The organism is Maribacter sp. R86514 (assembly GCF_044597005.1).
Taxonomy (GTDB): Bacteria; Bacteroidota; Bacteroidia; order Flavobacteriales; family Flavobacteriaceae; genus Maribacter.
The window spans coordinates 2314357-2372027 of record NZ_CP138999.1 but is presented as its reverse complement, the minus strand read 5'-3'; the positions used below and the strand labels follow the sequence as shown (position 1 = coordinate 2372027).

The following is a 57671-nucleotide window of genomic DNA, read 5'->3' as shown; positions in this document are numbered from 1 at the left end:
GCAGATTTAAATAACAGTAGTATGAACGCTGTGTATTTAGGTGCAAACGGATTAGGTTTACCTGATCGCGATTTCTATTTAGAAGAAGATGAGAAGTCTGTTGAAATACGTGAAGAGTACAAAAAACACGTATCTAAAATGTTGCAGAAATTAGGTGATTCTGAAGCTGATGCAACTAAAGCTGCCGATAAAATTCTAGCGCTAGAAACGCAATTGGCAGAGCCACGTTTAAACAAGGTTGAACGTAGAGATGCTAGAAACTATAATAACCCAAGAACAATTGCTGAGGTAGATAAAATGATGTCTACTATTGACATTGAAAAACTTATCTCTGATTTAGGGATAACTAAAAAGTTTGATACTCTTTTGGTTACTCAATTAAGATATACCGAAGCGTTGGACAAGTTCTTAAAAACAACACCGATTGAAGATATCAAAACATTGGTAAGATGGGATACCTTTAATAGTGCTTCCGGAAAATTAACAACTAAAATTGAAACTGCAGATTGGGAATTTTATAGCAAATACCTTAGAGGTGCAAAAGAACAACGTGCTGCAGACGAGCGTGCATTGGCAACGGTAAACGGTACTGTTGGTGAGGCTTTAGGTCAATTGTATGTAGACGCTAAGTTTCCACCAGAAGCTAAGGCTAAAGCTGAATTAATGATTGCCAACGTAATCGATGCTTTTAAAGAACGTATTTCTGTTTTGGATTGGATGAGCGATTCCACAAAAACCAAAGCAATTGAAAAGTTAGATAAATTCACTGTTAAGATTGCTTACCCAGATAAGTGGGAAGATTATTCTACGATGGAAGTTTCTGCAGACAAGTCGTACTTCGAAAATATGACTGCTGTTAATAAGTGGGGAGAATTAAAGAACTACTCTGAAATTGGTGAGCCTGTTGATAAAACGGAATGGGGAATGTCTCCACAGACCGTAAATGCATATTTCAATCCTTTGAACAATGAGATTGTTTTTCCTGCTGCAATCTTACAACCTCCTTTCTATAACTATACTGCTGATGAAGCTGTAAATTATGGTGGAATTGGTGCTGTAATAGGTCATGAAATCTCTCATGCTTTTGATGATAGTGGTTCTCGTTTTGATGCGGATGGAAATCTTAAAAACTGGTGGACAGATGCTGATTTAGCTGCTTTTACTGAAAGAGCTGATGCTTTAGCGGTACAGTATGATAGCGTGATGGTATTGCCAGAAGTTTATGTAAACGGTAAATTTACTTTAGGTGAGAATATAGGTGACTTAGGCGGATTGTTAGGTGCTTATGACGGACTTCAGAAATACTACGCTGAAAACGGTCGTCCTGAAGATATTGATGGTTTCACTGCTGAGCAACGTTTCTTTATGTCTTGGGCTACAGTTTGGAGAACAAAGAGTAGAGATGAGGCTTTAAGAACTCAGATTAAAACAGATCCACACTCTCCAGGTATGGTAAGAGCAACACAACCTTTGTTGAATATTCAAGAATTTTACGATGCCTTTGATATTAAAGAAGGTGATGCTATGTATTTAGCTCCTGAAAAGAGAGTTAGTATTTGGTAGATTATTTTTTAGCAAAAGACGAAAAGGGCGCTACATTGTAGCGCCCTTTTTTTGTGCTATTTCGTCTTTGCGGGGAGCATTTTCGCGACGTGGCAATCTTTTTATCATTAGTTGTAGGTGAGTTTTTGGTCAGCCTAAAAGCAGATTACTTCACTTTGTTTGTAATGCCGTTAATTCTCGACAGAAACACGAACTCCTTCACTATGACTACTAAATTCTGGTGCATACATACTTTGTATGGTAGTAATGCCGTTACTGAAATCTCCGGCATTATTTACACGTACATCATATTCAAAGACATAAACACCTTTTGGTAAATAGTCAAAGAAGAAATTGGTGCTAGCATCTTTAGTGCTTTCATAATACCCTAAGCCGTCTTGCCATTTGTATCTTGAAATTACGTTTACAGGTTCAAAACCAGCAGCACGCATATCTTTCATGTGTATGAATTCCATATCTCGATCTGATCTTAGCTCAATTCTTGTCTTAACCAAGTCGCCCACTTTTAAATTGGTATTATCGGTCACTTCAGAAATCACTTCGCCAGAATCCGTATTCTTTTTCAAAAAGATTTTTTTCTTTAATTTCAACGGAGTCTCGGCACTTGTAATTTTATCCAAATCTTCAAAATATTGCCAGTACAAAGCTCCCCAAGCAATTCCGTCGCCTTTTTTGTTAATTTTTACTTCACCCATTTTTGGTTGAATCTCAGCAGTGTTCCATGAGGTTTTAAAGTAGCCTGTTCCTGCTTCTATCTTTACATCTTCTAGTTTAGAAGCATCAATTTTTTTTCCGCCAATTAAAACTTCTACGGCATCTGTAACCGATAACCACTCGCTACCTTGTAATAATAAAGCGTAGACAGCTTCGGTTGTTGCTTTAGTAGTACTCCATTGATTGGTCTGCTTATTTTTTAGTAACCATATTTTAAGATTATCCACCGTCTCAATATCCGCAGGGCGGATTTCAGAAAATGCTTCAATTAGCAAAGCTTGTGTTTCTATAGGTGCTTGATACCAAAACCATGAGCTGGTATTACTTTTCCAATACAAACCCAATTCATCGCTGGTAATGCTATTTTCTTCTAAAGCGCGTAGAATTTTGGCAGATGTTTTTACATCGTCTCTTCGGTGTAAAACCAAGGCTAACATTCCTTGTGCATATAAACCTCTTTTTTTCCAATATTTCTGTGCCTGTTTTATATAATAGGTAGTGACATCATCTACTTTTTTAGAGGTTTTAATTTCTGGAAAAAAACTACGCATATATAAATAATGTACCTGATTCGCACTTAAATGATCATCGTTTATATTCGATGTGTATTTCTTCATTTGCTCGTACTCTTTCACATACTCAGCATCTAAATATGAAATTGCTTCTTCAATCATATCTGATTGAGAGTTGAACGAAGTTGATGAATTTTGGTTGTTGGTCTTTGTTGAGGTGATTAATTTGTTCAAATGCCCCATTCCCGAAATAATATGCTGGGTAATATATCTATTATCTGGACCACCATTGAACCACGACCAAGCTCCACTTGAATTCTGATTTTGAGCCAGCTTATTTAATGCTGATTGTTGCTCGTTTTTCATCTTGTTCAAATTGAACAACAAACCGATTCTTTTCTTTTGTTCGGTTTCAGATTGTGCATCGCGTAACCATGGTGTTTCTTGAATCAATAGCGATTTTAATTCCTCGTTCTTTTCTAGATTGCTTAGTAAGGCATCTGAATTTGCCCATTGATCAAACACTTCACGGATTCTGGGGTTACTGTGCGCAATATGACTTGCGAGGGTGTTTGCGTAATACCTTGAGAATGTCTGCTCGTTACAATCGTATGGGTACTCCATTAAGTAGGGTAATGCCTGTACTGCATACCAAGCAGGGTTAGATGTCATTTCTAAAGTTAGCTTATGATGCTTCAGTGTAGTCGATGAGGTGTTCCTTAACTTGTCTAGGGTAAAGGTCTTGGTCTGATTGCTACGAATCCACATAGGTAATGTTTCCGTTACCAAAGTTCTGTTTGATAATACAGGCAACATGTTTTGTTCGCCATCAGAGAAATCACCTGCTTTTGCTATGATTTTATATTGAACGGATTGTAATCCTTCAGGAATATTCAATTTCCATGATACTTGGGTATTTCCCATAGCATCAACTTCAAAAGGTGATGTATCTAGTGCATTGGAAGCAGCTAATAATTCTTTTGAAATATCTATGCCGGTTACCGCATCTGTCAACTCTAATTTAGCCTGACCGGAAAGTAGCTTTTCAGTAAGGTTAGAAATTTTAGTACTAATTATAATCTTATCACCCTCACGTAAAAACCGTGGTGCATTTGGTGTCACCATCAATTCTTTTTGGGTTACCGTAGATAGGTTGGTTATTGTGCTTTCCAAATTTTTGGTATGTGCCAATAGTTGTAAATTCCAACGCGTCAATGCTTCGGGAGTAGTGAAGTTGAAACTTATATTTCCTTCTTTATCGGTCTGTAATTTTGGAAAGAAAAAAGCGGTTTCCTGTAAATTTTTACGAATACTAACAGAATCAAAATCTTCATTATCTGTCTCTGGTTCTAGTTCTGTTGGTTCTATACTTTCAACAGCACTTGATAATTCATTTTCTTTTCTAGCAGTACCATAGCCAACGGTAACAACTTCATCTAATGCAGCATCGTCTGCCATCATAGATTTCCTTAAGGGTGCGGAACTATAGTTAATAGAAGGTCTTTCGTAAAAATTACCTAAATTAAAATTCAGACCAAATGATTCAAAAGCATCGAAGCTAAGTCTTGGGTAGTTAAAGTTGGTATGGTGAGAAAATGTCTGAAAGCCTATGGTTGAAAAACTATTGTACGCACCAGTTCTTCTTCGAGAATAATAATGAGGCTGATTTATAGGGTAAAAGTTCCACGAATGAGCTCTAAATTGATCTAGAGAAGCATCATACATGCTTGCTAATAGTTCTGCGCTGACTTTTTCACCTTTAGGACCTTTGACTTTGAAAGACCAAGTTTCATCTACACCAGGCGCTATTTTGTCTCTAAAGCTCATAGTTTCTATTTGCAAATCGCTAGAAGGGTAGGGAACAAGCACGTTCACTGTATTTTCATCAAAATGATTGGCAAATGCATAGCTGTAGTTGATGGCAAAGCCACCCAAATCATCTTTGGTAACAGTTACTGTTATTGATTTAGAATTGTCGTTTAGCGCCAGTACCTTTTCTTCAAAAATCTTCTGGTCTTTTTCAACAATTACTGTGATGTTCAGATTTTTTGCGCTAGAAAAAAAGGTGATTTGTGCCTTGTCACCAATTGTATACTGTTCCTTATCCGTTTTTACGTAAAGTAATTGGTTATCGGCTAGGGTTTGCTCATCGCCCGTAATTGAAAAAACGGCAATATCCTTTACTGCTTGTCCAAATTTATCTTTTGAGAAAAGTTCAATTCTATATTTTCCCGACTCCCAATTTTTGATTTTACCAAAACTGATTTCATTAGAGTTTTCAGTGTTAAATTTAGATTGCCAAACCATTTTGCCTTTCTGCCAATTAGAAGAATTGTCTTCATTCTTAAAAGCTTCATGCGGATATAACTTTTTAAATTCTTCTTTTGAAAAACCCGAATAGTCAGGTGCTGGCCAAGGTCTTGGTCTAAGCACATGATCGGGTGCCTGAAGTTTGTACAATTTTACTTCACCGGTGGCAAAAACAGATTGTCCGTTTAAATTTTTGCTGGTAATGGTAAAGCTTGCGTTTTTGAGGGTCTTGTCTACTGCATCGGGTACTAGCAATCTTACGTCCAATGCGTGATAACCAACGTTGACCATGGTTGTGGTACTGCGTGTTTCTCCATTGATATCGGTTACATCTGCCGTAACTTCATAATTAAAAGTGGGTAGGTTTTCTTTTTCAACACTATTGTTAGGAATAGCCTTAAAGGTAATTTTATAATTTCCTGCTGCATCCGTAATAGTTTCTCCCTGCACAATTTCTTGAGAAGAGCCATTAAAAAAAGGCCTGATCCAGTAATACCATCTAGGTACACTTACTACTCTTTTTACGCGGTACACTACTTTTGCGTCAGATATAGTACTACCTGCATAGGCTGTTGCTTTACCGGTTACGGTGATACTATCGTTTACTTTAAAGGTGTCTGTAACAGGCTCAAAATTAGTTTCGAATTTTGGTCTTTTATACTCTTCTGCTGAAATACTAGCGTATCCATTTAAGTTCAGGTCGTCTGATGTGGCACTAATGGAAAATAGCCCTGGTAGTCCAGAACTTGGTAACATAAATTCACCCGAAACTGAACCATATTCATTAGATGTCAATGAAAGTGTTTTAATTTCTTGTCCGTTTACATCGCTTAGTGTAACATCAATATTCGTTTTTTCCAATACTTTAGACACACCTTTATCTTGACTAATGGCAATACCCTTAAAATAAACAGGCTGCCCTGGTCTGTAGATACTTCGGTCTGTAAATAGAAAGCATGAATAGTTGATTTGGTCATTGTTTTGAGCATAATTTCGGTTAACGTAGTATTCGCCAAAATGGGCTTTGTCACTTTTAGTCTTAACCGTAATGTTAATGTTGTTCCAGTTTTCTTTACTTTTTTCAATGGTTATAAAACCTGTTTTGTCTGTAGTGTAAGCTGCTCGTTTTAGTGCGTCTTTATAGTTTTTTCTATAACTTAAAATAACCTCTGCGCCAGTAATTGGTTTGCCGCTGTTTCGGTCTATGATCTGGTATTGTTGCTGTGTGTTGGTTTGAGATTCAATAACGGCCACATCTGTTGCTTGAATGGTGGTATAACTGAATACATCTATTTTTTCATCATTAGATTCAGCGGTTAAAATATAACTTCCGTTTTCTAGTGCTGGCACTATAATTTCTGTGCTGTGCGATTGATAATCATTCTCGGTCTTTAATTGTGCAGACCACGTTTTAGCAATAGGAAGATTTTTAATAAACGATTTCTTTTTACTATCTGGGTAAGTTTCTTCTAGTTTTGATAGTTGGTTTTGAGTGATTTTATATGCATGTAGATGTAAACTTTCAACGTTCTTGTATTGAACCAAAAGTTTACTGATCGTATTTTTGGGAATGTGCTTTTCAGTAGTTAACTGCACGCTGTGGTCTTGAATCTTTGCTTTCAAAACCTCGCTTTTTTGTGCACCTAAACTATTAGGAAATCGTGCTATTACATCATCTAAAAGTGCAATAGCATCTTTCAATTTCCATTGATATGCCGCGTCGCCTAAAGAAGTATAATTGTGTGCTACTTGCTGGTGCTGTAGTGCAATTTCAAATGTGTATAAACCGGATAACGGACTATGCTTTATGTTTTCAGATGAATTTTTAAGTACTTCTAAGTATCGATCGTCCTTATTGGCAAATGTCGCGTTTTCATGAATAAAGCGTAATCGCTCTATATCTACCAATACCAACGGACTCATATCTGGGTTGCCAAAATGAAATGCTACGAGTTGTTGGTATATTTCAAGTGCTCTAGATTGTAAAGACAGATTTTTACTATCATCAAAATTTAGGAAACTAGCAGTGTATGCTTCGCATAGAATAGCTTCGTTGTCAATCTCAAAAGAATCTGCGGGTTTGTTAATGCTATTTTCGCTGGTCGTGTAAAATTCTAAAGCGGTATGTGCAAGAACGTCAAATAACGTAGGTCTGTACTTTCTGTTTTCTTCATTCTTTTCTAGAATTGCATCAAAATCTGAAATAGGAAGTTGTTGTGTAGTTCTAGTGTTTTCTAAGGAGGCGATAAAATGATGATCTATTTCTTTAAATATGGTATCTAAATCCCAAGTTCTGAAATCTAACGAATCAACCTTAACGGCTGTCTTGGTTTTATTGTTGAATCGATACCTGTTTTGCTGGTAGTATTGCCAGTATAAATGTGCTAAATGACTATGCAGAATGTTTTTTGTGGCACCATCTGCAGTTGCTATTTCAGATTTGAAATCATTAACGATCTTTAATTTAGAATCTTCTTCAAGTCTGTTGATGAAGCCCGATTTATAAAGAAGAGCCTTTATGGTCTGTACCCCATTATTTTCATTTTTCGCCTTTTTAAATATGGCTTCCGTTTGCTTTAATACAGATTTAGAAAGGTTCCCATCTTCAAAATTCTCAACCTGTTTCCAAAGTTCATCGTAAGAATTGTTCTGTTGGGCGCTGCCAAATTGTAAGGACATAAATAGGATTAGAATTAAATATAGCTTTTTCATCTTAGTAAAATTACAATACAAAACTGTGCCAAGGTAATTTTATATACAATGAAAAATGAGTGAAACATACTTTTGGGTTAGGCTTATAGGTTTGTTTCACTTTAATCGTATCATTTTTGTTGTGTTTTACTTTTTTGTATTAGGGAAGATTGATGTGACTGTTATTTAGATGTTTACAAATCTGTATTTTTAATTTAACATCTTTATAATAATTATTTACAATGCAGTTAACCCCAACTTTACATTGATCTTCTTGTTTTGATACTTAAAACCAAACTGTATTAAAATGAAAAATGTATTACGACCTTTTTGTGTAGCAATTCTTGGAATTTCTATTTTATGTACCTCTTGTGCCGATGATGGTATAGATGGAATGGACGGTGTTGATGGAGTGGACGGTGTAGATGGCGCCGATGGTGCTGACGGGGCTGACGGAGCCGATGGTATGGATGCCGAATTTCCAATAACCATCGATCAACTTAGTTTCTCTAAAATAGGAACGTTTACCAATGGTAATGACGAAGCTTTTGCAGAAATATCTGCTTTTGATGCCGTTACCAACAAATTGTTCATAGTAAACCCTGAAGAGGATGAAATTTCGGTACTAGATTTAACAGATGCTACAAACCCTGTAAAAGGTGCTTCTATCGCTTTAACGGGTAGTCCTAATTCTGTTGCTGTTCACAATGGTATTTTGGCAATTGCCGTTGAAAATAGCGATAAACAATTAGAGGGTACTGTTGATACCTATGACACTAACTCGCAAGTTTTGATTAAGTCTTATGTAGCAGGAGCGTTGCCTGATATGGTTGCTTTTTCTCCTGATGGGGAATATATCGTTGCTGCCAATGAAGGTGAGCCAAACGATGATTATACGGTTGATCCAGAAGGTTCAATAACGGTAATTGAAGTGGCTACGGAAACTGCAACGCAAATTTCTTTTGCCGGACAGATGGATCCTGGTAACGGATTTAGAGTATTTGGTAATGACGGTGCTTCTTCATTTGTACAAGATGTAGAGCCGGAGTATGTTACTATTTCTGATGATTCTAGCACTGCATATATTGGTTTGCAAGAGAATAACGGGATGGCAATAGTTGACCTTACCTCTAAGACCATCACGGGTTTGGTAGGTTTGGGAACAAAGAATCATAATGTTTCCGGTAATGAGCTAGACGCTTCTAATAGAGACGGTATTGCTGGAAATTTAAAAAACTGGAATGTTTTAGGTTTTTATATGCCCGATGCAATAGACTATTTCACAGCTAATGGAAACGGTTTTATCGTTTCTGCCAATGAAGGTGATTCTAGGGATTATGACGGTTATTCTGAAGAAGTGCGTGTAAAGGATTTGGATTTAGACCCTGCTTTTTATCCTGATTTTGAAGCATTGCAGGAAGATGAAAATTTAGGTCGATTAAAAACGACAACTGCAAACGGAGACGATGATAATGACGGATTATATGAGCAAATCTATTCGTACGGTGCGCGCTCGTTTTCAATTTGGGATACTAACGGACAATTAGTGTTTGATTCCGGTTCTGAGATAGCACGAAGAACATTGGCTTTGGCACCATCTATATTCAACCAAGATGAAGGCGAAGTAGATGGCAGGTCAGATGATAAAGGTGCCGAGCCAGAATCTGTAAAAACCTTAAAAGTAGGAGAAGAAACGTTGTTGTTCGTTGGTTTGGAAAGAACTAGTGGAATATTGGCTTACAATGTAACCAACCCTTATAACCCAGTTTTTGTTACCTGGATCTATGATGCAGAAGATATTTCACCAGAAGGGTTAATCGTTGTGGATAAGGATGATAGTCCTACAGGAAATTATCTAATGATCGCAACTCATGAAGTATCTAGTACTATTGCTATTTATGAGATGAAATAACCATTGCTACAAATTATTAGTAGTAAAAATCAAGAAACGCCAAATAGTATTTATTTGGCGTTTTTCTTTTAATGCTAAAACCTAATGTTTTGGCTTTTATACTGGTAGTGTATCAATCTAATAATTAGTCATTGGTAAATTATAATAGCTGAAACAATTCTTCAAATACCCTTTAAACCGATAATTTAAAAACTGTTTTAAGCATAGATTAATCACCAAGTATAGTATTAATCATAAATATGAAATCTCTTTCTTATTCTTTTAATATGCATCACTGAGGTAAATAGTAATTATGGAAGCTCTATATAATACTTTTCAGTCAACGCTCCGTTTTGCCAAAAAGCAAGATTAAATGTCCAGTATGGGTTGTCTTCATATAGCAGATGGTAATCGCCCCAAGTATATTGAAAAGCATAGCTTTTTTGTTTCTCTTCGCTATATATATTACCGAAAAGATATATGGTAGATGAACCGCTTACCCAATTGGAGTGTATTTCAATTTTATCTATGCTGAACTCTGTACCAGTAGGTATTTTGGTAACAGTCTTTAAGTCAGATTCCATACCAAAACTATTGCCATCTTCTAAGTGATAGCTATAGTCTTCATATTTGGGCATATCATAATTTAAAATTAGTGTAGGTTTTTTCGTAGTTAATTTTTGGTTTATGATTTCTGTAAACGGTTTTTCGCTAGATACATCCCTGTATTTAGGTCTGGTAAGTATATAGAACAATATCGCAACGGTGCCTATGACCAGCACTAAGAATATTCCGCAACCAATTGCTACTTTTTTCATAGGTTATTAAATTTGTCACGTCCTAAAATACGGCTACAGGTTAATATTAGTTTTAGGCGGCATATTGATGCACGTAATTAGGTGTTTTATAATCTAAAGATAAATGCAATCTTTTAGAGTTGTATAGTTTGATTGCATTTTTGGCTGCTTTTTTAGCATGAACCACACTGGTAAATGTCTGGTCAAGAAAAAATTCATCTTTTAGAATACCGTTTACCCTTTCGGCCAGGGCGTTTTCGTAGCAATGGTTTTCTTCGGTCATACTGATCTTGATTTTCTTTCTTTTTAGTATTTGGGTATAGACATTACTGCAATATTGAATACCTCTGTCCGAGTGATGAATAAGTCGGTCAATGTTCTTGGCATTGTAAATAGCCTTATTTAAAGCTCTGACACAACCTTTTAGTTCTAGGCTATCACTTAGGTCATATCCAACGATTTTACGTGAGTACATGTCCGTTATCAATGCTAGGTAACAGAATCCTTTAATGGTTCTGATATAGGTTATGTCGGAAGCCCATACTTGATTGGGTCTATTGATTTTCAAGTCTTTTATGATATTGCCATACTTGTAAAAGCGGTGATATGAATTGGTGGTTCTAGAGGAGTATTTCTTTCTTCTAATGAGCAATCGATTTTCTCTTAGGATACGGAACAGCTGGTCTCTGCCTACTTTTAAGTCGTACTTATGAAACTCATCTTTTAATGATCTCATGAGTTTCCTGGTACCTTCTCTAGGTAGTGTTCTTCTGCTTTTCCGAACAAGTTCGATTATATCCCGTTCTATCTGTTTTTTGATAACAAAACGTTTTTGGTATTTGTAATAGGCATCTCTTTTCAGATCAAAGGCATTACAGATAGTACCAATTGAATACAGCCTTTCATTACGGTTTATCGGTGCTACTTTCATCAAGGCTTTATGTTTAAGTTTTTTTTTAATTCTTCAACATCTCTATAGCCCAGGTTCTCGGCAGCTACCTCGAGATAGCTATCGGTCACCAGTTTGTCCAGGTCCTTTTTAATAAGAAGGTCCTTAAGTTGTTTCAACTCTTTTTGAAGGGCTTTGATACGGGAAAGTTCGTCGTCTGTTTGCACGGTTACACGGGTGTTCATTAAATCTTTACGGTCATACTTCTTGATCCATACGTTTATAGTACTGGATTGTATACCGTAAGTTAATGCAATTTGTCTTTTTGAATGGTTTCCTTTGGTAAGTTCTGCCAAGACTTTGAGCTTGAAGCTCTCACTATAGCGTTTTACATATCCATCATTTTTATACATATACTTGAAGTGTTTTGTATACATATTTCAGGACGGGTCAATATGTTTGCTAACGGTGCGGCTAAGCGTAGTGCGGTAGTAAGGAAACTTTTTGTTTCCGTCTACGCACGAAGCTAAAGCTTATTGTTTAATTTTTTCTTTTTTAGTTCCAAAGCTAAATCCATAAGATTTAGCGACATCATAAATATATACAGACCTTTCGGTTTTGCCCTAAAGTCCGCATTACGTTTAGCATCGATGAAAAAGCAGCAAGTCGAGTATCTTTAAAGTTCTCTAAAACAATAAGATATGAACACTCAACAAACTGCTTGCCCGAAGTTATACATTGGTATCGATATTCACAAACGAAGTTGGAAAGTACATTGTGCAACAGATCTGTTCGCTGGTAAGTCTTTTAGTATGTCACCCGACCCAAAGCAATTACATAGTTATGTTTCAAAACATTTCAAGGAGTATGAAGTTACCGTAGCTTATGAAGCTGGTTGTTGCGGTTACCACGCTCATCGTTGTTTTGAGAGTTACGGTTGGCGAAGTCTGGTAGTCAATCCAGCAGACATTCATAGAAAGGGCAAAGAGAAACATACCAAGACCGATAAGATAGATGCGCAGTTGATAGCGAGAGAGTTGAAGGATAACCGATTGCAGAGTATCATAGTGCCGGACAGGAAACGTGAAGAACTTCGTAGTCTGTTCAGACGCAGAAATGACCTTGTAAAGGATTTCAGAAGGGTCAAGAGCTATATAAAGATGCAATTGTTGTATTTCGGAATCAGGGAACCTGAAGAGTTCGACAATGACCATTGGAGCCATAAATACAGAAATTGGTTGGATGATATAATGTTCGAGTACCCAACGGCGAAGGCCACATTAGAGAGTAGAATGCGTTTCTTCCGTTTTGTGGACCAAGAGCTTCGCGATGTGTCCACACAGCTAAGAAGGTACTGTAAAGTGAATTATAAGAAGGATTATCTATTACTGAGAAGTATACCTGGTATCGGAGGTATCGTGGCCTGTGGCATATTATGTGAACTAGGGGATTTAAGACGTTTCAAAAACATTAAACATTTGGCAGGTTACGTAGGTCTGGCACCAAGTATGTATCAAAGCGGAAACAGTCAAAGGACAATGGGAATGACCCCACGTGCAAACCGCTTATTGAGAAGTTATTTTGTAGAGGCATCTTGGCAAGCGATACGTGCAGACCCCGTAATGCAGGCCTATTATCGTAAACATCAAGGCAAGAACGTAAAAAGTATCATTGTCAAAGTAGCTAGAAAGCTACTAAGTAGAACCTTGGCGGTAATTAAAACAGAAGTTCCATATACCATTGGGGTTATTGAATAATAAGCAGAAAAACTAATAAAATAAAAATCATAACAAAGCTCTAATATAGTAGTGAGAACCGTATCACAAAACAAAACCCGTGACCTGTACTATTTAGGATCACATTTTTAGCAAGTGACCGGTTTTATTATAATTTATAATCATACAGATGCCGGTGACGTTTCAAGTTTCGAACCGATCACACATAGGAGTGCGAGCAAGTTATATTAAAAGAAAAAAAGGTGGTTTAAGGCAAAAAAGAAAATATTAATTAACTTTAAGAAACTGGACTAAGGCTTTTCATAGGAGGTTTTGTTAGCCCATGTTTTTCTGCGTACTGATATGCCATTTTTATTCCGCTCGAGTAAAGTCCATCTGCTCAACAGTAACATTGAGTAAGTCCATTTGTTTTTTGCAATCCTATCCTCGTAACTTTTCCAATTAGATTGGTAATTTCAATAAATTAGCGTTTACAATAAGCATTAATTTCTAAAAAAAAAGGAAATTATATTTCTTCTTTATCTCTTTTGAAAACTGCAAGAAATTCTTCTGTCGTTGCTCCTTGAAATATCATGCCACCAGAAGTAATAGGCTCCATTTTTATTAGTTCCCAACCTTCATTTCCCCATTTTTCAAATTTATCATTTAATTCAGTTTGAAAATTTTTTTTTCTAAAGTGAGAAACACTTATCGTTATAATTTTATATTCAAATTTTTTCATTTTCTAAATTAGTTTATACTGTTTGTCTATAGAGGTATTTCAAAATGTGGGCTAACGTCTCGTATATGAAAAGTAGCGCTGAAAAAGTGCGCAAACCATTCGCTTAAACTCAAGCCGAATTTTTAAATCTTTCTATTTATCTTTCTTTCCTCAAATAGCCAAATTTAAAAATTTGGCGACCTCAAAAAAGTGCCCGAACCTTTGTGTTTGCAACTGCTCGCGCTATTTTTTATATACATTGTTGTGCAACGTTTTTTCAGCGTTTTTCTTCGTAATCTTCCAATTCAAATTCTCTTAAATTTTCGTTTTTAAATTTCGCTATTATTTCGTCAATTATGTTTTTGTTTCCAACAACTCCAAATTGATGCTGTAAATCGTGATTCGTTGCAATTAGGTAATCTTCGTCATTCATTAAGTTCTCAAATCCAGCAAATGTCTCGTCAATATGTCCAAATCTACTTGCAAACTCTTTATCCAGCCACTTTTCAAAATCAGCTTTTGTTCTGTTTTTTTTTGTGAAAATATAAAGATAAGACCCGAATTCATATGGATAATAAAAACTCTTATCTGGCATAATTAAAAAATCAGTTACAGTCTTTTTCGATAGTCCAAACCACGTTTTAACTTCACGTAATAATTTTTCAAACTTAATATTCTTTATTTCCAACTCTTCTGCTGTCATAACATAATTATTTCCGCTTTGAATGTATTGGTACATTTTGTAACCGTTAAGTTTAGTCAGTTCAATAAATTCCGTTGCTGGCTTTTCAGAATTGAAGTCCATTCGAGTATTTAGCTTTGACCCTAAACTTTTGAAAAGTATAATATAATTGGTCATTCTCGATTTTTTTTCAAATGTTGCACAACGTTAGGTGTAAGGATAGTTGCGTGTTTAAGCAACTAACTTACTAAAAAGGAATGAACCATTGGAAATTCCGCAGGAATTTCCAAGTAGGCAAGCACCAAGCAATTATTTTTACACGGTGTGCCTGTTGCACAAGTTAACGAAAAAACCATGTAGGGCCAACGTGATCTTAACGTTGTTGTGTTAACTTTAGGTATGCAAGGAAAAAAGGAGTATCAGGAAAAGCTATTTGCACAATTTCAATTGAGCGAACGCATCCCCAAGAACAATTTTTACCGGCGTTTGAAAGGCGTCCTAGATTTGGAATTTCTTTATATGCTTACTCGTCCCTATTATGGTGAGAGCGGGCAGAAGAGCATCGACCCGGTTGTGTTCTTCAAGTTATGTCTTGTCGGCTACTTGGAGAACATCATCAGCGACCGTAAGCTTATCGACCATTGTTCGATGCGTTTGGATATACTATTTTTCATAGGCTACGATATCGACGAGGAGCTGCCATGGCATTCTACCATAAGCCGTACCCGCCAACTTTACCCGGAGTCGGTATTCGAGGAAGTATTCACCAATGTCTTGAGTATGTGTGTAGAAAAAGGGATGGTTTCCGGTCATACCCAAGCAATAGATTCCGCACCTGTCAAGGCGAACGCGAGTATGGATACATTGGAGCTGAAGGTGCCCGAAGAAGATTTGGAAGAGCATTTGAAAAAAGTACGTGCTATAAGCGCAATGGACAAAGAAGTGCCACACCGCAAGAGCAAGGGCGATAGGTCGGACAAGGGTCAGCGAAGTGTGACCGCCAACAAGAAGGAACTCGATGCGATAAAGGGTAGGAACAAGAAATGGGCAAAAGATCAGGATCAACGACCTGGCGCCGGTATCAAAGGAGCAAAGTATACGAGCAACAAGACCCATTACAGCCCTACCGACCCCGATGCCAGGATAAGCGTAAAGCCGGGCAAGGCCAGAAAGCTGAATTACCTCAGTCAGTTGAGCGTGGATACCGCCCATCATGTAATTACCGATATCAGGGCGTACCATGCCGATGGCAAGGACAACCAGCAGTTACAGGATATCGTACGGCGCTTACAGAGAAGATTATGGCAACAGGGCTTCGTCTTTGAGAACTGCGTTGCCGATACGGGCTATAGCAGTGGCGAGAACTATGCCTTTTTGGAAAGCAGGGGACTCAAGAGCTTCATACCCGCCCACGGGACGTTCAAGGGCGGTCCCGATGGTTTCGTTTATGAACAAGAAACGGACAGCTACCGCTGTCCCCAAGGGAAAACGATACCGTTCACCAAGGAGTTCAGGGATCATCGCACGGGAACAAGAAAGAAGGAATACCGTGCAAGAAAGCATATCTGCACCGGGTGCCCCTTACGCACTAGCTGCCTGGGCAAAAGCGCACAGGAGAAGAAGTTCAGCGTTACCTATTACCGTGCGGAATATTTGCGTAACATCGCCCGGGTGGAGAGCCCACTGGGGCGGTATATGAAGGGCAAGCGGCAGAGCACGGTAGAGCCCGTTTTTGGAACCTTGACCCAGTTCATGGGACTGAGGAAGATAAATACCATCGGGCTTGCACAGGCGAACAAGGTAATGCACCTCTCGGCAATCGCCTACAATCTAAAGAAATACCTGAAATTCGAGAACAAATACCCGATAAGTGGGGCAGGAAAGCTTGCCCTGCAATTATTCGTAAAAATCATGGTCCAATACTTGAAAAGCCTTTCTCGAGCGCACCTAAAATTTAGGTTCAGCTTCTGACATGGCATAAAAAAAGCCCCTAAAAGAGGCTTATATCGATAGTAATTATTTCTGATCAATGGCTTGTGCAACGGTTACCGTTGTTGCCAGTAGTTTTTTCTATTCCAAAAAATTATTATTCGTTCAATTTTTCTATAAAAAACTCAACCAATGAATTATATTTCGTTTTGGAACTTGGGTATTTTAAATGAGCTTCTACATTTAATTCGTCCATTTTTTCTTTAAGCGCAATTCCAAAATCTACATGATGAATAACCCAACCTTTAAATTTCTTTGGATTGTTTTTGCTTGGTGCAACAGCGTTTGGATTCATCGAATATTGCATAAAAATAGGTGGGTCATCTGTTGAAATCAAAGCCAAAGCAGATATGCTCTTTGCTATTTCATCGGCTTCTTCCATATTTTCAACACCATAGATTTGAAGACGTGTTTTACTTTTAAATTCTGCCTCTGTACCTGGCGCATATTTAGCTAGATGTTTAATCCAAAAATCAGACTCCATAGTGGTTTGCCCAATATTCGAGGCTACACAAGCAATACGGGTGGACTCTTTTTCTATTGGATTAGTACTTTCAGAGTCTGCCATTTCATCATTAAAGGCAAGCCACATAGATATTTGGGCTCCTGCTGAACTTCCCCATACTCCAATATTGTCTTTATCAATACCCCACGATTCAGCTTTAGAACGAATAAATTGCAAGGCTTTTTTTGCATCATGATGTGCAGCTGGTAAGGGAGCAATTTTTTTATAGCGGTAATTGATGGAAGCAACCGATATTCCAGCCTTTAACAATTGAGATAATGCACGTGCATTAATTTTTTCTTTACTACCATAATCAAATCCCCCACCATGGATGTAAATAGCTAAAGGTGTTATTTTGCTTTTGTCTGCAAACCAAATATCTAAAACATTTCGCTCATGCTCTCCATATTTAACATTTGCTAAATCAGGTTCAGGTTTACTTTTTTGTGCAAAAGATAAATGTGATGTAAAGAAAACAAGTACGATGATAGTGATAGTTTTGAGGCTCTTCATTTTAGATAATTATTTAAAAATTTATATACCTTTAGACAGCATCAATCTCAAATGGTTTAATCCAATTACTGGCAACGGTCTCGTATAACCGTCAGTTACGGGTTAATATACGTTAATTTTCGGTTTGGCACAGACGCTCGCAATTCCGAGTGGATTCGGACGTAGTCGAATCCGCCGTAATTGCGGTTATACATTGTTGTACCACGTTTTTTATTCATTATAAATAGCTAATCTTATTTTCCTATAATCACTCGAATTACTGCCCAACATAAATAGATATGCTTTATTCCCTTTTCCATTTAGCCATTTAATTCCGTCTCTAAAATTTGATTTCGCAGTATCTGAAGCAATTTCGACAAAACTTGGTTCTCCAAGCTTGGAAGTCAGCTGTTTTTTTAGTCCATCGTATTTTTTGCTGAACTTCTGAGTGTCAGATTTATTTGTTTTTCTCAATTCAGTCCATTCATACATAACAACTCTAACAATACTATCCGATGCCGTATAGAAATATTCTGTTTCTAATTCAAATTTTCCGTTTTCTATTCGGTTATATGTTTTTGGCGTTTCAAGTTTATATTTTTTTTCGTTTGGATAAATGCTTTCTCCAATACTTATTTTATGTTTTGGGGTTTTGTCAATCGAACCAAATCCAAGTTCAATTTTATCCGCTTTGGGGACAGTCAATTTATTAAAATCCGCAAATCTTTCCGCTTGGAATATTTCTCTATTCGTAACGCAAGAAATTAGAATCAAACTAATAATTGTCGTTATGTAAAATGTTTTTCTCAAATGTGGTACAACAGTTCGGCTATGGCAAGTAGGGCAGGCAAGGAAACTTTTCGTTTCCGTCTGGTCTGCTAGCCAGAGCTTTTTGTTTTGTTTTTATTTTTTTCATTTTAAAAGCCAAATCCAAAAGATTTGGCGGACTTAGTAAGCAAGCCCAAGCCAATTGATACGGAACTTACCGCCCTATTTGCTATAGCATCGATGAAAAAGCAGCAAGTCGAGTATCTTTAAAGTTCTCTAAAACAATAAGATATGAACACTCAACAAACTGCTTGCCCGAAGTTATACATTGGTATCGATATTCACAAACGAAGTTGGAAAGTACATTGTGCAACAGATCTGTTCGCTGGTAAGTCTTTTAGTATGTCACCCGACCCAAAGCAATTACATAGTTATGTTTCAAAACATTTCAAGGAGTATGAAGTTACCGTAGCTTATGAAGCTGGTTGTTGCGGTTACCACGCTCATCGTTGTTTTGAGAGTTACGGTTGGCGAAGTCTGGTAGTCAATCCAGCAGACATTCATAGAAAGGGCAAAGAGAAACATACCAAGACCGATAAGATAGATGCGCAGTTGATAGCGAGAGAGTTGAAGGATAACCGATTGCAGAGTATCATAGTGCCGGACAGGAAACGTGAAGAACTTCGTAGTCTGTTCAGACGCAGAAATGACCTTGTAAAGGATTTCAGAAGGGTCAAGAGCTATATAAAGATGCAATTGTTGTATTTCGGAATCAGGGAACCTGAAGAGTTCGACAATGACCATTGGAGCCATAAATACAGAAATTGGTTGGATGATATAATGTTCGAGTACCCAACGGCGAAGGCCACATTAGAGAGTAGAATGCGTTTCTTCCGTTTTGTGGACCAAGAGCTTCGCGATGTGTCCACACAGCTAAGAAGGTACTGTAAAGTGAATTATAAGAAGGATTATCTATTACTGAGAAGTATACCTGGTATCGGAGGTATCGTGGCCTGTGGCATATTATGTGAACTAGGGGATTTAAGACGTTTCAAAAACATTAAACATTTGGCAGGTTACGTAGGTCTGGCACCAAGTATGTATCAAAGCGGAAACAGTCAAAGGACAATGGGAATGACCCCACGTGCAAACCGCTTATTGAGAAGTTATTTTGTAGAGGCATCTTGGCAAGCGATACGTGCAGACCCCGTAATGCAGGCCTATTATCGTAAACATCAAGGCAAGAACGTAAAAAGTATCATTGTCAAAGTAGCTAGAAAGCTACTAAGTAGAACCTTGGCGGTAATTAAAACAGAAGTTCCATATACCATTGGGGTTATTGAATAATAAGCAGAAAAACTAATAAAATAAAAATCATAACAAAGCTCTAATATAGTAGTGAGAACCGTATCACAAAACAAAACCCGTGACCTGTACTATTTAGGATCACATTTTTAGCAAGTGACCGGTTTTATTATAATTTATAATCATACAGATGCCGGTGACGTTTCAAGTTTCGAACCGATCACACATAGGAGTGCGAGCAAGTTATATTAAAAGAAAAAAAGGTGGTTTAAGGCAAAAAAGAAAATATTAATTAACTTTAAGAAACTGGACTAAGGCTTTTCATAGGAGGTATTGTTGGCAACAGTATTTATTTCACTTTTATCATTAAACCTGGTTGTTCAAATCGTAGAGTATCATTTTGCAAAAGTCCATTATAAAATAAAGTATCCCCTTTTATTTCCAAAACCTTCACTTGCATTCCACCTGAGTCGTTTATAAATTTTTCTAAATTATCCAATTCATTCAATTCCGTATTGTAAGTCATTACATAGTTGCAATCGTCCAAATATCTAATATCGATATGTGTCGTGTCTGCACTTTCGGTAGACCATTCTATTTGCTTACCATTGTCCCGAAGAATTGTTCCTTGATATGGAAAAGTGGAATTTCCGGGAGTTATAAATTTTCCGTTCTTAAAGTCCTCACATTTCAAATCCTGCGCACAGGAAGTTAGTCCAGTAATTGATAAACACAGAATTATAAGTTTCTTCATATTGTTGCCAACGTTTCAGCTATGAGTAGTGCGGAGGACAAGGAAACCTTTTTGTTTCCGTCTACGCACGTAGCAAAAGCTTTTTGTTTTGTTTTATTTTTTTATCGTTAGAGCAAAATCCTAAAGATTTTGCGGACACTTTAAATATACACTTAGTTTGGAATAAAAACCAAACTCCGCATTACTTATAGCATCGATGAAAAAGCAGCAAGTCGAGTATCTTTAAAGTTCTCTAAAACAATAAGATATGAACACTCAACAAACTGCTTGCCCGAAGTTATACATTGGTATCGATATTCACAAACGAAGTTGGAAAGTACATTGTGCAACAGATCTGTTCGCTGGTAAGTCTTTTAGTATGTCACCCGACCCAAAGCAATTACATAGTTATGTTTCAAAACATTTCAAGGAGTATGAAGTTACCGTAGCTTATGAAGCTGGTTGTTGCGGTTACCACGCTCATCGTTGTTTTGAGAGTTACGGTTGGCGAAGTCTGGTAGTCAATCCAGCAGACATTCATAGAAAGGGCAAAGAGAAACATACCAAGACCGATAAGATAGATGCGCAGTTGATAGCGAGAGAGTTGAAGGATAACCGATTGCAGAGTATCATAGTGCCGGACAGGAAACGTGAAGAACTTCGTAGTCTGTTCAGACGCAGAAATGACCTTGTAAAGGATTTCAGAAGGGTCAAGAGCTATATAAAGATGCAATTGTTGTATTTCGGAATCAGGGAACCTGAAGAGTTCGACAATGACCATTGGAGCCATAAATACAGAAATTGGTTGGATGATATAATGTTCGAGTACCCAACGGCGAAGGCCACATTAGAGAGTAGAATGCGTTTCTTCCGTTTTGTGGACCAAGAGCTTCGCGATGTGTCCACACAGCTAAGAAGGTACTGTAAAGTGAATTATAAGAAGGATTATCTATTACTGAGAAGTATACCTGGTATCGGAGGTATCGTGGCCTGTGGCATATTATGTGAACTAGGGGATTTAAGACGTTTCAAAAACATTAAACATTTGGCAGGTTACGTAGGTCTGGCACCAAGTATGTATCAAAGCGGAAACAGTCAAAGGACAATGGGAATGACCCCACGTGCAAACCGCTTATTGAGAAGTTATTTTGTAGAGGCATCTTGGCAAGCGATACGTGCAGACCCCGTAATGCAGGCCTATTATCGTAAACATCAAGGCAAGAACGTAAAAAGTATCATTGTCAAAGTAGCTAGAAAGCTACTAAGTAGAACCTTGGCGGTAATTAAAACAGAAGTTCCATATACCATTGGGGTTATTGAATAATAAGCAGAAAAACTAATAAAATAAAAATCATAACAAAGCTCTAATATAGTAGTGAGAACCGTATCACAAAACAAAACCCGTGACCTGTACTATTTAGGATCACATTTTTAGCAAGTGACCGGTTTTATTATAATTTATAATCATACAGATGCCGGTGACGTTTCAAGTTTCGAACCGATCACACATAGGAGTGCGAGCAAGTTATATTAAAAGAAAAAAAGGTGGTTTAAGGCAAAAAAGAAAATATTAATTAACTTTAAGAAACTGGACTAAGGCTTTTCATAGGAGGTATTGTTAGCTGCAGTATTTTTTAATCCATTTCTAGATTCCCAATTATTATATTCATTGCTATTTGAAAATAAATAATTGCAATAGGAATATTGATTAATAAAATTAAAATAGAATACAAGTACTTTCTAGAAACCGTCTTTTTAACATTCATTTTCATCAATATTTTGATTAGAAAAGCACTATTAAAGACAATTGCAAATATCAAGAACAAAATACCGAACAATGCGAATCCGATGTACTCAGACCAATAAAACAATCCAAATATTATAGATCCGATAACAAAAGATAAGAATGCATAAAATAGACTTCTTTTAATCGGGTCAATTTCAGATTCGTTTTTATTAATAAAATCTATTATGTTCTCCATTCTGTAACAACGTTTTTGGTTTATTGCAGCTAACGACAGGGCTATAAGTAGTGTCCTTTTTCAGGCTAATATGTTTTTAGGACATTACTTATAGGACCTGTTGTAAGTGGTTTTATTTTAATTTTACTTTTGTCTAAAATTAGGAATAATAACCATGTATAGTTTGCCATAAGAGAATAATAAAGACTCTTTTTGTTGAGCCTCCCGTTTTATATTAATTTATACATTCGTGTATGATTAGTGTAAAACGGAACCTGAACACCTCTAAATGAGCAGAAAAACAATAAAATACCGTTTAAAATTTGACTTTCTCAAAATTTTTACCGTCCTTTTACAAGTAGTTTTTAACGTGTCAACGTTCTGAGAGTACACTCTCAACGCTGAAAGCTAAACTACTTGGGAAATATCCGCCGAAAGAGTCGAATATTACCTTAATCCTTTTCTGCTCATTTAGAGATTCCGACTTTTTATATCCACAATATAACTCAGGTAATCCTCAGCAAAAAGAACATTGGCGATGGCAAATTACTTACAACGGTCTCGTATAACCGTCAGTTACGGGTTAAATTAGCGATTATTTTCCGTTTAGCACAGACGTTAGCAATTCCGAGTGGATTCGGATGTAGTCGAATCCGCCGTAATTGCGGTTATACATTGTTGTGCACAGGTTTTTATTCATTCAGTTTCTTTTCGAAAATATGTTTTATACTTTTTGTCAGTCCAAAATGCTTTTACTTTTCGCTGGTCAAGAGTTCCATTTTCATTAATCCGATAGAGTTTGTTTCTTTTCCAATACATTTTGGTTGGTGGTTTATATCGATTTTGTCCTCCGCTTGATAAGGATGATATTATGAGTTCATTTCGTTCAATTCGGTCAATTTTTTGGTCAGAAGAAATAACCAAAGAATCACGAATAACATTATTTTCCGAATCTCTTATTTGCAAAGTGTCCATTACTAATTCGGTTTTCAGAAAAATTGTGTCATTTTTCACGTACCATTTTCCAGTTGTCCAACTTGCAGACAGGTCAAATCTCCAATTATGCGCAAAAGTTGAGTCAGCTTTTAATTCGATACTTTCCGAAAATCGGTCATTGTAAATTCCGACATATTTATTTTGTCCAAAAGTCGATTTGGATATTAATAAAATCAGAATTATTTCGGTTAGTCTCATTTTTGGTCAACTTGTGCACAACGGCTAGGCTAAGGTTAGTACGGGATTAAATTAGCATTTAATTTCGGATTAAGCGATTAGCCAAAACTTTTTATTTTGTTTTATCTTTTTCTGTTCTAAAGCCAAATCAAAAGATTTGGCGGACTTTATAAAAATACACTAAACTTTGGATTAAGCACAAAAACCCGTATTAATTTTAGCCAATGTTAGGTGTAGTTGCTATTTTAAAATCAGGTTTTTTTGTATTCCCTTCTCCAAATAAGTAATCATTTAATCTTTTTATGTTTTCATTCAGTTTTGTGTCAACGAAATCTGATAGAGTTTTAAATTCTTGATATGATGTTGATTTTAAGTTAAATGAAAGAGAATATTGTAAATGTAGAGAATTTCTAGCTTTATTTAGTTCAATTAGAATTTCTACAAGTTTTGGTTCAAGCTTTATTATATTTAAATATTCTTGATTATTCAAAATAACAGAATAATGTTCAGTTGTATCTTTAAGTCCATAGTATTTCAGTCTAATGGTATCTATTTCGGTCTTAATTTTAGAATCATTATAAAGTTCACCTGGATATTCTTCGATAAGGAATGGATTTTTTTTCTGTTTTTTAGCTTCTGTCTTAAATTTATTAGAATCAATGTTATGAATTAAATAACCTCTAGCTATTAAGATAGCTTTAGAATAGTTCTCAAAACAAATAGATATTTTTATAGTGTCTATTAGTCCATTATTAATAAATCCTGAAATAATTTTTTCTGTAGGTGGTTTTTTCAAAGAGCTTTCCTCGCATATTATTTTTAACTTATCAAGATTTTGTATTATATAAGAATCTTTAAACTGTTTTTTAGCAAATAAAAGAAGATTTAAGGCACAAGTAAGCCTACTTTGACTATTATGATAAATAGTATGAGGATTAAGTTTAAAAGCGTCTAGATTTGTCATCTCTTTTATATTTTTTGTTAAAAATAAAATTAATAGAATGTTTCCTTAAAGTGATTTTTTCAGGAAATGAGTGAAATTACACCTAACGCTTAGTGTAAGATTTCGTTTTTGCCTTTTTCGGCAAATATGAATTTTACACATTGTTAACTACTGTTATTTTGAGCGATGGCAAATGGCGATAGCCAAGTATTTACAAAGTTTTTGAATTATTTTTAAATAAATATTGTGTATATCATGTACTTAATGTATATTTGGATATTATTAATTTAAAATAAAATATTATGAGTGAATTAAGCGCAATGTTAAGAGCGGAAAACGCAGCTGATAAATTTCTTGAAACATTTAAAAACAAGAAAAATTACGAAAACCTAAACAACCTTAATCTTGAAGAGTTGAAAGAATTAAATAAAATGGTTTTAGGTATGATGGAAGAAAAAGGTAAAAACCTTAAAAATCAAATTTCAATTGGCGACTTAGTAACTGTTAATAGTAAAAAATCTAATAATGATGTTTTTGAGGTGGTTAAATTAAATCCTAAAAAAGCAGTTATTAAAGACGATAAAGGGACTAGATACAATTGCCCTTACGAACTATTAAACTTGATATAATGAAGGATTTAAGAAAGAATATAGATATTAAAGGTAAAGATGTAGAGCCATTGCAAATACTCGCTGTAAAAGCAGGTAAAGACTTAAAAAACTACATACAAGACGTATTGAGTGAGCACGTGTTGAACGCAAAAAAATAATTGTAGTTAACGTACGGATATGTGTACAATTACATATATCCCAATTATATAAACTCTAATCTAAAGGATTTTTAATTGTTTTAAAAGAATTTGTTGCAACATGAGTGTAAATTTCTGTTGTTTTACTTGAGCCATGCCCTAAAAGTACTTGAATCTGCCTAAGGTCAACATTAGATTCTAAAAGATGTGTAGCAAAACTATGACGAAGTATATGTGGTGAAACATTTTGTTTTATACCTGCTTTATTAGCCGCTTGTTTAACGATTTGTACTACGCTTTCAGGACTATATTTTCCTCCTTTGCGCCCTTCGAAAAGAAATTCTTTAGGCTTCCATTCCTTAAAATACATCCTCAAATCTTTGAGTGCATTATTCGATAAAAGAGTAAGTCGGTCTTTATTGCCTTTAGCTCCTTCTACTCTTATAAGCATTCGTTTGCTATCAATATCATTTAGTTTTAGGTTCAAAAGCTCGCTACGGCGTAAACCAGAACCATACAGAAGTTGTACAATACATCGGTGCTTTAAGTTGTTGGTATGTTCAATAATAGCTATTACTTCCTCTTTTGAAATGACTTTGGGTAGTTTATGTTCTTTTCTTGGTCGTTCTATTTCATAAAATCTATTGGGCATTCCCAATACGGTTTCGTAGTAAAATTTAATCGAATTAATTACTTGATTTAAGTACGAGTTAGATACGTTTTTATGTATTAGAATCTGTAAAAAGGCACGTATGTCGCTTTCATCAAGTGTTTCTAGTCTTTTTTCCTTAAAATGATTAATAAACATTTCAAAAAAGGTTACATATGTCTTAACGGTGCTGTTGGCATACTTTTTTAGTTCTAGTTTAAGTAAATATTCCTCTGGGCAAAGCCGGTATTCAGCATCTGTTTTTCTATTTCTAAACCATTGTACATCTACTTTTTCATTGTTGGTACTAACAGGTTTGTTACTGTAGAATTTATTGTAATTGATCCATATAATACCTTTAAAAGTATTGAAGAGTATACCCATATTTTCTTTAGTGTTGGGTATATAGGCCATATTGTATTGTTGGCTCCATTTAGGGTCGGGTAACCCCTTGATCAAATTCTGTATCAACTTATCAGGTGAGAATTTAATGCCGATCATTTTCTGATCTTTAATCATTAAATGATATAAGGTTATTGATCTTAACGGATTCATTTTGTAAGAATAATCTAAATTAAAAATATTAGCAGTATATTAACCGACTAATATGCGTTTAATGTCGTTTATGCAAAAAAGATGTCCAGAATGTAATATTGAAGTGAAAGGTAGATCCGATAAGAAATTTTGTTCGGCAAAATGTAAATCGATTCATCAATATGAAAATGTGAGGAAAAAAGAAGTTTTCTATTTAATGGTAGACAAGCAGCTGAAAAAAAATAGAAGACTTTTAAAAAAGTATAATAAATCTGGCTACACCACGATAAGAAGTAAAGAACTTTTGAATGACGGATTCAATCCCAAATATTTCACGCATTATTGGAAAACAAAGAAAGGAGATGTCTATTTGTTTTGTTACGATTTTGGATTTTTGAACATGAATAAGAATGGAGTACAGAATTACTTAATAGTAGAGTGGCAAGATTATATGAATAATTAACATAAAAAAAAGGATGGTCAACGATCATCCTTTTTTCTTAAAATATATTTTAACTGCATAGAATAAACAATACGGGCTCAAACGCCATGAACTAGTTAAAATAGCACAGCTGCATGGTACATGGTATTTTATTTGATCTGTTAAGTCGTATTAACGTAAACCGTAGTTTATTTAGAGCGACTTCAATAATCCACCGTCAATGGGAATATTCGTTCCTGTAATATAAGCGGCGTTATCAGATGCTAAAAATGCAGCTAAATACCCATATTCTTTTGGGTCGCCAATTCGCCGAACAGCTACTCTAGATTCCATTTCTTTTCTTACTTGGCTTTGTTCAATACCTAATTGTTCCGCTTTTTTGGCATTAAGCTGCGCAATACGGTCGGTATCAAAATAACCGGTGAGCACGTTATTTACCGTAATATTATGTTTGCCAACATCGGTAGCTAAAGATTTTGCCCAAGTGACCACGGCAGCTCTAATAGAGTTAGATAGTGCCAGGTATGATAATGGTTCTTTTACAGAGACCGAAGCTACATTGATTATACGTCCCCAATTATTTTCTGTCATTGACTGCAAAGCCAATTCCGTTGTAAAGACCACGGTTTTAAATAGCAAATCAAATGCGGTTTGGTAGTCATCAACTTTTTTCTCTAAAGCACTACCTGCTGCCGGCCCTTGGGTATTATTTACCAATATATCTACCGTATTGTTTTCAAAGTAGGTGCTTATTACCTGTTTGTAATCTTTAAAATTATTGAAATCTACGGCTAGGTATTGGTGTTGCTGCCCTTGGTCTGTAGGTAATTCATTAACTATATGCTGTAATTTTTCTTCGCTATGAGACATTAAGGTTACACTGGCACCACTTTCTGCTAATTGTTGCGCAATTGCTTTACCTATACCACCGCTACTACCACCAACTAATGCTTTTCTATTTTCTAAAGATATATTCATTTCTAATATTTTTAAATCAGGTAACTGAGCGTAGCCGAAGTTAATAACTAAATTCTAACGGTACTCTTCTCTTGTTGGGCTAAATACATCTAATAATTTACATGGGGTCAAGGCAATGCCACTATGTTTTAAATGTGGGGCAATGACGACAATGTCGCCCGGGTAGTATATTTGGGTGTCGCCATCTAGGGTAAATTCAAATTCACCTTCCATTACATGCATGATCTGCTCGTTCATGTGCGCATGTTCTGGTACTTTCGCGCCTTTTTCAACATCCCAAAATGCCATACTCATGTTTTCAGAATGTACCAATTTGCCATGTAGCCCTGGCATTATTTCTTTTGAGGGAATTGTAGCAAGATTCAATTTCATAATATATTCAGTTTAAGAACTAAAAATACTAGAAACACGTTCAATTTAAAAAAAGCTTTTTTAAAAAATTATTAGCGTGTAGTTTTTAAAATTATTGTTATTTGGCTTCATAATCCCACCCTAAAACAACGAATTCGCAACGTCTGTTCCACTCATGGTCTTCTTCAGAGCAGGCATCTTCCGTAGCGCAAACTACAATTGGTTGAGACTCTCCATACCCTTTAGAAACTACTCTATTAGGTGCAATTCCGTTCTTGACTAAAAAGTCTTTGGCAGAATCGGCTCGTTTTTGAGATAGGTCTTTATTATAACCGCTATTACCCCTAATATCGGTGTGTGTGCCGATTTCGATAACCATACTTGGGTTTTTCTTCATAATATCGATTACGGTCTGTAAACGTTCTCTAGACTCTCTTCTTAGGTACCAAAGGCTATAATCAAAATGTATTTCTTCGGTCTGTATAATTGTGCGATCGCTCTCTTTTACTAAAGCTTCTTCTGTTACTATGGCATCTGCTATTTTCTTCGCCAAAGCTTTCTCTGCTCTTGCTTTTTCAGCTATACGTTCTTTTGTTAAACGTGCTGCTTCTTCAATGCTTTGTTTTTCTGCTATTAATGCCGCTTTTTTCTCTGCCTCTAGCTTTTTAGCGGCTAACTGTGCTGCACGTAGCTTTTCGGCTTCTTGTTTTTCTTGTAATGCCAGTGCTTCTGTTTTTTGTTTTTCTAGGATGGAATATAAGCTCATGGAAGCGTCATGTTCGGCATTTCTTTCTTTTGTACTGCGGATGTTCTTGGTATTACTCTCATATCCGTTTTTTTCTGCTTTTACTTCGTAGGATGCTTCACAGACAATATTAAAATCAAACGCACCATTTTCTTTGGTAATGCATTTGGCTATAACCTCGTTTTCTGCATTTGCTAAAGTTACCGTTGCATTGGCTAACGGTAGGGTAGTGGTGCGATCCGTAATAATACCGGCAATAAATTGTTCGCAATCTTCAATCGATAATTCTTTTGTTACGCTAAAACTATAGATATCATCGCTACCCTTACCAGATGGTCTGTTACTTGCAAAATAACCCGATGCATTATCTGTATTCAATACATATGAGAAATCATCATAACCACTGTTTACTGGTAATCCTAAATTATCCGGATGCTGAAATGTTCCCTTCTCGTTTTTAGAAACAAAGACATCTAAAAGTCCGAAACCTGGGTGTCCGTTCGATGAAAAGTAAAGTGAATTATCCGAAGCTATAAACGGAAATTGTTCCTTCTTGTCCGTATTGATCTCACTGCCTAAATTTACGGGAGTGCTAAATGTATTATCGGCTTGCAGGCTTGTTTCATAAATATCGAAAGAACCGAATCCGCCTGGTCTATCCGAAGAAAAATATAATTTTGTGCCATCTGCATTTAAAGCTGGGTGCTCATTAGAATAATCGTCACTGTTGAACGAAAGTTCGGTTATATTCTTCCATTCCCCATCAACTAAATTAGCGCTGTAAATCTTTAAATTAGACACCTTTTTGTCATCGGTTTTACGCTTACCATGGTTATAGTTGTTACGGGTAAAGTACATCGTGTTTCCGTCGGGTGAAATCGTAAAAGAACCTTCGTGTAATTTTGTATTGATCGTATTCGATAGGCTTGTACTAATACTATCGCCCAGTTGTTCTTGATCTATGGGGTGTGTATAGATATCAAGATACTGCTGATTGTTCCACCGGTATGTTTTTAAAGCTGATTTTTTATGTGCTGCGGTGTACCAAATAGCATCACCTACCTGCATTGCCCCAAATTCTGATGTGGTCGTATTTAGATTACTGTTTGCAATGGCGAAACGATCACCGATCGCTTTTACATTTTCTAGGTATATATTATCTTCTTTTAGTTGCTGCAACTTTTCCGTATTGCCTTCTTTGGTGTAATAATCAAAAAATACCTGTGCGGCTTCGTCATATTCGCCAATAGCTTTTAAAGACTGGTTCAGTTTAAAATAATACTGCTCATCTACCGTATCGCCATAATTGGAAATAAGGTAACGGTACCATCGTGCCGATGCATTTAGATCAAAAGTATGGTAATAGCTATCTGCCAAATTTTTTATGACCAAGCTGCTTTTGTTGCTAGGTAACGCCGCTTCGTACAAGGCAATGGCATCTGCATAGTATTTCTTTTCAAATAGGTCGTTTGCACGTTTTAAGTCTTGTGACCAGGTCGTTTGAAATATTCCTAGAAATAGGATGATATAAATATGTAAGTTTTTCATTTTAGTAGAATCTAGGAGATTTATCATAGCCTTTTTTGAGTCCCCAAAGGTCTAGGTCGAACAACACAAAAATTTCGTGTGATCCATTATTGAATGCGCCTAAATTAGACAAGGTGTAGTCATAAGCATAGCCTATTCTAACAGAAGGTATGACCGCAATATTGAACATGGCATTAACAGAGTCATCTATTCTGTAAGATACACCTCCTTCAAAACGATTATTGAACAGTGCGTTGAAAGATACATCTGCCGTAATAGGTGCGCCCGATACTATTTTGGTCAATACAGACGGCTTTAGTTTTAATTTTGAGTTGATGTCAAATACATAACCTGCCATACCAAAAAGGTGAATGGCTTCTGAGCCAATGCGGTTAAGCCCGTCTCTATTTTCTAAATGTTTAGATGTCAATAAATTTGGAATAGACAGACCTGCGTAAAACTTATCTCTGTTATAAAATGCACCGATACCCACATTTGGGAAGGTGTTGTTCATATTTTCACTAAAGGCAGGATCATCTTGAACCTCTGGTAGCCTGAATCCGTTAAAATTGGTCTCGAACGTAGTGACACCTCCTTTTAGACCTAAGCTTAAATTACTTTGCTCATCTAGCTTAAGTATATAAGCAAAATCAACATAGATATTATTTTCTTTCAACGAACCGTCGCCAATATCATCTGATATAATGGATGCGCCCATTTCAATTTTTTCCGATAACGGAGTGTGGGCGAAAAAGGTCAGTGTTTTTGGTGCGCCAATAGCATTTTCCCATTGGGTTCTGTATAGCGTACCAAAATTGAGCATGCCTGGTTCATTGGTCGTGTAAGCAGGGTTGACCACATTCATGTTATATATATATTGTGTATACTGCGGGTCTTGCTGTGCCTGCGTTTTTAAAAGGAACAAAAGCATAATGATGCAAATACCCCAAGGTGTGTTTGTTAATTTCTTGTACATGGGTTATCTGTTTAAGTATAAGCGACCTTGAATAGGTTCTGAATTGCCTTTGTTGTAATTGATGATATAGAAATAGACTCCGTTGGGTGCTGTTGAAGAGCCGTTTCTTCCATCCCAAGCGGGGTTGGTTTTGTCGCCTTTAAATAGTGAGGTACCGTATCTATTCAAAATCTCTAAAGTGAAATTGGGGAATATGGTTTCTATATTCGGAATGAAAAAAGTATCGTTTCTGCCATCGGCATTTGGTGAAAATCCGTCTGGTATAAAAAAGTCATAATTTTCGGGATTGCAATCACTGAAATCTATAGTGATAGGAATACGTGTTGCAGAAGAACATCCGGTAACGGAATTATAATTCTCGGCGTAGTACGTAGTGTCTGGTACTAAAGGGATATCATCCGTAAGTGCCGTACCACCGCTTTCGGTTATAAACCAAAATACTTCATTTTCCGTTTCGTTTTCTAATGCTCTTAATGCTATAACAGTAGGGTCATCAAGACCACAAACAGATAGTACATCTGAAGAAATAGCTGTTGGTGTTACGGTTATTACGGTCGGGGTAATTTCTAATCGCTCTGTACTCGTACAACCACCGCTGTTGGTAGAAGCATAATAAGTCTGACCATCAACAAGAATTGTAGCATTGTCCAATGCTGTACCGCCTGAGAGAGCGTCATACCAAGTGACAGAGTTACCAGAAACGTCCAATATTTCGATATTTGCCAGAGTCGGATTCGCTTCTGCGCAAAACAAAGGGTTACCATCTATGGTAGTTGGCGCATCAGGATTACTGAAATTAACAGTTATCTGAACCCGTTCGGTGCCTTCGCAATTGGTAAGTGGGTCGCTATTGGTTACAAAATAATCTTCACCATCAATAAGCTCAGTAGAGATAGGTAGAATATTGGTATCTGTATCAGTATCGTAAAATAAGATATCGCCGGCTGCGGTCACATTAATATCCATTAATGTTGGGGTTTCATAAAAATCACTCAGACAAAAAGTCTGACTGGCATCGGCTGTTGGAGCTTCCGGCACTCCGCCTCTTGAGAAATTTTCACTCTCCTCGAACTCAAAATCTAATCGGCAGGGCGTAGTATCATTTTGAATGCTTCGTACACTAGCGGTATAATTACCAATTGGCAACGCATCGACATCTATTTGGTATGCTGCAGTACCACCTGTGAAATTTATAGTATTAGTAGTTAGCACGGTATTAGAACCTAATTCGGTAACATCGTAAGTAATAGTGTAGGTGCCATCCGGTAAAATTGGTGCATCTACCAAAACGTCTATTTGTGTGGCATCGCAATTGTTATCTACTAATAAGTCTAACTGAATAGCTTCTGGTAACGGGGTTACCACAAAAGTATCTGCTAAGGGGCAGCTGGTGGCATAAATGCCAGTTAGTGTCGTACTAATGTTGTATTCGCCACCTACGTTAAAATTACTTGAAGGTAGTATAAACGAGGCATTACCGTTGGTAAATTCAAGCTCAAACGAATCAGAATTTACAGTACTTCCATCAGGGTTTGTTAAGGAGTAGGTCGTTGAAAAGTTGCCAGTGGCGAAATTTCCGTCTGCATCAAGAATTTCAACAATTTGTATGGTATTTGCTGTCTGTATACATATATCTTGCGCAGCAATATCAGAACTGGTTACCAAAAAGGTGGTAGGGGGTACAACAACTCTAGGGCAAACATCACGTGGTGGGGTAACGCTTCTAATCCCAACTACTTCTAAAGTTACTTCTTCATTTAAGGGAACCAAACCTTGGTCAATTACAAAGCTTCCATTTCCGTCATTCAATGTCGTTGGTGCTTCATCTAAAGAGTTATTGACAAGATATTGTACTATAAACTGGCCATTATGCAAAAGAGTATCGTCATAATCTATATCAACTACATATGCTGACCCAACACAGATATCAACGGTTTCAATTGTTCCATTTAGTATAGGCAATATTCGTATGCTTACTTCAGAAATTCTCTTTTCACAAACCGGGTGACTAGGAAAAACGGTATAATTGAAGGTGAAATCGGCATACCCGAAATTATCATACATTTCTTGAATGTTAATGACCGAATCGTTGAGGTCGCTTAATTGATTGGTGCCATTTTCCGTCCAAGTTCCATTCGGGTCTTCACCTTGCAATTGTTCACTAAGGTCAAATGCGGTATAGGCAGATAGATCATCTCCAGCACAAAAGATGAGAGCGGGTGCCCTACCTGCATTTGGCGGCGGGTGTACTTCTAAAATTACGGTTGAGGTTCTTTCTAAACAACTATCAACATCGGGTACCGTATACGTAAAATTGTAAATACCGGGGCCTGCTTCTTGAGCATTAAAAAAATTGTCGTTTAATTGACCGGTAAAGGTACTTGGGTCTTCTTCCCAAAGCCCATTGAAATCTTGTACTTTTCCATCTACGTTACTTCCTAAAAATCCGTGTAAGTTTACATTGGGGTCATCACCACAGGCATTGGCGCTACCATCAATATTATCTTCGCCAGGGTAACCGCCCAATGTTATGTTTACGGTAGCAGTTTCATTACAATCTGTATTGGTATATACAAAGGAGTGTGTTCCATAGTTATTAATACGCCACAGATCAACGATTCCCGTACTTTGGTTTAAAGCATAAAAATTTTCTGGATTTGTGGTTGACCATGTTCCGCCAGCGGTAGGCGAGCCACCTAATCTTGGAAATAAGGCAAAGTTACGGTTGGTGTCATCTGCATCTTTTTCACAGACTACAACGCTAGCATCATTTCCTGCGCATTGTGCTTTGACCAAGTTTATGAAACCAAGCGTAAAAAACACAATGGCTAAGAACCTAATTTTTAATTTATTCATTAATAGGGGGTTGGTTGTTGAATGCAATATTGAATGATAAAAGTATTTGCCAAAATCTTTGTAAGAAATTATATGTTGTGAAAAGTTAAAATTGTAGGGTGAATACTATTAATAATGATATAAAGTGTTAAAATTTATTGTAATTCATCGATAATATATTGATTTTCCTACATGTTGGCGTCTTCTTGGTTTTGTAAGAATCGCTTAATTTTAATTGCACAATACGTATCTTTGAAACCTAAATTTTAGGAATGCAAATACATTTTATTGCGATAGGAGGAAGTGCCATGCACAATTTAGCGTTGGCTCTAGAACATAAAGGATATGTTATTACAGGTAGTGACGACGTTATTTTTGAACCTTCTAAGTCTAGATTGGCAGCAAAAGGTTTATTACCCGAAGAGTTTGGCTGGTTTCCTGAAAAGATAACAAGTGATTTAGATGCTATTGTATTAGGTATGCACGCCAAAGCAGATAACCCAGAATTGTTGAAGGCGCAAGAATTGGGGATTACAATTTATTCTTATCCTGAGTTTTTTTATGAGCAATCTAAAAATAAAACCCGAGTAGTTATTGGTGGTAGCCATGGTAAAACAACCATTACTTCAATGATACTTCATGTGCTTAACTTTCATGATATAGAGGTTGATTATATGGTAGGTGCGCAATTAGATGGTTTTGATAGAATGGTGCATTTGACAGAAGATAATGATTTTATCGTACTTGAAGGCGATGAATATTTGTCGTCACCAATAGATCGCAGACCTAAATTTCATTTATACCAACCGAATATTGCTTTGTTAAGTGGTATTGCTTGGGATCATATTAACGTATTTCCCACTTTTGAGAATTACGTAGAGCAGTTTAAGATATTTGTTGATAGTATTGTCAACGGTGGCTCTATTACATACAATATAGAAGACGAAACCGTAAAAGAGATTGTAGAAGCTTCTGAAAATGCCATTAGAAAATTACCGTATACTACACCTGAATATAGTGTTGAAGACGGAGAAACACTCTTGGAAACCAATGAGGGACCAATGCCTATTGAGGTTTTTGGAAAACATAACCTAAGCAATTTGGCAGGCGCAAAGTGGATTTGCCAAAATATGGGAGTTGACGAGGATGATTTTTATGAGGCTATCGCCACATTCAAAGGCGCATCTAAACGATTGGAAAAAATAGCTGAAGGTAATTCAAGTATCGCCTATAAAGATTTTGCACACTCCCCAAGTAAAGTAGCTGCTACTACAAAAGCGGTAAAAGAACAATACCCAAATAGAAAATTGATCGCTTGTTTAGAGTTGCATACTTACAGTAGTTTTAATCCTGAATTTTTAAAGGAATACAAAGGTGCTTTAGATGCTGCCGATGAAGCAGTTATTTTCTTCTTGCCAGAATCCGTGGCAATTAAGAAGTTAGAAGCGGTGACCCCCGAACAAATTTCAGAAGCTTTTCAAAGAGATGATTTAAACATATTTACCGATGCAAAATCTTTTCATGAGTTTATAGGAAACAAAGTATATGAAAATTCTACCTTATTGTTAATGAGCTCTGGTAACTACGGAGGGCTCGATTTAAATAATTTAAAGAACCTGATTATAAATGTTTAGTAGTCAAGCAATTTAATATTTGAATTTTCGTTCTATTGGTACTAACCAATAATTTTAGATTGTGAAAAAATTAAACATTTTAGTATTATCCTTCATTTTTTTAGGAGCTGTTTCGTGTAGAGATACCGAAAAAGAGCAAGAACAATTGGATGCAACCCTCGATAAAATTGAGGCTGTTGAAGAAGATTTAGAGAAAACTTCTGACGAAGTAGAAAGTAAAGCAAACGAAGTTGAATCTGCTCTAATGGAATTAGATAGCATTTAAAAATAAAGGATATGAAAGTTATTATAAAAAATATAGGGTTGGTGTTGTTCTTTTTTACACTAACAACTGCTACAGGTTATTCTCAGGGGAATTCTCAAGGAAAAGTAAAGGGAAAGGAGAAAAAAGAAAAAATTAAAAAGTCTGTTGACGATGAAGCGGATTTCCAAAAAGGCAAAGCCAAGGAAATGAAGCAGAAGGGGCAAGATAAAATTAAGGATAAGGCAAAAGGTAAAAAGGAAGAAGTTAAGGAATCTGTTGAAAACGAAGCGGAACGCCAAGAGGGCAAAGCTGAAGAAATGAAACAGAAAGGTAAGGATAAGGCGAAAAAAGCTAAAAAAGAAAAAGACCTTGATGATGATGACTACATGAAAAATGATGATGATTTTGATGTAGAAGATGAAATGGACGATGAAACAGAAAAAAAGGCAAAAAAGCTTAAAAAAGAAAAATCCAATAACGGTAAAGCTTACGGTAGAGATAAAGGCGACATGAGTGGCGAAGAATTTGGTAAGTATCGAGCTTCTATAGCCAAAGAGCAGGTAGAGAAAACTGAAAAGGAGCTTACTGAGAAAGAAGAAGTTCTTAAAAAAGGTAGGGAAAAGGTGAAAAATGCCAAAGAAAAAGTAGCTAAGGAAAGAGAAGCTAAAGGTGCTGACGAGGAAGTTATTAAGCAAAAGGAAGAAAAAATTTCCAATGCAGAGAAAAAGCTAAACGAGTTAGAAGAAGTAATTAAACGCAACAAGGAAAAAGTAAAACAAAAAGCAGAAGAAATTAAAAAGGTTTCTGAGCCTGTTGAGTAACCTTGATCAGATAAAAGTTTGTAAGCCCTTGTACTTGTTGCTAGGGCTTTTTTTTTGAATTTGAACTTGACTTTTGAACTTGAATTTGTTTTTTTTCAACAGCCAACAGCCAACAGCCAACAGCCAACAGCCAACAGCCAACAGCCAACAACTAAACGCCGAATTGCTTCAGATGATGATCTAAGTGTTTGTATTGCATTTGTCCCCATTGCTCTTTTGTAAACGATCCAAACGCTGGGTGCGGATACCATTCTTCGCGATCACGAACCGCATAAAAATCGTTCACTAAAGTTTTAAGGGTTTCATGTTCGGTACTGAACACCTTATCTTCTTTTGTTTTTAGCTGAGGTGCGGTAGGTAAATTCTTCCTCCACGGTTTATCATTATATAAAGATTTTTTAAAGAAGGTTTTTATAAACCAATTGCCTTTAGATGTATTTGGTTTATTTTCAATCGCTAATTTTAACGGGTATTGGCAATGCCAACACATTTGCCCAACGGTCATTTTGCCCCAACCTTTCTCAGAGGTTTCTGAGAGTTGTTCTATTCTACCTTTAATTTCTTGGTAAGCCTCTTCGTTCAAAATAGATTTCATGGTCGGTTTTTTAATTGATGTATAAATTTACCATAAAATAATTAGTTCTGTATCTTTAGCCAATGCATGATAAACCCACTTCGTTTTCTATTAAAAATTGGTCAGATGATGATAAGCCAAGGGAAAAACTAGTTCAGAAGGGTCGTTCGGTATTGTCTGATGCTGAATTAATTGCCATTTTAATAGGTTCTGGCAGTAGATCAGAAAGTGCGGTTGAACTGTCTAAACGTATTTTGGCATCCGTAGATAATAACCTAAATGAATTAGGTAGGCTTTCCGTTAAGCAATTAATGACCTTTAAAGGTATTGGAGAAGCAAAAGCGGTAAGCATAGCGGCTGCATTAGAAGTAGGTAGAAGGCGTAGGGGAGAAGATGCCGCCAAAATAGAGAAAATAGGAAGTAGTAAGGATGTATACGAAATTTTACAACCGCTGTTAGGTGATTTAGAACATGAAGAATTTTGGATTCTCTTTCTTAACAACTCCAACAAAGTATTACATAAGGCACAATTAAGCAAAGGTGGTATTACCGGTACTTTGGTAGATGTGCGTATTGTTATGAAACAAGCTTTAGAGCTTGGGTCGGTTGCCATTATTCTTGCCCACAATCACCCTTCAGGTACATTAAGACCTAGTGCTGCCGATAAACAGATTACCCAGAAGTTAAAAATTGCCAGTGAAACTTTAGATATTAAAGTGTTGGATCATTTGATCATTACCCAAAAAAGTTACTATAGCTTTGCAGATGAAAATATTCTATAAATGTTATTGATTTATACACATAAAATCACACCGCGTCTTACCTATATCATGAGGCATATCTTCGTGAATATATTGGGTATTGAGCTAGATTTTACTACCAAGGTAGAAGAGTTTATAAAACATACGGGACCAAAGATCACCTATACAAAACAACCCCTGCAGAACGAATTCTTTATTCGTAGCAATGATTTGTTGTTTGAACAGGGAATTAATGATATTCAGTTGAATATAGGGGATTATGATGGTACGCCTTGCTTTTTTCAGGCAGGGGAAAGAAGCACATTACCTTTTGATATTTTTGCCGCTAGTTTCTTTATGCTCTCTAGATATGAAGAGTATTTACCTCATGTAAAGGATATACATGGTAGGTTTTCTCCTAAAGACAGTATCGCTTTTCAAAACGGATTCCTTAAAAAACCTGTTGTTGATATTTGGGCTTTTAAGCTATTAAATGCACTGAAAGAACGTTTTGCAGATTTGGAATATAAAAACAAAACGTATGACTTTATTTCTGTTATAGATGTAGCCACTTCTCATTGCTATGCCAACCGTGGTCTCATGCGTGGTGTTATTGGGATGTTGATGGACGTAGGTACCTTGAAGCTAAAGAGGGTTGTAGAACGTATTGCTGTGGGATTAAATAGGCAAAAAGATCCTTATGATAATTACAATGAGCTCATCGGTTTGCACAAGAAGTATAAAATAAAATGCAATTTCTTTTTTCAGTTTGCAGATTATTCGAAGTACGATAAAAACGTTTCAACAAATAGTATAAAATTTAAGTCGCTCATTAAGCATGTGGCAGATTATATGCCGGTTTCATTAGCGGCTAGTTATAGTTCATTTTCCGATCTTGAACTTTTAAAAAAGGAAAAGGCAAATTTGGAAGAGGTCATCAATAGACCTGTTAACAATTGTAAAATGCGATATAATAGGGTAGATGTACCGCAAACTTATAGGAATTTGATAGCAGCTGAATTTACGAACGACTTTACCATGGGCTATACTTTTGAGCTTGGTTTTAGAGCAGGTACTTGTACTCCGTTTCAATTTTACGATATTCCGTTAGAGGTAAAGCAGCCCATAAAAGTGCATCCGTTCGCTATGCATGATATTTCCCTATCTAAGATTAAGAAGGATGAAGAAATTTATCGTCAAATAGAATTGTTGACGAATGAGGTAAAAAAAGTTAATGGTACACTGATAGCTATGTTCTCTAATGAAGTTTTAGGAAAGAAGGAAGATAGAGATTGGATGACCGTTTATTCTGAGGTAATAAAACAACAGCATGTTTGAAGGTAAAGTAACAGATATTTTTTTCGATTTGGATCATACCCTGTGGGATTTTGATCAGAACTCGGCACTTACATTTAAGAAAATATTCAACGAGCAAAAGGTTGAAGTCGACTTAGAAGCTTTTCTAGAAGTTTATGTACCTGCAAATTTGAAGTTTTGGAGATTGTTTAGAGAAGATAAAATAACAAAATCAGAATTGCGGTATCAACGTTTAAAATCGGTATTTGATACTATGGGTTATCCGGCTACAGATGATCTTATTCATATGTTATCCGAAGAATACATAAACCATTTATCCTCATTTAATACTCTTTTTCCAAATGCAATAGAGGTGTTAGAGTATTTAAAGCCGAAGTATAAACTACATATTATAACCAACGGTTTTCAAGAAGTTCAAGAAAAGAAGCTTAGAAACGCTGGTATTCATGGTTATTTTGATCAGATTATAGACTCTGAAATGGCAGGAGCTAAAAAGCCCAATCCGGTTATCTTTAATTTGGCTTTAGATAAAGCAGGTGTCTTACCAGAGAAATCATTAATGATTGGCGATAGCTTAGAAGCGGATATTATGGGCGCTAAATCATTAGGGTTCTATACCCTACACTTTAACGCTCATAAAGAAGAAAGTCACAATATTGCTCCTATTATTTACGATTTGCAAGAAATAAAATCCCTTTTGTAGAGTTACTATTACTATAGATGCTTGTCTATATGTATAAAACTTGTTTGAGGTGATGAAAATGGTACGTATTCTGACATTGATAATGGTAGGTCTGCTGCTGGTAACCTCTTGTTCTGAAGAGCAAGATTTTGATCAGTTAAACGATTTAACCATTACCCCAGATTATGAAACCAGTATTTTCTACGTAAAAGCCCAAGAGACCTTGATCAATAGAGTGGAAGGTCTAGATTTTTTTACTCAGGATTTTAATTTTGATGCTTTTGAAGAACCCTTTTTTGCCAATAGGGTGTTAGCTGGAGTGCTAACTTATGAGTTAGAGAACACCACTAGTAAACCTATAGAAATTAGACTAGAGTTTTTAGATGAAGCCGAAAACGTATTGGATACCGAAGTTTTTAGTATGGATCCGGCACCAACGGCAATTCTGCAAAGAGATGTGGCATATGGGGCAACCGGTAAGAGTCTAGATATTATAAAAGCTACTTCAGAAATAAGATTGACCGCTATTAATTTAGGTGATAATAGTAGCGAGTCCACTTTACAAGATCCCGCAATCGTGCTTCGTTCTAGTGCACAATTTACTTTAGATATACGATGAGATTATGCCGATGCTTTTTTATAGCTGGCGTTTTGCTTACTTTGAGTTTAAAAGCTCAGAATAAGCAAATTCTGTATGATTTTAATGAAATACCACAATCACTATCTGTAAACCCCGGTGTAGAATCTGATTTTAAATGGTATGCAGGTGTGCCTATGTTATCTGGTATTTCTGGGTATGGTGGTTCTAATGCTATATCCGTCAATGATATTTTTGCCAACGATGGCATAGATATCAATATAAAATTCAGGGAGCGGGCTTTAGATGTACTTACTTCAAAAGATGAGTTAAGTACCACGATACAAATGGAATATTTGAGTGGCGGATTCAGAAGCGAGAATCCGAATATATTTTACTCGTTTGGCGGATATCTTGAGTTTGACAATATAGGCTACTGGCCTCAAGATTATGCTTATCTGTTATTTGACGGTAACGCTGATCAGTTGGGTAGAAGATATGATTTGGGAGATTTAAAGGTTCGTGGTTCTTTGGTCAATGTTTTTCATTTCGGCATCAATAAAAGAATAGATCGTAATTTAACCGTAGGTGCTAGGGGAAAATTATACTCGGCTATTGCGGACTATAGTTCTTCAACAAATAATGGACATCTAAGTAATGTAGAGGGGCAGAACAATTTAATTGCCACGAATTTAAATGCAGATTTGCTGCTGCGTACATCTGGACTACGAAGTTTAAGGGATGCAAATAACGATGATGCCCTTGGAAATGAAATTATAAGTAGAGCCCTTTTTGGTGGAGATTTGGGTTTAGGTGTAGACCTGGGGTTTACATATCATTTATCTGAACGAACAACGGTTACCGGCAGTTTATTGGACGTAGGATTTATTTATCATTCTGGAGACTCTAAAAGTTATAGTTTAAAAGGAAATACATCTGTAGAAGGTATAGAAATAGATGTACTTGAAAATTTTGCAAGCTTAGATAGAGATTTTTGGCAAGAATTGGTAGATGAAATTGAGGAAGTAGTGCCTTTTGAAACCGACACTAAAGGCTATGTTTCGTTTAGACCTACAAAATTATATGCATCTATTAGAAATGATTTTGGAGAACCTGTGGGTAATGGTGGTTCGCAAAATTGTGATTGTACAGCTGGCTCTTCTGGTGGTGGAGAGTTGCGCACTAAGTACAGAAATTCTTTTGGTGGACAGTTATATATGATCAATAGACCTAGAGGTCCACAAATGGCATTAACAGGTTTTTATACCCGTAGAATAGGTAATGCGTTGGCATTTAAAGGAACTTATACTGTAGATAAATTTAGTAAAACCAATATAGGATTGGGAATGAATATACAAGCCGGACCAGTTAATTTTTATGTTATGGCAGATAACCTGCTATCTTATAATAATATAGCGGCGACCAATTATGCATCTTTTCAACTTGGGTTGAATATTATATCATGGGGTCGTAAATAACACCATATCTTATACGCTTCTTTTATTTTTTTGGCATGCTTTTTTCATATATTACGATGAATTTAAAATTATGTCATTTTGAAAACAGCTATCGCAATACTATTCGCATTTATAGGACTTTCTTCGTATGCCCAAGAGAACTTAGATGATTACAAGTACATTATTGTTCCAAAAAAGTTTGATGCTTTTAAGAATATGAATGAACATCAAACAAGTACGTTGATAAAGTTTCTATTTACAGGTAAAGGATTTACTACGGTATATGACGATCAATTGCCCGATGATTTAAAATTTAATAGATGTTTGGGTGTTGTTGCAGATTTGCAAGATGACAGTAGTATGTTTTCTACTAAAACCATCATTAATTTAATAGACTGTAATGACAACATTGTTTTTAGTACCATGCAGGGTATTAGTAAAGAGAAGGAATATAAAGTTGCCTATAGCGAGGCTATTAGAGAATCGATGCGTTCTTTTAATGGTATCAACTATTCGTATACTGATAAAAAAGATAAAGACAAGCCGTTGACCGTTAGTTTTAAAAATGATGTTAAAAAATTAGACGAGTCTAAAGCCGCTAAGATTTTAAAAGAAGAAAAAGCAAAGGAAAAAGAGAAAGTTGCCAAAAGTACTGCGGTTATTTCTGAGGAAACCGAGAAAACACAATACTATAAAGATCAAACTTCCGTGGCATCCAATATTAAGAAAGCAGAGCCAAAAACATCTGTTTTAAAAGACGTGGAAGTCAAAAAAACAGTTGTAAAAGATATTTGGTACGCACAGGCAACAGAAACCGGTTACCAATTGGTAGATAGCTCCCCAAAGGTTAGAATGAACTTAATGAAGAGCTCTGTAGACAATATTTATATAGCAAAAACAGATGCTAAAACCGGTATGGTATACCAAAAGGACGGAAATTGGATTTTTGAATACTATGAGAACGATAAATTGGTTCAAGAAGAATTGAATATCAAATTCTAAAAGTCATATTTCGTTTTCCATCTATTCTTTATAAAATCGCTAAGCGCTTTTTCCCTGGCATTGTTACCAGGTTTGTAGAAGGTAGTTCCAGTTATTTCATCAGGTAGAAACTCAGCATCCACAAAGTTATTTTGGTAATCATGGGCATATTTATACTCTTGCCCGTAGCCCAAGTCTTTCATTAACTTGGTAGGTGCATTTCTTAAAGGTAGTGGAACGGTTAAATTACCTGTTTGTTTCACTGCCTGTTGTGCTTTTCCTATCGCCATATAACTTGCATTGCTCTTTGCTGAGGTTGCTAAGTAAATTGCACATTGGCTTAATACAATTCGTGCTTCCGGATAACCAATGGAAGTAACCGCCTGAAAAGTTGTATTTGCCATTACCAAAGCGGTAGGGTTTGCCAAACCAATATCTTCTGAGGCTGATATAAGCATTCTTCGTGCTATGAACTTTACGTCTTCACCACCTTCTATCATTCTCGCTAGCCAATACACCGCACCGTTGGGGTCACTACCACGAATAGATTTTATAAAGGCCGATACAATATCGTAATGTTGTTCCCCTGTTTTGTCATAAAGAACCGTGTTTTTTTGAACTTTAGATAGTACCAATGCATCAGTAATGACAATGGTGTCACTTTCTTCAGAATTAACGACCAACTCAAAAACGTTCAACAATTTTCTGCCATCACCTCCAGATATACGTAATAAGGCTTCCGTTTCTTTTAATTCTATTTTTTTTGATTTTAGCAATGCGTCTTTCTCCATTGCCCTTTTGATCAAATTTTCTAAATCCGTTTTTCCAAAGGCATTTAAAATATAGACCTGACAGCGAGAGAGTAGTGCTGGTATTACCTCAAAACTAGGATTTTCAGTGGTTGCCCCAATTAACGTTACCCAACCTTTTTCAACCGCTGCCAAAAGGGAATCTTGTTGAGATTTGCTAAAACGATGTATCTCATCTATGAATAGAATAGGGTTTTTAGCGGTGAACAATCCGCCGGCTTGTTTAGCCTTGTCAATGACCTCGCGAATATCTTTAACGCCACTATTTATGGCACTTAAAACATAAAAAGGTCTTTTGCTCTGTTCTGCTATAATATTTGCTAAAGTTGTCTTTCCTGTTCCTGGAGGTCCCCAAAGAATTAATGAAGGTATAATACCTTTCTTTATTTGATTCGTTAGCGAGCCTTTTTCACCTACTAAATGATGCTGACTAATATATTCGTCTAATGTTTTTGGACGTACGCGTTCTGCTAGAGGTTCGTTCATAATACAAAAATATGATAATCTTAAATGAGAAGAGAAAAGTATGTTGCCAATTGATTGTTAAGTAAGGATTGAAGTGACAATATGACCAATATGCAAACGTTGGTAGTATAATTGTAAGCTATAAAATAAAACAAGCTCATGTCAGAAATGGGACATTTTAAGTTTTCTAATAAAGTGCTGGCTATTCCGCTATTTGCTATGATAGTCATATGGTGCGTGTATTGGGTAGAATTGATTTTGGGGGTGAACTTTAATGAAATGGGGGTAATGCCAAGAACACTATTGGGATTACGCGGAGTAGTTTTTAGTCCGTTTATTCATGGTTCTTTGGAGCATCTTTATAACAATACGATCCCTTTAGCCATTTTACTTACTGCGCTTTGGTATTTTTATAAAGATGTTGCGTGGAAAGTAGTTGTCTATGGCATTATATTATCCGGATTAATAACTTGGCTAATTGGTAGAACATCTTACCATATAGGAGCAAGCGGACTTATTTATGTGCTAGCTAGTTTTATTTTTTTCAAAGGAATATTTAGTTCTCACTTTAGACTAGTAGCACTTTCTTTAATTGTTGTTTTTATATATGGGAGTATGCTTTGGTATATATTTCCCGTTAAGGAAGGAATGTCTTGGGAGGGACATTTAGCCGGTTTTCTCACGGGATTGTTTCTTGCAAAAATGGTGAAAGCACGCATACCACCAACCAAAAAGTATGAATGGGAAAAGGAAGATTTTAAAGAAGAAGATGATTTGTTTTTACAGCATTTTGATGAAAACGGAAACTTCAGGGAACTGCCCATAGAAGAGGAATTCCAGGAAGAAGAAAGTTTTAAATATAACTACATCTTCAAGAAAAGCTCTAAAAGTGATTCAGATAGGTAAATTGAAGTTACAAACGTTGGCGAACCGCTTCGTATAAGAAAACGGCACATGCAACAGAAACATTCAACGATTCAATCTCACCTAATAATGGAAGTTTAGCTCTGTAATCTGAAGCTTTTAGAATAGAAGGTGTAATACCACGATCTTCAGCACCCATAACAATGGCTATAGAATCTGTAAAAGGAACATCATAAACAGAATCATCTGTTTTTTCGGTAGCTGATACAATTTTAATATCCGATGCCTGTAGATAGAAAACAGCATCTTTTAAATGATCAACCTTTGCAATAGGTACCCTATATGCAGCACCGGCAGAGGTTTTAATGGTGTCTGCGGTTACAGGGGCGGCACCTTTCTTTTGAACAATGATTCCGTCAACTCCGGTGCATTCCGCAGTTCTAATAATTGCTCCAAAATTACGTACATCAGATAGCTGGTCCAATAATAAAAATAAAGCGGGACCTTCTTTCTCGTTCGCCTTTTCCACTAAATCTTCAAGAGTATGAAATGCAATAGGGGATATGTTTGCAACTGCACCTTGGTGATTGTTTTTTGTAAGTCTGTTCAATTTTTCAATAGGCACATAGACCATATTGATTTCATTGCGACGCAATAAACTCTCCAGTTCTTTCATAAGGTCTCCTTTAAGACCTTTTTGAAGAAATACCTTGTCTATCTCTTCATTTGAATTGACTGCTTCTATAATGGCTCTTAAGCCATAAATTTGAGTGGTTTTTTGCATGGGGTAAAGGTAAATAAAAACCGCCCAACTATTGTTGAGCGGTTTTAAATATTAGGGATAAATGTTTTAGTTGATTGGTAGGTCTAGGTTGATTATGGCAGTATCGCTATAATCAAAGTGGTAGCCTCTCCAGAAAAAACCGAGTGTATTGTAACGCCATAGTATTTCACCTTTTTGCGATACTTCCCAAAAGCCAAAATCACCTTCAGTTATAAGTACGTTACCATTTGGTAATATATCTGCGCCAGATACTCTGCCTGCAAAAAGATCTGTATCTGTAAAGTTCCATATAATGCTAGGTTCGTTGTTTTGGTTTGATTCTAATATAAAATTTTCTGGAATTTTAAGTTCGTAAACAGTAGATTGGTTTGAATTTAATCCGTTTGAATAGATTAAGATATTTCCTCTTTTTTCTCCGTTAAGTAGATTAGGGTGATGGTTGCGATCAAATAATCTTTTACCGTTTGTATTTTTATAAGTGCTGGGATTTCCAAATCTATAAACTAAATCTCCTCCTACGTTATAATTTCCTCCAATTTTGGATTTAGCTTGTTCACTTGTAGTACTGTGGTCAATTACCCATATTTCACTGTAGTAGTTAACACTTAAGTAGATGAGGTCTTTGTTGGCATCATAGTCTATGCCATTTGCATGACTTACATCACCTAACTCATTTTGCACCTCTAAATAGTTTATATCAATACGCCTTGGGTTTAAAGCAACATCATTGAAATTTTCTTTTGCTTCGTCTAAGTCTTGAACTAAGTGATCCCACATATGCCACTCCCATACAATTTCATTTGTTTGAGGATTTATTTCTAAAATAGCGTCATATATAATTGGAGTATCAGCCTTAAAACCAATTTGGCTTGCTTCTTCTCTTGATTTCTTTTCCCATGAAAGAAATAGAATGTTTCCGTTTGGTAACATTTTTGTATCGTGATGGGCTATATGATTTTCATCTGAATATTCATAACTCCATTCTACATTACCATCTTTATCCATTATAGAAATTAAACCCCCATATCCGCCAAGTGTAATTTTAGGATTTTCAGATTCTAACATGGCTAAAAGTCTACCATCATCCAATAATGTTGCATCGTTTCCTAATCTTTTTCCTTTTAGATTCCATTCATGAATTACAGCAGTTGTTTTATCCATAAGATAAACACTATTGGCAGAGGCATCGTTTATTAAGATTAGTCCGTCATAAACGTTTTTACCATCAAATACTTCTAAACCTTCTTTAATCGGAAAATTTAAGGTATTTATAGTTTCGCTATCATCACTATCACACGAAGTCAGATAAAGTAAAGAAGCTAATAAAATATATAGTAACTTCTGATCAGGGATTTTTTTCATATCAGGCTAAAATAATTGAAATAATTTATAAAAAAAAGGCTGTCTTAAAAAGACAGCCTTTAAGTTAATCGTGATTTATTAATATTTAATCACATGTGTTGAATTGTTCTCCTTCAGCTGGACCGTTGGTTCTGTTACCATCGCCAATACCATCTTCAAGAATAACTTCACCATTTGGATCAGTGAAAGTGTAAAGATTTTCTCCTTCCCAGTCTCCTGCTGTATACGTGAATAAAAATCTAGAAGTACCTGCAGGTACTGTTATGGTTTCTACTTTTAATGGACCAGACGTAGCGTAATCTGTTTCTACGCCGTCAATTGAAATAGTAATGAAACCACCGTTCCATCCATCACCGTAAATATCTTCCATTTCTAACGTGTAATCACCAGGTTCAGGTGTTTTAAAACAAACAACTACAGAAGAATATCTAAATGGAGTTACGTGAGATGTTGTTCTAACGTTAACTCCTGTATCAGCTGCAGAAAATGACCTGCCATCTGTAAGGTTCAAAACATATCTCAATATAAAAAGATCTCCACCATCGATATCGTCAGCTGTAAGTCCAACAAGATCAAGCATAGTATCTCCGCTAATTGAATACGTGTGTTCTGGAAAACCTGAATCACCTATTGCAAACGCTGAACCTGGTACATTCTCAACAAATGCTTCATCAACCGTTATAACTTCGTTGTTTACAGGTGTTGTATCTGCAAACAAAAGATATAAATCGATAGATTCTACAGTATCGTTTTCATCAAAATCATTGAATAAAACCGTATTTGTCAAAGTAGATTGAGCGGGGTCTAACTTATTGATAGTTCCACCAACAGTAGATACCGTTGATAGTACCGCACCTTCATTGGCTGCTACTATATCTTCATCTAACGGGGTTTCATTGTATTCACATGAAGTTGTGAATACTAGTAGACTCAATGAGCCGTAAACTAATTTTCTTAAATTTTTCATTTTTATTTTTTTTAATTAATGAAACCAGTAGCTGGGTTTGTATCCCAGAATACTTGTTCTGTTACGTTATCTTTTTGATCAGAATTTGAATTGTTGGATACACTAACGGTTGGGTAGAAAAATGATCTAATAAAATTATCTACTGCACCAGCTCTTATTGGCTGTAAATCATTTGGTGTGCCAGTTCTTCTATAGGTATTATATGCCTCTACACCATTACCGTATAAAGCGATATGATATTCAGTACCTATAATATTCATTCTCTCGTCATCTGAAGTGGCATTCATGTAGTTGGCCGTTACTTCATCAATATAGTCTGATATCTCAGTTTCTGTTGGTTCAAAACCAGTTCCAGCAGCTTGGTCTGATCCAAATGCCACAACCTTGTCAATAGACTGTGTTACGCCTTGAATTAAATAGGTTAAAGCGTCGCCATTTGTATTTAGTGTCAATGCAGATTCTGCCAACATGAAATTTACGTAAGATGAAAGCATAATAGGTGAAATTCCTTGACCTTGCGTACCTACACTTCTGCTTACGATTGGTTCAAATGAGCTATCGTCAAACACGCCGCCTACTGGATATACGCCAAAAGTCGCCCTTGATCCAGTATCTGGTGGAATACCTGAGTTATCTCCATGATCTCTACCCCAGTATCCAGGGAAATCTGTTGTACAAAAAGGAATAGAAAAACCATAATGTTCTGGAGGTAATGCTCCAAAGCAATCCTGTTCTACGGTATTTTCTGCATTTCTATCTAATTGTCTATAGAAATAGTAACGTAGCCTAGGGTCTACAACGGTTTTATCGTTCACCCCTGCATTTAACTCGTTCATTAAATGATTTGACATATAATCTCCAATTACACCAGGAGAATCAAATTCACCAGCAAAACTTGGATGTCTACTATCTGGGTTGTTGTCTGTAGCAGACCAGTTAAATTGAAAATCATCTGAAGCAGAAGTAATGTATTCACCTGAATCTATAATAGCGTTTATTCCACTAGTGGAAATAGTGCTATTTACAAATTCTGAATCACCAGAAGACAATAATCTAGATTGTAGATAAATTTTCAACTTTAAGGTATTTGCAAATTTGATCCATTTTTCGCTGTCGCCTGCATAGAACAAATCTGATGAATATGTAATGGCAGATGTAGCGTTTAGGTTAGCAATAGCATCATCTAATAAGTCTAACATAGCACCATAAGTTTGGTCACCAGGATCTCTACTAGGATTAGAGATGCCAGCCACTGCTTCAGAGTAAGGAATGTCACCCATAAAATCAACTAAGGTGGTTACCGCATAAGCCTCTATGATTTGTGCTATTCCCAAATGTTGAAATGCTTCTTGTTCTATAGCTAATGGCTCAAGGGCTCTATTATTAGAAATAATGGTAGAATATACTTGCTCCCATTCAAAGTTAAATTCGTTTGCAGTATAAGAGTTTTGATAAACCAGACCATTCATATGTCCTAATCTTGTAACTTCCATACCTGGGTTAGACATACCTCCATTACCACCGCTAGCAGTAGTACCTTCAAAGAATTCGGCTAAAGTTACCTCGTTTGAATTTAGGAAAAAGTCCAAATTGGCCTGAGATAATGAAATGGCATCTGGATCATCTAGTAAATCCAATTCTATAGTTTCACATGCTGTGCCAAATACAAGCAGGCCAGCGGCGAATATTTTTAATAATGATTTATGATTTATTTTTTTCATTTTTATTTTTTTTAAAATTCAACTTTCACACTAAAGCCATATCGAGCAGCACTAGGACCAGAAAAGAAATCTAGACCTTGGTTGTTGCCAACACCTGTACTATTAACGTTAACATCAAAGTTAGCGTCCTTAGGTGTGTTGAAAGATCTGTACCATAGGTTAGACCCAAGTATTGTAAAGTTTATTTTTGAAAAAGGAGTGTTTCTCAACATTTTTTCAGTAAAGTCATATGATAGGCTTACCTGATTCAAACGTAGCATACTACCATCATATATTTTGAAATTAGATGGACCGAATAACCAGTTGTTAAAGGCTATATCTGTAGCGTTGATTTGAACATTGTTAGGATTGCCAGTTGTTTGGTTTACGCCAGGCAATATGTAAGTACCTTCTCTAGAAAATGGAAACTCGATTACACCTCTATTTTGTAATGTAGAAATTGTTCTTGAATATACATCACCGCCATGTCTGTATGCTAAATCTACTCCTAATTTTAAAGTTTTGTAGCCAATATTGGTTCTAAAATTAGCTGTGTAATCGGCATTAGGGTCACCAATTACATTATCGATACTAGCAGTTGCAACGTAGTTACCATCATCACCAACTAGTAAATTGCCATCGTCGTCTGTCTCAACAGTAGAACCTAGAAAAACACCATAAGGTTGTCCAACTACCGCGCCATTTCTTGCATCAGCTGTAGTTGCAGAACCACCAATTGTAATGTTGTCTACACCATCAGGTAGTCTAGTAATTACAGGCTCATCAGCGTAGAATGTTAAGCCAAAGTCTAAATTAACACCGTCAGGGTTTCTTAATAAATCTAATGTCAAACCTAATTCAATACCTTCATTTTCTAAATCTCCAGCATTAATGTAAGTCTCAGTAAAACCTTCACTTGGTGGTAAATCTCTAAACGTGATTAAATCTGTGGTTTTTCTTTTAAATACACTTGCATTAAGCCCAATTCTATTATCCCAAAGTTTTGAGTCGATACCAAATTCAATTTCATTGACAAGTTCAGGTGTAAGGTCAGGGTTTCCTAATAATCCGTCTGTATCATTACCAGATAGATTTGTTCCTGCTTGGTTAACAAACAAATTACCATTTAATGCCAAGGTTGTTCTTGTTGTATATACTGGAGGGAATCCTGCAGAAGAACCATAACCAAATCTAAGTTTCAAGTAGTTTAATGCTTTCCCTTGCAAACCATCAAATGCTGCGGTTGGTATAAAAGATAAACTAGCAGATGGATAAAATACCGTATTGTTACCTGTTTCTAGTGTTGACGTCCAGTCGTTACGACCTTGTGCATTTAAATAAAGGTAATTTTCATAACTTAAGGTTAAATCGGCAAAGGCACCAAATGTATTTTGTCTGCTTCGAGACTGAAGAGGGTTTCCAGTGAATGAATTAACTGTAGATTGCTGTGTAAAGTTAAAGTGTCTTAGAACCCCAAATACAACCTGGTTGCTACTTTCTACACCATCTCTGTCAAATTCTTGACGGTTAGAGTTAAAACCTAAAATACCTTTAAAGTTTACTTTATCTGATACATCTTTATCATAATTAATAGAGAAATTATGATCAAAGGTTGAACTTACAATACTCGTAGTTCTTAATTGCCCTAATGGATTGCCATCGATACCTCCCTTATTTTGTGCATAAAATCCGTTCTCGGTATATGTGTTGAAACCAAATCTATAAGCGGCTGATAAATTATCGTTAAACTGATAAACCGAACTAAAACTAGTATATATGTTTGTAGTTTTTTGACCAGTTTTATTATTCTTTACTGTCCAAAAAGGGTGTTGTATACCATTAGTTTCTCTGTAGTATAATGATCCGCCATCCAATCTTTCAAAAGGAATATTTACTAAATCTACGTTTCTTGGAGTATAAAATAAATCACTAAAGATAGAAGCTCCTCCACCGATTACACCACTACCTCTTGAAGCTGCAATAGGAGGTGATTTGTAATCTGTAACTGCTACGTTCATAGACGCATTAACTCTTAGTTTGCCTAAAGTACCATTACCGCCCAAAGTATAACTATTACGAGATAATTCGTTACCAGGTGTAAAACCTTCGTCGTCTAGTTTAGTATAACCTACATTATAACCGAAATCACTATTACCGCCAGATAAGTTAATGTTAGTAGTTGTACTAAATCCTGTTCTAAAAAAGTTTTTTACACTGTCATATGGTTTTAATTCATATTCAGACGCCGCTAAATCTTCGTAACCTTCAATAAAAGCTTGGTTAACATTTGTGGCGAAAGGATGCGTAACAAAAACAGTTCCGTCCTCTCCCGATCTGATAAAGTAATCACCGTAAGATGCTGAAGGATCTTTGAATCTAGGTCCCCAGTTACTGAAAAACCATCCAAAGCCATTGTTGAAACCACCTGCATATTCATCTTGATATGTTGGTAGGTGTGGTGTACTTTGAAATACAGATTGAGAAATTGATAACTTTGAGCTACCTTGTTTGTTAGATCCAGAACCAGACTTTGTTGTAATTAAGATTACACCGTTTCTACCTCTGTTACCATAAAGTGCCGTTGCACTTAGACCTTTAAGAATACTAATATCTTCAATATTGTTAGGGTCAATATCTAGTGAACGATTTGATTCTGTTACATTATCAAAGAAAGCACTTTGCTGGTTTGCACCACTGTCAAAAGGAATACCGTCAATAACAAAAAGTGCTTGGTTATTACCGGTAATAGAAGTGTTACCTCTAATAACTATATTAGATGAAGAACCGCTTAAGCCGTTAGACGCTGTGATATTAACACCAGGAGCTTTACCTTGAAGAAGTCTACCTAAATCGCCTTCAGGTTTTTGCTCAAGCTCTTCTTTGCTTACTTTACTAACTGCATAACCAAGAGATTTCTGTTCTCTTTTAATCCCTAATGCAGTTACAACTACTTCGTCAAGTGCTTGTGCATCCTCTTCCATAGATACATTGACAGTTGAACTTGTGCCTACGGTAGTTCTTTGAGCTTTTTGCCCAATGTAGGTAAACAATAATGTTTGCCCCTCTGAGGCCATGATAGAGTAGTTACCATCAAAATCAGTTTGTGTACCCGTAGTGGTACCTTCAACTACAATGTTAACCCCGGGCAAAGGAAGCCCTCCTTGATCAGTAACCGTACCGGAAACTGTTTTTTGCTGTGCAAAAGAAATATGCACAACTAACGCCAATAGTAGCGTTAACAATCCATTTAGTTTTGTTCTCATTTTTAAATTATTTGAATTAGCTAGCGACAAACATCACAATAATGTGTTAATAATGCAAGATAATTTTAATAAAACTTTAAGATGTTGTTGTAAAATTAGAAGTTACAGATTAAACACGATCCATATTTAAAGTTATATAATTCAACATGGTTATTTTTGTCATATTCGCAATTCTTCAAAAAAATACAGAAAAACTTGCATTTTGTTCAGATCGAAAATTGTATGGGATTTGGTGATTAACTGACAAGATTTAAAGGCATACTAACTATGGTTTATTCGGTGTGAAAATGTGGTAATCAAAAAAAAATAAAAATAATTACGCAAGGGTTTGAATTATAATGAAATATTACTACATTTGCCGACCCTTAAAGTAGGGGTAATTTTTATATATTATTTAATAGTATGCCAACAATATCACAATTAGTACGAATAGGAAGAGAGACGATTACTAAGAAGAGTAAATCGGCTGCTTTGGATTCGTGTCCTCAAAGAAGGGGTGTTTGTACACGTGTTTATACTACCACGCCTAAGAAACCAAATTCAGCTATGAGAAAAGTAGCAAGGGTAAGGTTGACTAATGGTAAGGAAGTGAATGCTTACATTCCAGGAGAGGGTCACAATCTTCAAGAGCACTCGATAGTATTAGTAAGAGGCGGAAGAGTTAAAGATTTACCAGGAGTTAGGTATCATATTGTACGAGGTGCATTGGACACAGCAGGTGTGGCCGGTAGAACACAACGTAGATCTAAATATGGTGCAAAACGCCCTAAGAAGTAATTAAACTTGTTTAAAAGGAAGTAATGAGAAAAAGACAGGCAAAGAAAAGACCACTTTTACCAGATCCAAGATTTAACGATCAGTTGGTGACACGTTTCGTCAATATGATGATGTGGGATGGTAAAAAATCAGTTGCTTTTGGTGTGTTTTACGATGCTATTGATATCGTAGATGCAAAGAAGACTGATGAAGAGAAAACAGCTTTAGAGCTTTGGAAGGATGCATTAAGTAATGTTATGCCACACGTTGAAGTTAGAAGTAGAAGAGTTGGTGGTGCAACATTTCAAATTCCAATGCAAATTAGACCAGACCGTAAAATATCAACAGCTATGAAGTGGTTGATTAGTTATGCAAGAAAGCGTAACGAAAAAGGTATGGCTCAAAAATTGGCTGGAGAGATTTTAGCTGCTGCAAAAGAAGAAGGTGCGGCTGTTAAGAAAAGAGTCGATACGCACAAGATGGCTGAGGCAAACAAAGCATTTTCGCACTTTAGATTCTAAATAGACATGGCAAGAGATTTAAAATTTACAAGAAATATAGGTATTGCAGCACATATTGATGCTGGAAAAACTACTACTACAGAGCGTATACTCTTTTATACGGGTGTTAGTCATAAGATAGGTGAGGTGCATGATGGTGCTGCGACTATGGACTGGATGGAGCAGGAGCAAGAAAGAGGTATTACAATTACTTCTGCTGCAACTACATGTACATGGAAGTTTCCTTTGGAGAATGCAAAGGAGTTACCTGATACAAAAGATTATCACTTTAATATTATTGATACTCCGGGTCACGTTGATTTTACCGTAGAGGTAAATCGTTCTTTACGTGTTTTGGATGGTTTGGTCTTTTTGTTTAGTGCTGTTGATGGTGTTGAGCCTCAGTCAGAAACTAACTGGAGATTGGCTGACAATTATAAAGTTCCAAGAATTGGTTTTGTGAACAAAATGGACCGTCAAGGTTCTAATTTCCTTATGGTGTGTAAGCAAGTTAAGGAAATGTTAGGTTCTAATGCTGTGCCAATTGTACTTCCTATCGGTGAAGAAGCTGATTTTAGAGGTATTGTTGATTTAGCTAAAAACAGAGCTATTGTTTGGCATGATGAAGGTTTCGGTTCTACATTTGATGTTATCGATATTCCTGAAGAAATGAAAGCTGAGGTTAAGGAGTATAGAGCTGCCTTAATTGAAGCTGTTGCAGAATATGACGAGGAGTTGATGGAGAAATTCTTCGAAGACGAAGATTCTATTACTGAAGAAGAAGTACACGCTGCGTTAAGAGCTGCGGTTATGGATCGTGCTATCATTCCTATGATATGTGGATCTTCATTTAAAAATAAAGGTGTTCAATTTTTATTGGATGCTGTTTGTAGATATTTACCTTCTCCAGTAGATAAGGATGATATCGAAGGAACCAATCCTGATACAGGTGCTGTTGAAAAACGTAAGCCTAATGTAAAAGAGCCGTTCTCGGCTTTAGCATTTAAGATTGCTACTGATCCTTTCGTAGGTAGATTGGCATTCTTTAGAACATATTCTGGTCGTTTGGATGCTGGATCTTATATATTGAACAATCGTTCAGGAAAAAAAGAACGTATTTCTCGTATTTATCAAATGCATTCCAATAAGCAAAATGCTATCGATTTTATCGAAGCAGGTGATATTGGTGCGGCTGTAGGTTTTAAGGATATTAAGACTGGTGATACCATGTCTGATGAAAAGCACCCAATTGTTTTGGAAAGCATGGACTTCCCAGAGCCTGTAATTGGTATTGCGGTAGAGCCTAAAACGAAAGCTGATGTTGATAAATTAGGTATGGCTTTAGCTAAATTAGCTGAAGAGGATCCTACTTTCCAAGTAAAAACTGATGAGGCTTCTGGTCAGACAATTATATCTGGTATGGGCGAGCTTCACTTAGATATTATCGTTGATCGTTTAAGAAGAGAATTCAAGGTTGAAGTTAGTCAAGGTGAACCTCAAGTAGAGTACAAAGAGGCGTTAACTAAAACGGCTGGACACAGAGAAACTTATAAGAAGCAATCTGGTGGTCGTGGTAAGTTTGGTGACATTGTATTTGAAATGGGACCTGCTGACGAGGATTTCGAAGGTGATGGGTTACAGTTTGTTGATGAGATTAAAGGTGGTCGTATTCCAAAAGAATTTATACCGTCAGTTGAAAAAGGATTTACCGTTGCTATGCAAAATGGTCCTTTAGCTGGGTATGAAATGGATTCAATGAAAGTTGTACTTAAGGATGGTTCTTTCCACCCTGTGGATTCAGATGCACTTTCGTTTGAATTGGCTGCTAAAATGGGTTACAAAGCTGCGGGTAAAGCTGCCGGTGCTGTAATTATGGAGCCTATAATGAAATTGGAAGTTATTACCCCTGAAGAAAATATGGGTGATATCGTTGGGGATTTGAATAGACGTAGAGGTACTATTGGCGATATGAGTGATAGAGCTGGAGCAAAAGTGGTTAAAGGTACTGTTCCTTTATCTGAAATGTTCGGTTATGTTACTTCGTTGAGAACTTTATCTTCAGGTCGTGCAACTTCAACAATGGAATTTTCACATTATGCGGAAACTCCTTCTAATATCTCGGAGGAAGTTATTAAAGCAGCAAAAGGTATAACAGCATAAATTTAGGACATGAGTCAGAAAATTAGAATAAAACTTAAATCTTACGATCACAATTTGGTGGATAAGTCTGCTGAGAAGATTGTAAAAACGGTAAAGACTACCGGTGCTGTTGTAACAGGACCAATTCCTTTACCAACACATAAAAAGATATTTACGGTTTTGCGTTCACCGCACGTAAATAAGAAATCTAGAGAGCAGTTCCAATTAAGTTCTTATAAGAGATTATTGGATATCTATAGCTCTTCATCTAAAACTATTGACGCACTTATGAAGTTAGAGCTTCCAAGTGGTGTAGAAGTAGAGATTAAGGTGTAATTCACAATCTAATCCTTAGTATGGGTTAGATAACATGTCCTAAGCTGCGTGCGAGGGAAAAACGGAAAAAATAATTTAGGGTTAAATTATTTTGACCCTATTTTTTTGAATAGAATTTAATAAGTAATAATTAATATAAATAAGTATGTCTGGGTTAATAGGAAAGAAAGTAGGCATGACCAGTATTTTTGACGAGAATGGAAAAAACATTCCATGTACCGTTATACAGGCTGGACCATGTGTAGTTACCCAAGTCAGAACCGAAGAGGTCGACGGGTATAGTGCCCTTCAACTTGGTTTCGATGACAAGGCAGAAAGTCGTGCTATTAAGGCTGAATTAGGCCATTTTAAAAAAGCAGGTGCTTCTCCTAAGAAAAAAGTCGTTGAGTTCCGAGATTTTGAAGGTGAATTTAAATTAGGTGACACTGTTGGTGTTGATGTTTTTGCTGAAGGACAATTCGTAGATGTTATTGGTACATCTAAGGGTAAAGGTTTTCAAGGTGTTGTAAAACGTCACGGATTCGGTGGAGTTGGTCAAGCAACTCATGGTCAGCATAACA

49 protein-coding genes (2 of these 49 only partly in view) are annotated in these 57671 nt (G+C 36.2%); 24 read left to right on the top strand and 25 right to left on the bottom strand.

Translation table 11 applies throughout. The features are described from left to right. A protein-coding gene (locus SJY30_RS10470; protein ID WP_396632142.1) for a M13 family metallopeptidase crosses the window boundary here: on the top strand, positions 1–1563 show its 3' portion. It extends 486 nt beyond the left edge of the window; the window shows 1563 of its 2049 coding nt (coding positions 487–2049); its start codon lies beyond the left edge, outside the window; the stop codon is at positions 1561–1563. 170 nt (positions 1564–1733) lie between these two features. Here SJY30_RS10470 and SJY30_RS10465 read toward each other — a convergent pair whose 3' ends face one another. After that, complete coding sequence (locus SJY30_RS10465; RefSeq protein ID WP_396632141.1) at positions 1734–7778, bottom strand: alpha-2-macroglobulin family protein; 6045 nt, start codon at positions 7776–7778, stop codon at positions 1734–1736. Positions 7779–8097: 319 nt separating this feature from the next. Between SJY30_RS10465 and SJY30_RS10460 the strand changes: the two genes are divergently transcribed. Then, a complete protein-coding gene (locus SJY30_RS10460) occupies positions 8098–9702 on the top strand; it encodes a choice-of-anchor I family protein (RefSeq protein WP_396632140.1) in 1605 nt (534 codons plus the stop codon). 290 nt (positions 9703–9992) lie between these two features. On the opposite strand, the gene SJY30_RS10455 is transcribed toward SJY30_RS10460, so the two are convergent. From SJY30_RS10455 to SJY30_RS10445, 3 genes are read right to left on the bottom strand one after another with little or no spacing between them, the layout of a single operon-like run. Next, positions 9993–10499: a hypothetical protein gene (locus tag SJY30_RS10455; protein ID WP_396632139.1), complete on the bottom strand. Its 507-nt coding sequence runs from the start codon at positions 10497–10499 to the stop codon at positions 9993–9995. A gap of 52 nt (positions 10500–10551) precedes the next feature. After that, complete coding sequence (locus SJY30_RS10450; RefSeq protein WP_396632138.1) at positions 10552–11409, bottom strand: IS3 family transposase; 858 nt, start codon at positions 11407–11409, stop codon at positions 10552–10554. After that, positions 11409–11780 (bottom strand): transposase, encoded by a 372-nt coding sequence (locus SJY30_RS10445; protein ID WP_024479941.1) that lies wholly within the window; start codon positions 11778–11780, stop codon positions 11409–11411. Before SJY30_RS10445 ends, SJY30_RS10450 begins: the two co-directional genes overlap by 1 nt. 288 nt (positions 11781–12068) lie before the next feature. Here SJY30_RS10445 and SJY30_RS10440 point away from each other — a divergent pair, with 288 nt between their 5' ends. After that, a complete protein-coding gene (locus tag SJY30_RS10440) occupies positions 12069–13124 on the top strand; it encodes an IS110 family transposase (RefSeq protein ID WP_396632131.1) in 1056 nt (351 codons plus the stop codon). Between the two features lie 484 nt (positions 13125–13608). On the opposite strand, the gene SJY30_RS10435 is transcribed toward SJY30_RS10440, so the two are convergent. Both SJY30_RS10435 and SJY30_RS10430 read right to left on the bottom strand, forming a co-directional pair. Next, positions 13609–13824: a DUF4177 domain-containing protein gene (locus SJY30_RS10435; RefSeq protein ID WP_396632137.1), complete on the bottom strand. Its 216-nt coding sequence runs from the start codon at positions 13822–13824 to the stop codon at positions 13609–13611. A 256-nt stretch (positions 13825–14080) separates the two neighbouring features. Next, on the bottom strand, positions 14081–14662 hold the full coding sequence (locus tag SJY30_RS10430) for a hypothetical protein (protein WP_396632136.1): 582 nt from the start codon (positions 14660–14662) through the stop codon (positions 14081–14083). A 222-nt stretch (positions 14663–14884) separates the two neighbouring features. On the opposite strand from SJY30_RS10430, the gene SJY30_RS10425 reads away from it, so the two are divergent. After that, positions 14885–16456, top strand: coding sequence for an IS1182 family transposase (locus tag SJY30_RS10425; protein ID WP_396632135.1), 1572 nt, complete (start codon positions 14885–14887; stop codon positions 16454–16456). A gap of 115 nt (positions 16457–16571) precedes the next feature. On the opposite strand, the gene SJY30_RS10420 is transcribed toward SJY30_RS10425, so the two are convergent. After that, positions 16572–17492 (bottom strand): alpha/beta hydrolase fold domain-containing protein, encoded by a 921-nt coding sequence (locus SJY30_RS10420; RefSeq protein WP_396632134.1) that lies wholly within the window; start codon positions 17490–17492, stop codon positions 16572–16574. Between the two features lie 210 nt (positions 17493–17702). Beyond that, positions 17703–18281, bottom strand: coding sequence for a hypothetical protein (locus SJY30_RS10415; protein WP_396632133.1), 579 nt, complete (start codon positions 18279–18281; stop codon positions 17703–17705). Positions 18282–18530: 249 nt separating this feature from the next. Between SJY30_RS10415 and SJY30_RS10410 the strand changes: the two genes are divergently transcribed. Beyond that, positions 18531–19586 (top strand): IS110 family transposase, encoded by a 1056-nt coding sequence (locus tag SJY30_RS10410; protein WP_396632131.1) that lies wholly within the window; start codon positions 18531–18533, stop codon positions 19584–19586. Between the two features lie 307 nt (positions 19587–19893). Here the strand turns inward: SJY30_RS10410 and SJY30_RS10405 are convergent, their stop codons facing one another. Beyond that, positions 19894–20298, bottom strand: a complete 405-nt coding sequence (locus SJY30_RS10405) for a hypothetical protein (RefSeq protein WP_396632132.1) — start codon at positions 20296–20298, stop codon at positions 19894–19896. A 247-nt stretch (positions 20299–20545) separates the two neighbouring features. Between SJY30_RS10405 and SJY30_RS10400 the strand changes: the two genes are divergently transcribed. Then, positions 20546–21601, top strand: a complete 1056-nt coding sequence (locus SJY30_RS10400; protein ID WP_396632131.1) for an IS110 family transposase — start codon at positions 20546–20548, stop codon at positions 21599–21601. A 310-nt stretch (positions 21602–21911) separates the two neighbouring features. On the opposite strand, the gene SJY30_RS10395 is transcribed toward SJY30_RS10400, so the two are convergent. The 3 genes from SJY30_RS10395 to SJY30_RS10385 form a co-directional block, all read right to left on the bottom strand. Further along, complete coding sequence (locus tag SJY30_RS10395) at positions 21912–22259, bottom strand: hypothetical protein (protein WP_396632130.1); 348 nt, start codon at positions 22257–22259, stop codon at positions 21912–21914. 675 nt (positions 22260–22934) lie between these two features. Further along, positions 22935–23432, bottom strand: coding sequence for a hypothetical protein (locus SJY30_RS10390; protein ID WP_396632129.1), 498 nt, complete (start codon positions 23430–23432; stop codon positions 22935–22937). Positions 23433–23628: 196 nt separating this feature from the next. Further along, the gene (locus SJY30_RS10385; RefSeq protein ID WP_396632128.1) at positions 23629–24375 is read right to left on the bottom strand and encodes a hypothetical protein; all 747 of its coding nucleotides are present in this window, start codon (positions 24373–24375) and stop codon (positions 23629–23631) included. Between the two features lie 281 nt (positions 24376–24656). Between SJY30_RS10385 and SJY30_RS10380 the strand changes: the two genes are divergently transcribed. Further along, on the top strand, positions 24657–24983 hold the full coding sequence (locus SJY30_RS10380) for a hypothetical protein (protein ID WP_396632127.1): 327 nt from the start codon (positions 24657–24659) through the stop codon (positions 24981–24983). Then, positions 24983–25123 carry a hypothetical protein gene (locus tag SJY30_RS10375; protein WP_396632126.1) on the top strand — a complete coding sequence of 47 codons (141 nt, stop codon included), beginning with the start codon at positions 24983–24985 and terminating at the stop codon, positions 25121–25123. The genes SJY30_RS10380 and SJY30_RS10375 overlap by 1 nt, the downstream gene beginning before the upstream one ends. 55 nt (positions 25124–25178) lie before the next feature. On the opposite strand, the gene xerA is transcribed toward SJY30_RS10375, so the two are convergent. Then, positions 25179–26306 carry a site-specific tyrosine recombinase/integron integrase gene (xerA, locus tag SJY30_RS10370; RefSeq protein ID WP_396632125.1) on the bottom strand — a complete coding sequence of 376 codons (1128 nt, stop codon included), beginning with the start codon at positions 26304–26306 and terminating at the stop codon, positions 25179–25181. Between the two features lie 70 nt (positions 26307–26376). Here xerA and SJY30_RS10365 point away from each other — a divergent pair, with 70 nt between their 5' ends. Next, positions 26377–26748: a hypothetical protein gene (locus SJY30_RS10365; RefSeq protein ID WP_396632124.1), complete on the top strand. Its 372-nt coding sequence runs from the start codon at positions 26377–26379 to the stop codon at positions 26746–26748. A gap of 171 nt (positions 26749–26919) precedes the next feature. On the opposite strand, the gene SJY30_RS10360 is transcribed toward SJY30_RS10365, so the two are convergent. The 5 genes from SJY30_RS10360 to SJY30_RS10340 all read right to left on the bottom strand — a co-directional run bounded on the left by SJY30_RS10360 (position 26920) and on the right by SJY30_RS10340 (position 34160). Further along, the gene (locus SJY30_RS10360; RefSeq protein ID WP_396632123.1) at positions 26920–27705 is read right to left on the bottom strand and encodes an SDR family oxidoreductase; all 786 of its coding nucleotides are present in this window, start codon (positions 27703–27705) and stop codon (positions 26920–26922) included. 54 nt (positions 27706–27759) lie between these two features. Further along, positions 27760–28077, bottom strand: a complete 318-nt coding sequence (locus tag SJY30_RS10355) for a cupin domain-containing protein (protein WP_396632122.1) — start codon at positions 28075–28077, stop codon at positions 27760–27762. A gap of 97 nt (positions 28078–28174) precedes the next feature. Then, complete coding sequence (locus SJY30_RS10350) at positions 28175–30349, bottom strand: OmpA family protein (RefSeq protein WP_396632121.1); 2175 nt, start codon at positions 30347–30349, stop codon at positions 28175–28177. A gap of 1 nt (position 30350) precedes the next feature. Then, positions 30351–31304, bottom strand: a complete 954-nt coding sequence (locus tag SJY30_RS10345) for a type IX secretion system membrane protein PorP/SprF (RefSeq protein WP_396632120.1) — start codon at positions 31302–31304, stop codon at positions 30351–30353. A gap of 3 nt (positions 31305–31307) precedes the next feature. Next, entirely contained in the window at positions 31308–34160 is a 2853-nt protein-coding gene (locus SJY30_RS10340; RefSeq protein WP_396632119.1) for a gliding motility-associated C-terminal domain-containing protein, read from the bottom strand. Between the two features lie 251 nt (positions 34161–34411). On the opposite strand from SJY30_RS10340, the gene murC reads away from it, so the two are divergent. From murC to SJY30_RS10325, 3 genes are all read left to right on the top strand, one after another. Further along, on the top strand, positions 34412–35773 hold the full coding sequence (gene murC, locus SJY30_RS10335) for a UDP-N-acetylmuramate--L-alanine ligase (RefSeq protein ID WP_396632118.1): 1362 nt from the start codon (positions 34412–34414) through the stop codon (positions 35771–35773). A gap of 61 nt (positions 35774–35834) precedes the next feature. Then, positions 35835–36038 (top strand): hypothetical protein, encoded by a 204-nt coding sequence (locus SJY30_RS10330; RefSeq protein ID WP_396632117.1) that lies wholly within the window; start codon positions 35835–35837, stop codon positions 36036–36038. An 11-nt stretch (positions 36039–36049) separates the two neighbouring features. Continuing rightward, complete coding sequence (locus SJY30_RS10325; RefSeq protein ID WP_396632116.1) at positions 36050–36838, top strand: hypothetical protein; 789 nt, start codon at positions 36050–36052, stop codon at positions 36836–36838. 151 nt (positions 36839–36989) lie between these two features. On the opposite strand, the gene SJY30_RS10320 is transcribed toward SJY30_RS10325, so the two are convergent. Further along, positions 36990–37433 (bottom strand): DUF1569 domain-containing protein, encoded by a 444-nt coding sequence (locus SJY30_RS10320; protein ID WP_396632115.1) that lies wholly within the window; start codon positions 37431–37433, stop codon positions 36990–36992. A 62-nt stretch (positions 37434–37495) separates the two neighbouring features. Between SJY30_RS10320 and radC the strand changes: the two genes are divergently transcribed. The 6 genes from radC to SJY30_RS10290 all read left to right on the top strand — a co-directional run bounded on the left by radC (position 37496) and on the right by SJY30_RS10290 (position 43187). Further along, entirely contained in the window at positions 37496–38194 is a 699-nt protein-coding gene (gene radC / locus SJY30_RS10315; protein ID WP_396632114.1) for a DNA repair protein RadC, read from the top strand. A gap of 48 nt (positions 38195–38242) precedes the next feature. Next, positions 38243–39490, top strand: coding sequence for a polysaccharide deacetylase family protein (locus SJY30_RS10310; RefSeq protein ID WP_396632113.1), 1248 nt, complete (start codon positions 38243–38245; stop codon positions 39488–39490). Beyond that, entirely contained in the window at positions 39483–40172 is a 690-nt protein-coding gene (locus tag SJY30_RS10305) for a YjjG family noncanonical pyrimidine nucleotidase (protein WP_396632112.1), read from the top strand. Before SJY30_RS10310 ends, SJY30_RS10305 begins: the two co-directional genes overlap by 8 nt. 58 nt (positions 40173–40230) lie before the next feature. After that, positions 40231–40770: a hypothetical protein gene (locus SJY30_RS10300; protein WP_396632111.1), complete on the top strand. Its 540-nt coding sequence runs from the start codon at positions 40231–40233 to the stop codon at positions 40768–40770. Then, positions 40767–42206, top strand: a complete 1440-nt coding sequence (locus SJY30_RS10295) for a DUF5723 family protein (RefSeq protein WP_396632110.1) — start codon at positions 40767–40769, stop codon at positions 42204–42206. Before SJY30_RS10300 ends, SJY30_RS10295 begins: the two co-directional genes overlap by 4 nt. A 78-nt stretch (positions 42207–42284) precedes the next feature. Continuing rightward, positions 42285–43187: a hypothetical protein gene (locus SJY30_RS10290; protein WP_396632109.1), complete on the top strand. Its 903-nt coding sequence runs from the start codon at positions 42285–42287 to the stop codon at positions 43185–43187. Here the strand turns inward: SJY30_RS10290 and SJY30_RS10285 are convergent. Next, complete coding sequence (locus tag SJY30_RS10285) at positions 43184–44461, bottom strand: replication-associated recombination protein A (RefSeq protein ID WP_396632108.1); 1278 nt, start codon at positions 44459–44461, stop codon at positions 43184–43186. The two genes, SJY30_RS10290 and SJY30_RS10285, sit on opposite strands and share 4 nt — an antisense overlap. Before the next feature lie 138 nt (positions 44462–44599). Between SJY30_RS10285 and SJY30_RS10280 the strand changes: the two genes are divergently transcribed. Continuing rightward, positions 44600–45346, top strand: a complete 747-nt coding sequence (locus SJY30_RS10280) for a rhomboid family intramembrane serine protease (RefSeq protein ID WP_396632107.1) — start codon at positions 44600–44602, stop codon at positions 45344–45346. A 7-nt stretch (positions 45347–45353) separates the two neighbouring features. Here SJY30_RS10280 and rlmB read toward each other — a convergent pair whose 3' ends face one another. The 5 genes from rlmB to SJY30_RS10255 all read right to left on the bottom strand — a co-directional run bounded on the left by rlmB (position 45354) and on the right by SJY30_RS10255 (position 53380). Then, a complete protein-coding gene (gene rlmB, locus SJY30_RS10275; protein WP_396632106.1) occupies positions 45354–46088 on the bottom strand; it encodes a 23S rRNA (guanosine(2251)-2'-O)-methyltransferase RlmB in 735 nt (244 codons plus the stop codon). Positions 46089–46154: 66 nt separating this feature from the next. Continuing rightward, the gene (locus SJY30_RS10270; RefSeq protein WP_396632105.1) at positions 46155–47450 is read right to left on the bottom strand and encodes an aryl-sulfate sulfotransferase; all 1296 of its coding nucleotides are present in this window, start codon (positions 47448–47450) and stop codon (positions 46155–46157) included. 85 nt (positions 47451–47535) lie between these two features. Beyond that, positions 47536–48417: a hypothetical protein gene (locus tag SJY30_RS10265; RefSeq protein ID WP_396632104.1), complete on the bottom strand. Its 882-nt coding sequence runs from the start codon at positions 48415–48417 to the stop codon at positions 47536–47538. A gap of 11 nt (positions 48418–48428) precedes the next feature. Further along, positions 48429–50138: a SusD/RagB family nutrient-binding outer membrane lipoprotein gene (locus tag SJY30_RS10260; RefSeq protein WP_396632103.1), complete on the bottom strand. Its 1710-nt coding sequence runs from the start codon at positions 50136–50138 to the stop codon at positions 48429–48431. An 11-nt stretch (positions 50139–50149) separates the two neighbouring features. Next, on the bottom strand, positions 50150–53380 hold the full coding sequence (locus SJY30_RS10255; RefSeq protein ID WP_396632102.1) for a SusC/RagA family TonB-linked outer membrane protein: 3231 nt from the start codon (positions 53378–53380) through the stop codon (positions 50150–50152). 402 nt (positions 53381–53782) lie between these two features. Here SJY30_RS10255 and rpsL point away from each other — a divergent pair, with 402 nt between their 5' ends. The 5 genes from rpsL to rplC form a co-directional block, all read left to right on the top strand. After that, positions 53783–54157 carry a 30S ribosomal protein S12 gene (gene rpsL / locus SJY30_RS10250; protein WP_036152127.1) on the top strand — a complete coding sequence of 125 codons (375 nt, stop codon included), beginning with the start codon at positions 53783–53785 and terminating at the stop codon, positions 54155–54157. A gap of 23 nt (positions 54158–54180) precedes the next feature. After that, a complete protein-coding gene (gene rpsG / locus SJY30_RS10245; RefSeq protein WP_027064831.1) occupies positions 54181–54657 on the top strand; it encodes a 30S ribosomal protein S7 in 477 nt (158 codons plus the stop codon). A gap of 6 nt (positions 54658–54663) precedes the next feature. Then, complete coding sequence (gene fusA / locus SJY30_RS10240; protein WP_396632101.1) at positions 54664–56796, top strand: elongation factor G; 2133 nt, start codon at positions 54664–54666, stop codon at positions 56794–56796. A gap of 9 nt (positions 56797–56805) precedes the next feature. Then, the gene (gene rpsJ, locus SJY30_RS10235) at positions 56806–57111 is read left to right on the top strand and encodes a 30S ribosomal protein S10 (RefSeq protein WP_007094989.1); all 306 of its coding nucleotides are present in this window, start codon (positions 56806–56808) and stop codon (positions 57109–57111) included. A 145-nt stretch (positions 57112–57256) separates the two neighbouring features. Beyond that, a protein-coding gene (gene rplC / locus SJY30_RS10230; RefSeq protein ID WP_036152131.1) for a 50S ribosomal protein L3 crosses the window boundary here: on the top strand, positions 57257–57671 show its 5' portion. 203 nt of this gene lie beyond the right edge of the window; only the first 415 of its 618 coding nucleotides appear in the window; the start codon lies at positions 57257–57259; its stop codon lies off the right edge, out of view.

Coding starts and splice junctions, on each gene's coding strand:
- SJY30_RS10465 (WP_396632141.1), bottom strand. CDS start 7,778: ATGTCCTTACAATTTGGCAGCGCCCAACAGAACAATTCTTACGATGAA.
- SJY30_RS10460 (WP_396632140.1), top strand. CDS start 8,098: ATGAAAAATGTATTACGACCTTTTTGTGTAGCAATTCTTGGAATTTCT.
- SJY30_RS10455 (WP_396632139.1), bottom strand. CDS start 10,499: ATGAAAAAAGTAGCAATTGGTTGCGGAATATTCTTAGTGCTGGTCATA.
- SJY30_RS10450 (WP_396632138.1), bottom strand. CDS start 11,409: ATGAAAGTAGCACCGATAAACCGTAATGAAAGGCTGTATTCAATTGGT.
- SJY30_RS10445 (WP_024479941.1), bottom strand. CDS start 11,780: ATGTATAAAAATGATGGATATGTAAAACGCTATAGTGAGAGCTTCAAG.
- SJY30_RS10440 (WP_396632131.1), top strand. CDS start 12,069: ATGAACACTCAACAAACTGCTTGCCCGAAGTTATACATTGGTATCGAT.
- SJY30_RS10435 (WP_396632137.1), bottom strand. CDS start 13,824: ATGAAAAAATTTGAATATAAAATTATAACGATAAGTGTTTCTCACTTT.
- SJY30_RS10430 (WP_396632136.1), bottom strand. CDS start 14,662: ATGACCAATTATATTATACTTTTCAAAAGTTTAGGGTCAAAGCTAAAT.
- SJY30_RS10425 (WP_396632135.1), top strand. CDS start 14,885: ATGCAAGGAAAAAAGGAGTATCAGGAAAAGCTATTTGCACAATTTCAA.
- SJY30_RS10420 (WP_396632134.1), bottom strand. CDS start 17,492: ATGAAGAGCCTCAAAACTATCACTATCATCGTACTTGTTTTCTTTACA.
- SJY30_RS10410 (WP_396632131.1), top strand. CDS start 18,531: ATGAACACTCAACAAACTGCTTGCCCGAAGTTATACATTGGTATCGAT.
- SJY30_RS10405 (WP_396632132.1), bottom strand. CDS start 20,298: ATGAAGAAACTTATAATTCTGTGTTTATCAATTACTGGACTAACTTCC.
- SJY30_RS10400 (WP_396632131.1), top strand. CDS start 20,546: ATGAACACTCAACAAACTGCTTGCCCGAAGTTATACATTGGTATCGAT.
- SJY30_RS10395 (WP_396632130.1), bottom strand. CDS start 22,259: ATGGAGAACATAATAGATTTTATTAATAAAAACGAATCTGAAATTGAC.
- SJY30_RS10390 (WP_396632129.1), bottom strand. CDS start 23,432: ATGAGACTAACCGAAATAATTCTGATTTTATTAATATCCAAATCGACT.
- SJY30_RS10385 (WP_396632128.1), bottom strand. CDS start 24,375: ATGACAAATCTAGACGCTTTTAAACTTAATCCTCATACTATTTATCAT.
- SJY30_RS10380 (WP_396632127.1), top strand. CDS start 24,657: ATGAGTGAATTAAGCGCAATGTTAAGAGCGGAAAACGCAGCTGATAAA.
- SJY30_RS10375 (WP_396632126.1), top strand. CDS start 24,983: ATGAAGGATTTAAGAAAGAATATAGATATTAAAGGTAAAGATGTAGAG.
- xerA (WP_396632125.1), bottom strand. CDS start 26,306: ATGAATCCGTTAAGATCAATAACCTTATATCATTTAATGATTAAAGAT.
- SJY30_RS10365 (WP_396632124.1), top strand. CDS start 26,377: ATGCAAAAAAGATGTCCAGAATGTAATATTGAAGTGAAAGGTAGATCC.
- SJY30_RS10360 (WP_396632123.1), bottom strand. CDS start 27,705: ATGAATATATCTTTAGAAAATAGAAAAGCATTAGTTGGTGGTAGTAGC.
- SJY30_RS10355 (WP_396632122.1), bottom strand. CDS start 28,077: ATGAAATTGAATCTTGCTACAATTCCCTCAAAAGAAATAATGCCAGGG.
- SJY30_RS10350 (WP_396632121.1), bottom strand. CDS start 30,349: ATGAAAAACTTACATATTTATATCATCCTATTTCTAGGAATATTTCAA.
- SJY30_RS10345 (WP_396632120.1), bottom strand. CDS start 31,304: ATGTACAAGAAATTAACAAACACACCTTGGGGTATTTGCATCATTATG.
- SJY30_RS10340 (WP_396632119.1), bottom strand. CDS start 34,160: ATGAATAAATTAAAAATTAGGTTCTTAGCCATTGTGTTTTTTACGCTT.
- murC (WP_396632118.1), top strand. CDS start 34,412: ATGCAAATACATTTTATTGCGATAGGAGGAAGTGCCATGCACAATTTA.
- SJY30_RS10325 (WP_396632116.1), top strand. CDS start 36,050: ATGAAAGTTATTATAAAAAATATAGGGTTGGTGTTGTTCTTTTTTACA.
- SJY30_RS10320 (WP_396632115.1), bottom strand. CDS start 37,433: ATGAAATCTATTTTGAACGAAGAGGCTTACCAAGAAATTAAAGGTAGA.
- radC (WP_396632114.1), top strand. CDS start 37,496: ATGCATGATAAACCCACTTCGTTTTCTATTAAAAATTGGTCAGATGAT.
- SJY30_RS10310 (WP_396632113.1), top strand. CDS start 38,243: ATGAGGCATATCTTCGTGAATATATTGGGTATTGAGCTAGATTTTACT.
- SJY30_RS10305 (WP_396632112.1), top strand. CDS start 39,483: ATGTTTGAAGGTAAAGTAACAGATATTTTTTTCGATTTGGATCATACC.
- SJY30_RS10300 (WP_396632111.1), top strand. CDS start 40,231: ATGGTACGTATTCTGACATTGATAATGGTAGGTCTGCTGCTGGTAACC.
- SJY30_RS10295 (WP_396632110.1), top strand. CDS start 40,767: ATGAGATTATGCCGATGCTTTTTTATAGCTGGCGTTTTGCTTACTTTG.
- SJY30_RS10285 (WP_396632108.1), bottom strand. CDS start 44,461: ATGAACGAACCTCTAGCAGAACGCGTACGTCCAAAAACATTAGACGAA.
- SJY30_RS10280 (WP_396632107.1), top strand. CDS start 44,600: ATGTCAGAAATGGGACATTTTAAGTTTTCTAATAAAGTGCTGGCTATT.
- rlmB (WP_396632106.1), bottom strand. CDS start 46,088: ATGCAAAAAACCACTCAAATTTATGGCTTAAGAGCCATTATAGAAGCA.
- SJY30_RS10270 (WP_396632105.1), bottom strand. CDS start 47,450: ATGAAAAAAATCCCTGATCAGAAGTTACTATATATTTTATTAGCTTCT.
- SJY30_RS10265 (WP_396632104.1), bottom strand. CDS start 48,417: ATGAAAAATTTAAGAAAATTAGTTTACGGCTCATTGAGTCTACTAGTA.
- SJY30_RS10260 (WP_396632103.1), bottom strand. CDS start 50,138: ATGAAAAAAATAAATCATAAATCATTATTAAAAATATTCGCCGCTGGC.
- SJY30_RS10255 (WP_396632102.1), bottom strand. CDS start 53,380: ATGAGAACAAAACTAAATGGATTGTTAACGCTACTATTGGCGTTAGTT.
- rpsL (WP_036152127.1), top strand. CDS start 53,783: ATGCCAACAATATCACAATTAGTACGAATAGGAAGAGAGACGATTACT.
- rpsG (WP_027064831.1), top strand. CDS start 54,181: ATGAGAAAAAGACAGGCAAAGAAAAGACCACTTTTACCAGATCCAAGA.
- fusA (WP_396632101.1), top strand. CDS start 54,664: ATGGCAAGAGATTTAAAATTTACAAGAAATATAGGTATTGCAGCACAT.
- rpsJ (WP_007094989.1), top strand. CDS start 56,806: ATGAGTCAGAAAATTAGAATAAAACTTAAATCTTACGATCACAATTTG.